The organism is Acetomicrobium mobile (assembly GCF_937920065.1).
On sequence record NZ_CALETC010000170.1, the window covers coordinates 1 to 48449 of the forward strand.

Consider the following 48449-nt stretch of genomic DNA (forward strand, 5'->3'; position numbering starts at 1 on the left):
CAAATAAATATTGCTGTTTCTGTACGTGCATCTAGGCTTAAGGGCAAATAGCATGAACCTTTCCCATGGAATCTGCGATGCTATTGCTAGAGTTCCATGGGAAGGGGTGTTTATATCGGTCAATTTCATTGCGGGGAAAGAAAACAGACAAAGAGTTAATGATTAGGATTTTGCGAACTATACTAACTTTTTGTACAAAAATTGACCAAGGGGCTCTAATCCTAGATCCCGGTAATTGTATATATGTTCAGTAGCACCTACCATCAAAACACCACCGGGTCTTAGAGCCTGAATAAACTTCGGATAAAGTTCTTTTTTCGTTTCTGAGGAAAAGTATATCATGACGTTGCGACATAGTATTAGATCATATAAATTTTGTGGAAATGGCGTACTTAATAAATTAACTATCTTAAATTGCACGCGCCTTTTAATTTCATCTTTTACTCTAATGTGTTCATCCTGAACTTTAGTGAAGTATTTTTCTAACCATTCCTTGGGGACATTTGTAATTTGTCGCTGGTGATAGACTCCTTTCAAAGCTATATTTGTTGCTTCTTCATCTATATCCCAAGCTTCGATAAAAGGAGGGCATAGCAAGTTTAGTTCGCAAGCTAGTATTGCCAAGGAATATGCTTCTTCGCCGGTGGCTGAACCAGCACTCCACATCTTTATTCTTTTACCCCTGTCTTTTATAATGTCTGGCAAAACTTTGTCTCGTAGGGACCGCCATATGGAAGGGTTTCTAAAGAACTCTGAAACGTTAATTGCAAGATAATCAAGGAATTCCTTGCGTTTTTCAGGATCTTTTCTTAGCATCTCATAGTATTCATCATAGTTTGCGCATTTCCAACGCTGCATTAGCATGTGAGCCCGCCTATGTATTTGATATTTATAGGCATCTAAATCAATATCGATCAATGCTCGTATTTTCTTCTTGAATTTCTCGTATCCCTGCATAGGGGAAAATTGTGTTTCCATTCTATACCTCTCTAAACCTCCCTAAATATCTTTCGGACGGCTGGGTTGCATAAAGTCCATGATGATGATATCTTTAAAACAGAATTAGTACAAGATATCCGAGTATTCCAGATGGCCGCGTTCCGCATAGGAATGAGGAAAGTCCGGGCTCCATAGGGCGAAGCGCTGGATAACATCCAGCAGGCGCGAGCCTCGGGAGAGTGCCACAGAAACATACCGCTCCCTTTAGGAGTAAGGGTGAAAAGGTGGGGTAAGAGCCCACCGGTCATCGGGTGACCGATGAGCCAGGCAAACCCCGCTTGGAGCAAGATCAAATAGGGAGGGATGAGGTGGCCCGCCGACCTCCGGGTTGATCGCTTAAGAAAGGGCGCGAGTCCTTTCTTAGAGAAATGGCCATCGTTGTCACAGAACCCGGCTTACGGGATGCTCGAAAGAGTAACATATTAAGCCCCGAGACCTTAAAGTTTTTGAAATTTTTAGGTCTCGGGGCTTGCATTATGGATTGACTTGATGGTAAAGTGGTAGAAAGTGGCATAAAGTGGGATGAAGTGAAAGATGATGATAGGCACCTATGAGCATCGCTTGGACAAGAAAGGGCGTTTAGTATTACCGTCTAAATTCCGGCAAGAGCTCGGAGATGAGCTTGTTGCCTCCGTTGGAGTTGAACAATGCGTCTCTTTGTACTCGAAAGACGGATGGGAGAAGCTGCTCGAGCGATTGCAACGAATGCCTTTCTCACGAAGCAAGGCAAGAGATTTCTTGCGCGTCTTTTTGGCAACTGCACACGAGCTTTCAGTTGATTCCGCTGGCAGGATATTACTTCCGCAGATGCTCAAATCCCATGCTTCTTTAAACTCTGAAGTAAGCGTTATCGGTGTAGGTGATCATTTAGAGATATGGGATCGCGACAAATGGAACGAATACAGGCAAGACATTTTGGCGAACTTTCCTTCCATAGTTGAGGGCGTAGAATGGGAGAAGTAAAACATATTCCCGTGATGTCGGAGGAAATTATAGCTATATTATCGAAAATTGATAATTTGAGCTATGTGATAGATGCAACGGTTGGGTTAGGGGGACATGCTTTCGAGATTCTTTCTTCGTTTCCCAGAGTTAGGCTTTTAGGTATTGATCAAGATGATCAAGCACTAGTTATGGCTGCTCAAAGACTGGAATGTTTTGGAGAAAGAGTTTTGTTACTCAAGTCTAATTTTAAGCATATCGATGAGATCGTAAAAACTTACCTACTAAAAGAAGAGAATGCAGATGCAATTTTGTTTGACTTAGGGGTTTCCTCTTTGCAACTTGACGATGAAGAGAGGGGTTTTTCCTTTAACAAAGAAGGCCCTATCGATATGCGAATGGATAAAGATGCGACAGTAACTGCTTGCGATCTTATTAATAAGTTAACCTATGATGAGTTAGCGAAGATTTTTTATGAGTATGGAGAGGAGCGTTTTTCGCGCCTATTGGCAAGGGCAATTGTGCGTCATCGTGATCGCTACGGCCAAATTTCATCAACGTCAGAGCTGGTTGATATTATTCGTGGTGCCCTGCCGGCGAAAGTTCAAAGGCGCATGGGAAAGCATCCGGCCAGAAGGGTTTTTCAAGCGCTTCGAATTGCCGTGAACGACGAGTTAAATGCGTTAAAAATGGGATTGGAGAAAAGCGCAGGATGCGTGCGAAGCGGAGGCATTATCGTGGTCCTTAGTTATCATTCTTTGGAGGATCGTCTAGTTAAACATACATTTAAACGGTGGGAAACTGATGGCTTAGGAAGTTTATATACAAAAAAACCGATATCGCCGAAGGCGGAAGAAATTAAAAGTAATCCTAGATCCAGGAGTGCTAAGCTGAGAGCATTTGCAAAGTTTTAATCTTGGCAGTGAGGGGGCGAAGAAATTGGCAGCAAGGATGGGGAAAAAGGGGGTGTACTGCTATATCATATTAATTTCCTTGGCTCTCCTCGGGCTTGCTGGACTTCGTTTTTATAGTTTGTATCTTGAGCACGAGTTAATCGTACTAAATCAACAAATCGATGAATTGCAGCAAAAGAATTTGCTCCTATCTCAACGCCTCCTCTCTTTAATGGCGCCCGATCGTGTGGTATATTACGCAAGTGGTAGCTTAGGCATGACAAAAGATTTAGGGATTGACACAACTATCCGAGTCGCTGCTGTATCTCGAGATGAAAAATCGCCGTTCACAGCCTCAATACCTCTGATTACAGAGAAGAGGGGGATCTTAAAATTGCTTAATCCCTTTGCTAGCGCCAGGGAGGAGCGAAAGGATCAATTTTGAGGGAGTCTAAGGGCATTTGGCATATAATTTTTTTAGTTTTCGCTGTCATAACCGCTAGGGTTTTTCAGCTATGCCTTGTTCCCGATTCTAAGGTCGTTTTTTGGTCACAAAGCCAGTACTGGCAACAAATTTTGGCGACATCGTCAAGAGGCGTCGTAGCCGACAGAAATGGCGTTACGCTTACCTTGTCGGTGCCAAGATGGAGTTTGTTCGTTGATCCTGTCTTTTGGGATACGGATCAATTGTCGATTTTGTCAAGATACTTGCCGAAAAACGTAATTGAAAGATTACATAAACCCCTTGCGGGAAGGTTTATTTGGCTGACTCGCAAATTGCCTTTACCCAAGGGAGAAGAAATTTTGTCGTTAAACTTAAAAGGGATTTATGGCGTCAAAGAAATGGAACGTTCCTATCCCTTTGGAAAGTACATGGCTCATTTGCTTGGTTTCGTTGATATAGACGAAAAAGGGCTCGCCGGCGTCGAGAGGCAATGGGATGTTTTTCTGTATACTCCTCCGGAAGTCAGGACCTTAGTAAGAGACGCGGCAGGGAACTATTTTGAAATGGCCTCTACTTTGTCCGACAAAGGGTCAGTTTTTCCTAAGAGCAAAGTAATTCTTACTATCGATTGGAGGCTACAATATATCGTTGACAGCGCCTTGCAAAAAGGTGCTGAGATAAATCAAGCGGAGTGGGGTGCTGCCATGTGTATGGACCCCATGACGGGCGAAATACTGGCGATGTCAAGCTACCCTTCTTTTGATCCGGAGGATAGGGGTACATTTACAGATGAAAGACTTCGCAACAATGTTATAGGAAGAGTATATGAACCTGGTTCTGTTCTCAAGCCCATAATGATGGGCATCGCCATGGATGGTGGATATGTTAATGCAAAAAGCGCCTTCCGCTGTGGTGGGTCTATAAGAATAGCAGATCATGTCATTCGCGAAGTAGGGGGCCGCGCTCACGGATCGCAGGACATTTACAAGATACTTATAAATTCTTGCAATGTAGGAATGGCTCAAGTAGGAATGAAGATGCCCCCGAACTTTACTTATAACGCGTTAAAAGGCTGGGGCTTTGGCATTCCCACAGGCGTAGAATTGCCGGGAGAAGAAGAAGGATTGCTTCCACTCCCATCGCAATGGTGGGGAGTTGTGCCGGCTAATATTTCCTTAGGTCAGGGCATTGCGATTACGCCCATACAGTTAGCTCAAGCTTTTTCGGCAATTGCCAATGGAGGCGTTTTAATCCGTCCTTATGTAACAAGAGAAGTTTTCGATGGAAAAGGTAACAGAGTTTATTGCGGTCAAAGGCGCGAGATTGCACGAGTGCTTTCGTCAAGCACGTCAAAATCACTTCGAACGGCTTTAAGGCGTGCAGTAGTGGAGGGCACTGGCAAGCAAGCAGATGTAGGAGCAGCAAAGGTGGCAGGCAAGACCGGGACGGCGCAGGTGGCGTACAAGGGTCAATATTTAAAAGATGCCCATGTGGCGACCTTTGCGGGTTTTTGGCCTCATGAGAGCCCGCATTATGTTTTGGTCATAGTGATAGGTAATCCACGTTCGAAAGGTTACCTTGCGAGTCTTGTCGCAGCTCCCATTTTCAAATCTATAGTGGAAGAGATTATGACAAGCGGATTTGAGATTAATAACTAGAATGGACAGGTGACGGCTAATGGAAGTATCGCTCAAAAGTCTAGCAGAATTTCTCTTTCAACGACGATGTCTAAAGGAAATAAAAGCTCCGAATTTAGATAGTTTATCACAAAATGTTTCCAACATTTGTATAGATAGCAGGCACGTACAAAGAGGTGCCCTTTTTTGTTGCCTTGATGGCACTAAAAGAAGAGGAATAGAATTTGCTCACGACGCTGAGCAGAATGGTGCTATAGCTGTGCTTGCGACTGAAAGGATTGAAAATCTTAACATACCTCAGTTGATAGTTACAAATGCAAGAGATGCTTGCGGATATGCTTCAGCATACTTTAATGGATTACCGGCGAGCAGGTTGCTCTTGATTGGCGTGACCGGTACCAACGGTAAAAGCACGACAACCTATTTAATTAAAAGTATTTTAGATGCTGGCGAAATGAGGTGCGGTTTAATAGGTACTATTATTTATTATGATGGCGAAAAGGAAGAAGAAGCTGAAAGAACAACTCCACAGGCGCCCTTGATTCAAAACTTGTTAAGCCGGATGGTGAAAAATTGCTGTCATGCTTGCGTTATGGAGGCTTCTTCTCATGGTATCGAGCAGGGGCGCATCGTTGGATGTTTTTACGATAGAGCAATTTTTACAAACTTAACACCAGAGCATCTCGATTATCATGGCGATATGGATAAGTATTTTGCAGCAAAGAAAAAATTGCTTGAAAAATACATGCGCGGGGGCTGGAAAGTATCGACGAATGTTGACGATGTTTATGGCAAGATGATACAAGAAACATTTGAGCCTTATGCCCTAAGTTTTTCGATTCGGCAAAGGAAAAAAGGGAGGTTTTATGGTTCAATAGTTAGTAGCTCTCTTGAGGGCATTGTCATGGACATCGTCTTACCTGATGGGATAACGCTGGCAAACGTTGTCTTACCTTTAATTGGCGAGCATAATGCATATAATGCTTTGGCCGCTTGTAGCACAGCTTGGTCGCTTAATTTTTCGCCAGATGTAATTAGAAGGGGTCTTGAGACGTGTCCTCCTGTGCCGGGAAGGCTCGAAAGATACTTTATAGAGGATGGTTCGATTTGTGTAATAGATTACGCTCATACTCCAGATGCTTTAGAGAAAGCCCTTTCGACAATCAGGCCTTTATGTGGTGGAAAGTTGTGGCTAGTTTTTGGACATGGCGGCGATCGCTTTAGGGAAAATAGACCATTGCTTGGTAGCGTGGCGGCCAGTTTGGCAGATCATATTGTCGTTACCATGGATAATCCCAGAAGCGAAGATCCAGGGGAAATCGCGCTTCAGATAGTGGAGGGCATAAAATCAAGTTCTCGGGATCCGGACTACAAAATAATCATCGATAGAAAAGAAGCTGTACATTTTGCCTTAGATCATGCTCGTGCAAACGACGTGGTCTTGATTACAGGCAAAGGGCCAGAACGTCAGATAATCTTTAAGGATCACGTGGTGGCTTACAGTGATTTTGACGCGTTGAAGGAATGGTGTGATTCAAGGGGGAAGAAGTTTTTATGAGTTTTTTGAAAGATCCTTCTTCAATTACCATAGGAAAGACGTTCAATTGTTCTAGCCTTTGTGGAGCGGATATTTCGCTGCCTATCTCAATAAAAACCGATAGCAGAAATGTAAAGGAAGGCGACATTTTTATTGCTCTGAAGGGAAGCAGGGTGGATGGGCATAATTTCATAGGAGATGCTGTACATCGAGGTGCAAGAGGAATAATCTTAAGGGACGAGGAAGTGCCAAAGTACCTTGCTATTTCGCGTGATCAGGATGTTTCTTTGTTTGGAGTGCCTTCCCCGGAGCACGCGATAGTTGAAGCTGCTGTTAAGTACCTTGTTTGCCTTCCATCGCTGAAGAAAATCATAGCAGTCACCGGAAGCGTCGGAAAGACAACCACTAAAGATGTCATCGGTGCTGTCTTGCGGGGAAAATATAAAGCTCATATATCAAGGGGAAATCATAACACTCTTTTGGGTTGTTCGTTAACGATATTGTCTGCCCCCAGGGATTCGGAGTTTCTCGTGTTAGAGATGGGAGCTAATGCCAAGAGGGAAATTGCAGAGATGGTCAGTTATTTTACGCCCAACATTGCAGTTATAACGTCCATCGATCCAGTTCATCTGGAGGGATTTGGTGATATCAACGGTATACTTCAGGCCAAGTTGGAAATTGTCACTGACTGTTGCGATGTTTTATTAATAAATGGCGATTCTTCGATCTTGAGGGAAGGGCTTGTAGAGCTTCCATATAAGCCTTCAAAAGTAATCAGCGTTGGAAGAAATCCGTCGTGCCCTTTCAGGATTTTAGATACTTCTTTGCGGTGGGACGGTCTAAATTATTCTAGAAGGGTGTCTATAGCTACTCCCCTTGGAGTAAAAGAAGTTGAAAGCAAATTATGGGGAGAGCAAAACGTCAATGCGATGGCCGTAGCTTTGGCCGTTGGCCTAGAGATGGGCGTTGGTTTTGATGAAATAGCCTCAAGCTTGCGTCACATGAAATCTCCGCGGGGTAGGGGCGCTTTGTTGCAAAGCAAAGAAGGTATTTTATTCATCGATGAGTCATATAACGCTAGCCCTGTTTCGGTCAAGGCAGCCATAAATAATTTAAAGGCCATGCCTTGGCGAGGGCGTAAAGTGGCGGTCTTGGGCGGCATGAGGGAATTGGGTGGTTGCGAAAAGCAATTTCATGAAGAAGTCTTAGGAGTCGTTACATCTGTTGCGGATATCACTGTTTTATATGGACAGGAATGGGACGACTTGCACGCTAATTCAACAAAAACTGTTCTTCTGTTTGAAGAAATAGAAGAGGTTAGCAGTTATTTAAAAGACATCCTGCTATCTGGCGACGTCGTTTTAGTTAAAGGTTCAAGATTTTATGAGATGGAGCGCATTTACGATCGGTGGTCCTTAGATGAGTTATAAATATTTGATGCTTTATTTTTGTTTGTTGATGATATTAGGAATCGTTTTGCAAAGGTTATGGATAGAGCTTTTTAGCAGATTTAAATGGGGGGAAACGCCTAAAAGCTACGGACCGAAGCGTCACGTGGTTTTAAAAGCAGGCATACCCACCATGGGTGGGGTCATTTTTATAGCGTTGTCTTTGATTGCTTTAGCATTTGTAAGCAATGATAAGTCAAGTATAATCGACAAGTTCATTTTATGGTGGTTGCCCTTTGGGGGGGCTGCCGTAGGGTTAACGGATGATGTCATAAAGATTGTTAGAAGGTCAAGTGAGGGTTTAACATCAAGACAAAAGTTGCTGGGACAATTTATGGTTGTTTTGCCTTGGGCATGGATTACTGCTAAGGAGGTTCCTTTTTATTTAATTTCAGATTCGTCCTCTGTTTACTTTATTTTGACTTTCGTCCTTCTTTGTTTTTTCGCAGTAGGCTTGTATAATGCATTGAACATAACTGATGGCCTTGACGGGCTTGCAGCAGGAGCCTCAGTAATATCTTTGGTAGCACTTCTTTTCGTTCTAGAAATCGAACCCTGCCGACTGTCCCTAGTTGTCGGCTTAGCGTGTGTTTTATCGTTTTTGTGGTACAATTCCTATCCGGCAAGGGTGTTTATGGGAGATGTGGGAGCGCATTTTATCGCTGGTCTTTTAATGGGTAACGTAGCAATGTCGGGAGATCTTTTGCTGATATTTCCCATATCCTTTATTTTCGGTATTGAAATAGTCTCCGTGATACTTCAGGTGATATCTTTTAAGTGCTTTAGAAAAAGGATCTTCAAGATGAGTCCATTGCATCATCATTTTGAATTATGCGGATGGCCTGAGGAACACATAGTTGTCAGATTCTGGTTGATACACCTTATGGGGATTTCTCTTTTAGGGGCCTTATGGACCTGGCAGGTGATCTAGGGGATGAAGGTTACTGTTGTAGGAAGCGGCATTAGTGGGAAATCCTTGGCATTGATGGCAAAGAGTGCGAATTTTGATGTATTTGTGACGGAGCAAGGAAAGTTAGATGAAAACACTAAAGCCCTGTTTCGCGAAAAGGATATACAATGGGAAGAGGGTGAACACACAAAGGCATTACTCGACTGCGACTTGGTAGTATTAAGCTCAGGGATATCAGATAAAACTCTTCCGGTACAAATGGCCCGCAAAACAGGTACGCCATTGCAAGGCGAGCTGGATTTCATTTACCCCTACTTGTCAGGTAAAATCGTAGGCGTTACTGGCACCAACGGCAAGAGCACTACAGCGGCTTTGATAAACCATTTGTTGTCAAAAATGGGATATAACGTCGCTCTAGCTGGCAATTTTGGCATCCCCTTGGCCGATTTTGCGATGATGCCCCTTGATTTTATTGTAGTAGAGTTAAGTAGCTTCCAACTTCACTGGACAAAGCGCTTTAGTTGTGATGTTGCGATTATTACCAACATCTATCCCGATCACCTCGACTGGCATGGCAGTTTTGAAGCATACGTTAATGCTAAAAGACGCATAATAGAGCTTCTTTCTCCCAAAGGGTGTTTGGTTTACCGCGCACAAGATGAAGAAATCCTACAAGTTCGTGAGGGCAGGGGAGCCCGTTTGTATTGGTCTTTCGAAAAATTCATGCATGATGCAGAAAGAGTGCAAGATGAGCTCATTCTAAACGATTCAGAAGCCCTTTTAAGGACAGAAGGTGGACATATAAGGCTTTTCCCACTCAAGTCGCTATCCTTATTCGGGTACCATAACGTTGAAAATGCTGCTATGGCCATGGCTGCAATATATTATCTCGGGTGTGAAGTGGAAAGAGCACGCGAATTTCTCCCTGATTTTAAGAACCTTCCTCATCGTTGTGAAAAGGTGGGCGAAAAAGATGGGGTAGTATTTATAGATGATTCAAAGGGAACAAACGTGGCTTCAAGCGTTACTGCCATTGCCTCGATTCCGGGTGTCAAAGTGGTGATACTGGGAGGTAGGGGAAAGGGAGAGAAATATGATAAACTTGCTGGGGCGATAAAAAAACATGTACGGGCAGCGGTATTGTTGGGTGAAGAAAAAGAGGTCATAGCAAAAAGCTTGAGAAGCGCAGGCTTTAGTAATTTTTATTTGGCGGCTTCAATGAAAGAGGCAGTCTATAAAGCCTTTGAAATGGCTTGTCCAGGGGATATAGTCCTGCTTTCCCCGGCTTGCACTAGTTGGGATATGTATAGAAACTATCACGAGAGGGGAAAAGATTTTCAAGAAATCGTAAAAAATTTAATTGAGGCTTGTGTAGTAAAAAATGGACGAGAGAGTAACTGAAACCCCAAGATGTGAAAATATGTACTCTTTTGATATGTTGTTGTTAGTGGTCCCTCTGGTTTTATCGATATTTGGGATCATAATGATCATTTCTGCCTCTGGTTACTTTTCTTTAAAATTCTTTGGTTCGCCATGGACATACGGAATAAAGCAAATAAAGTGGTTATTGATTTCTTTGGTTGGCATGGCAATAACATACTCTATCCCGACTAAGCTGTGGAGGAGCTGCTCTGGCCTTTTATGGATTATCGCTATAGCTCTCACATTTGCCACGATAATTCCTTTTTTGGGCATGTCGGTAAGTGGATCGTCCAGGTGGATAAGGCTGGGTCCTTTTTCGTTTCAACCCTCGGAGATGCTGATATTTTCAGTAGTTATTCATCTATCTGATATTATTTCTAGAGAAGGGGGGAGTTCTGAAAAAGCCTTTGTCCGCACAATCGGAATTTTAATGATAAGCACTATTCCGCTTCTTCTTCAGCCAGATATAGGTTCTGCTTTAATCCTTCTGATTTTGGGATTCGGGATTTTTATAGCGAAGTATGGATGGAAATACCCTTTGTTTTTGGCTTTTATAGCCGCAGTGCCGATAATTGTTTTAACATTTAGTGCCGCCTATAGATTAAGACGTTTAAAGGCATGGCTTGATCCTTGGCAAGACCCCTTAAACGAAGGATTTCAGATCATTCAGGGATTAATTGCCTTTGCGAACGGTGGCTTCTGGGGGGTTGGACTTGGGAGGAGCTTGCAAAAACTTCAATATTTACCGGCTGCTCACACCGATTTCATTTTTGCTATATGTGCTGAGGAGCTTGGTGTCATAGGCTCGCTATTGGTGATTGGTGGTTTTGCCTTAATGACAAGGAGGATTTATCTTCTTTGGCGCGATGCGGATGAAGAATATTTAAGATTTTTAGTCCTAGGTCTTTGGCTTTCTATTTTGATACCCTTCTTTATCAACGCTGGTGGAGTGACCACCTTGATTCCTCTTACGGGGAAGGCGATGCCTTTTATGAGTTATGGTGGTAGTGCTCTTTCTGCGACATGGGTGAAGATTGGTTTGCTATTGCGTTGTTCAGCCGATGTTAAGTAGTAATAATAATTAAGGAGCGCTTTTGGATAAATGAGCAATACATTGAAAATCATGTTTGTTGCTGGTGGTACAGGAGGACACATATTGCCAGCTGTCTCATTAGGTGATTGGATAAGGGAAAATAATTTACCTGCTGAAGTCGGTTATCTTTGTGGAAGCAGAGAACTAGAGCGCAAAATTTACAAAGCTTTGCACGTGGATCACGCAATATTGCCCTTATCAGGTTCTCCCTTTGGAGTGAAGGGGGTGCGCTCTATTTTGCGTTGGAAAGAATTTATCTTTTCTTTGGTAAAAGCACATAAGTTAATCAAGGAATTCAAACCTAATGTAATCGTTCTTTTTGGTGGTTACTTATCGGTTCCCTTTGCTTTGCTATCTTTTCTAAATGTCCCCATGATCGCACATGAGCAAAATGCCATTGCTGGAAAAGCTACACGATTGTGCTCGAAACGAAGGATTCCAATCATTACGGGTTGGAATGAATGTCTTTATTTAGATAAAAAAAGTTTTATGCCCGTTGGTGTTCCCGTGCGAAGAATAAACCTTATGGACAGACAAAAAGCCTGGGAATTGCTTGGAGGCAAGGGTATAGTTCCGTCTAAGATATTTGCATTGGTGATGGGAGGCTCAATTGGGGGCAAGCCGCTAATGCAAACTATTACTGAAGTTGCAAAGCACGATTCTTTAAAAGATCACATTTTCATGTTGGTTGGAACTAACGAAAAGAGCGGTTTGCAGTGGCTTTCGAGCAACGTCGTAGCTATCCCTCCCTCCTGGGATTTATCGGCTCATTTTTCATTGGCTCACTATGCTGTTACGAGGTGCGGGGCATCGACACTATCGGAACTTATCTGCTATGATGTACCGGGTGTATTGATACCTTGGGAAGGAGCTTCAGACGATCATCAGTTAGCAAATGCCAAACTCTTCTTGCGCTCAGGAAAGGGTAGAATATGGCGCGAGAACGAAAATATCGAGCTTTTGGAAGCTGCTCTTTTAGAGGTATCCGATATGCGCAAGCTTTGTAATAATGGTGGGTGTGATATTAAAAGAAACGATATATGTGCCCGTTTCTGGAATGCGATATTGTCTTTTTCTACGAAAGGGGAGGGCTCTATTGAATGTGCTTAGGAAATCGATGATTTTCGGGGACAATACAAGATCTCTTCATTTAATGGGGGTTGGAGGCGCCGGCATGAGCGGATTGGCTCACTTGCTTAAAGGGCTGGGCTATGAAGTATCCGGTTGTGATGTTGCAAGGACGAATTATGTATCCAATTTAGAGAAACTTGGCATAAAAGTTTTAAGCGGCCACTGTGCATCCCACATTGATATTTTTAAACCAGATTTGTTAATTTACAGCAGTGCGATTGCGTGGAACAACATCGAGCTTGATTACGCAAGAAAAGCTGGCGTATGCGTAGCCAGAAGGGGCGATATTTTAAGCGCTTTGTTTAATCAGTTAAAAGGCATCGGTGTAGCAGGGGCTCATGGCAAAACCACTACCTCGTCCATGATTGCGACCGTGTTGGATGCTGCAGGTCTCGATCCGACCGTGGCGATAGGAGGAGAGGTGTCTGATATAGGAGGCAATGCGAGGTTGGGCCAGGGAGCATATATGGTATCGGAATTGGACGAAAGCGATGGTTCCTTTGAATTGTTTGCCTGCCATATACCGGTAATTACAAATATAGACTGGGATCATGTCAATTTCTATCCCACTTTTCAATCCGTTCAAGACGCCTTTATTCGCTTTTTATCGAATCGAAAAAGTGATGGGAAAATTGTGATATGCGGGGAAGATATTGGATGTCAGGCTGTGTCAAAGCTTTTTTCTCCCTTTTGTGTTACCTATGGTTGGGGGAAACGATGGGATTGGGGCGCTATCGATGTAAAACATAGACCGGGTGGGGGCGTTTTGTTTACCGCTGTAAAAGAAGGTAATGAAATGGGTAGCGTCAAGCTTAGAGTCTCAGGTGAACATAACGTCCTGAACGCCTTGGCTGCCTGTGCTGTTGGAGATTTGCTAAACATAGACTTTGGTACGATCCAAAAAGCACTTTATAATTTTAAGGGAACTAAAAGAAGATTGCAGTGTCTAGGGGCAAGTAACGATATATATATCTACGATGACTATGGACATCATCCAAGAGAAATTCGCGCTACTTTAGATGCTATGCGCAATATATTTCCGTCACGCAGGTTAATCGTGATATTTCAACCCCACAGATACACGCGCACAAAAGCCATGTACAGAAAGTTTGCTGAGGCTTTGATGAATGCTGATATAGTGTATATTCTACCTGTATATCCGGCTGACGAGAAACTAGAGGAATGTATTAGTTCAGATCTAATAACAAACTGCCTGATTAATGATTACGCTCATGAGTATTGCCTTACCGTTGCCGAGGAAGAGGTCGTCTCCAAGGTCGTTGAAGATTTGCTACCTGGGGACGTTCTTTTGACGTTGGGAGCAGGTGACGTTGATGTGTTTGGGAGTCAAATATTAAACGTGATTATCTCGAATTTCAATAAGCAAGAAACAGCATCCATGTGATGGTGGACGCTGTATGATGGACGTGATATATTGAGTAAAGTTTGGACAGCCAAGATGAGGATAATATCCCTCTTAATGGTGATGTCCGTTGCTTGTGGTTTTTTTTATGGCGTTGAAGAGAAACTTTATCTTTTTAGACTGAGAAATATAGATGTTGTTCCGGAAAACGTCTTGATAGAGAAAGAAACAGCCAGCTTGATAAGTAGATCATCTGCTAGATTTTGGCCTTTACTTTTTATAGGCTACCCGTCATGGAAGATGGAGATGGAGAAGAAATACCCGGTTCGCTTCTTAATTAGAGTTGATGGATGGGGAGAAGTGGTGATTGAATGGCTTTGTCTGCAACCAATCTTTATCGTTAATTGGCATAACGAAAGATGGTTTATTACTTCCAACGGCATGACGTGGCATGAGAGCAACCCTTTGTGGAGTGAAGCCAATCCGGATGTCCACAATTTACTGACTTTAAAATGGCATAATTCCATGCCTCCCTTAGTGCCGGATGAAGCAAATCCCAATGGAGTACGCCAAAGCATTTTCCCGGTAGTACGTACGATTGAACTCGTTGAAGCAATACGAAAAACGCCATGGATTCAAAAAATAAAGGCCTTAGAGTTGATAAAAATAGCAGGAGAATTAGCCGTTATGGTTGAGGTTGCATCCTTGGATAAAGATGTTAGTATATTATTTGAATTTTCTGAAAGCAAGTGGAACGATTTGGCGCCGGCAATGGAAACAATCGTTAAATCTTCGGATGCAAAGGCTTTATACCTTGATGCAACATATAAAGACAAAATCGTCATTAGAAACAAGTAAGCCTCTTATTGAACATCTTCGTTGGGTTAATATCGAGGGATGGAGGCATTTAAATGTATGAGAAGATAGATTTAATTGCGGGACTTGATATAGGCACGACAAAAACCTCGGTAATTGTGGCAGAGAGGGATCGATATACTGGAGAAGCGCAAATTATTGGGGTTGGATCCGTTCCCTCCGCCGGATTGCGTAAAGGCTTAATCGTTAACTTTGAACAAGTTGTCCGATCCGTTTCTTATGCCTTAGAAGATGCCGAAAGTATGACAGGCATACGTGCCGATAGAGCATTTGTTTGTTTTAGTGGAGCTCTCACAACTAGTATTACCTCAAAAGGCATGGTTTCCTTGGGCAGCACTCCAAGACAGGTTACCGAAATAGATATTCAAAGGGTTATAGAGGCTTCTTTGTCTGAGATAAGTATGCCCAATAATTATTGCACTGTACACACTATACCAGTGACCTATTCTATCGATGGGCAAAGAGGAATAGACGATCCTTTGGGTATGACGGGCGTGCGCTTGGAGGTTGAGGTCCAATCCATCATGTCACCTACCGCGACTGTTCAAAATGTGGTTAATTGTGCTGAACGAGCCGGGGTGAGCGTAGCGGGGCTTGTTATAAAACCGCTAGCAAGCGCCTTAGGCGTCTTATCCCCGGGGGAGATATCATCGGGTGTAGCTGTCATAGACATTGGCGGTGGCACAACAGGAATCTCCATCTACGTCGATGGAGCGCTCAAAAGGCTTACCGTCATACAAATTGGGGGAGATCACATTACTAACGATATCGCGAGGGTTTTGAAGGTGCCAATAGAGGTGGCTGAGGAATTAAAAAGATACGTTTCCCTAGGTGAAGATTTTGATGCCTACGACGAAGAGCTGGAGTTCATGGTGCAGGGCAAGCGAGGATTTTGCAGTGCAGGGCAAGTGCACGAGGTGGCATACAATCGCTTAGAGGAATTATTTGATGATTTCATTAAAAAAGAACTTCGCGATGTAGGCTCAATACTTCTCCCAAGCGGCATTGTTTTAACTGGTGGCGTAGCGAAAATGAAAGGCATTGCTGAAATGGTTTCCGAAGTTTTAAATATGCCCGTTAGAGTGGCCAATCCATTGGACAGTGCTAAAATGCCCCCCGGGAGGAACGGGTCCGAATATGCATCCCTAGCTGGAATTATTAAATATATGAATATAATAGAGAAATGCCCCTTCAAGTTTATCGGGCCATCTATAACCCTCACATCGACAATCTCATCTAAAAGGGGCAGATCTTACGGAGAGGATGTCCATGGTTTACGTGCGATAGACTTTTTCAAGTCGGTTTTAAATGCTATAAAGAGAACCTTTAAGGAACTTTTTTAAGTGAATTTTTGGGGGAGTTGCGAGATGGCTGACAGGGACAAGGAAAGGATATTTGAAATTGATAACTCGGATGATCGCAAATACAAAGAGATCATCAAAGTCGTTGGCGTTGGAGGTGGTGGAAATAATGCGCTAAATCACATCATATCCAATGGTCTTAAGGGTGTCGAATTTATCGCTGCAAATACAGATATTGCTCACTTAAATCAGAATCTGGCTGACGTCAAGATAATCCTTGGAGAGCAGTTAACCAGGGGGTTAGGTGCAGGTTCGGATCCTGAAATTGGTTTTAAAGCTGCGAAAGAGTCGATCGATATCATTAAAGAGGTTTTGCAGGGAGCCGATATGGTTTTCCTTACGGCTGGCATGGGAGGAGGTACTGGTACGGGAGCATCTCCTGTCATAGCTGAGGTTGCCAAAGAAGTTGGCGCTCTCGTTGTCGCCGTCGTGACAAAGCCTTTTATATTTGAGGGTAGAAGGAGGATCGATCAAGCGTTAGAAGGAATTAAAAATTTACAAGGAAAGGTTGATGCCCTCATCGTGATCCCAAACGATAAGCTGCTTGAAATATCTGACAAAAAAGTGCCCTTGCTGGATTCTTTCAAGCTGGCTGATGAGGTTTTGCGGCAGGCAGTTCAGGGCGTGACCGATCTTATTTTACGACCGGGTTTAATCAATGTAGATTTTGCCGATGTTCGGGCTGTAATGAGTAATGCCGGATCTGCGATAATGGGCATAGGCGAAGCTACAGGCGAAGATCGGGCTATTGTCGCCGCAAAGGCCGCCATTAACAGCCCGTTGATGGAAACTCCTATGCAAGGCGCGAAGGGGATTTTGTTTAACGTCACTGGCGGCAATAATGTTGGCATTCACGAAATCAAAGAGGTGGCTCAGGTTATTACAGAAGCAGCTGCTGAGGATGCAATCATCATATGGGGGCATGTTTTGGATCCCGAGATGGACGACAAACTTCAGGTTACCGTAATAGCCTCCGGTTTTTCTTCGATTCCTGGAAAGTTAGGTCGCGATAAAGCTCTTTCGGGAAAGCGAAGATCGCGCATAGACTTGGAAGAAGCCGAGATCAAGGTGCCTGAAGAAGACCTGTTTAGGATTAGCGGTGTTCAAGTTGACACCTTCGATCTTCCAACTGTAGTGAGGAGGAAAAAGAAGGAGTAACAAGTGTCGCAAATCATGCCAGATGAAACGATCCTCTTGAACTTGCCCAAAGGGGGAGATCCTCCGTGGGCGTTATTATATCCAAACACTTACGGAGTGGGCATGGCGAATTTGGGCTATCATTACATTTATGCAGCGTTGAAAAGCAGAGGCGTAGGCGTAGAGAGGATATTTGTTGATACTGAATGTAAATCGCTCGAAGAGGGACGTTTCTTATCGGAATTTCCTATAGTTACGGCATCGGTGTCTTACGAGCCTGATTATGTCGCTTTGCTAAAGATGTTGCATAATAGCAAAGTGTTGCTTCATTGGCACAGGAGGGCTCTAATTAATGGCCCAGTGGTCGGCGTGGGGGGAGCTGTTAGCTACATAAATCCCCTCCTTTTTTCATCTATGGTCGATTTTGTCTGTTTAGGAGACGGAGAGGTAGTTGTAGATCACCTGATAGCCTGCCTTCGTTCCTATATGAAGCATGGGAATAGAAGAAAGTTGTGGGAGGATTTATCGGCTTCGAAGCATGTATACGTGCCTCCACTTCATAATGAACTTGTCATTTCAAAAAAAGCGAACCTTGGTAGAAAAAGGGGGAATCTGGAAAATCTCTCTGCATCATTGGGTCATAGCGTGTGGATGACTCCCAAGGCTGCCTTTGGGAGAACGTTGCTTTTGGAGTTACAGCGAGGTTGTTTTAGGCGATGTCCCTATTGTGTCGTGCCAAGTAATTTCGGGAAAGCTAGATTTCGGCCCGTTGATGAGTTAATTTCTCTGTTATATAAATTTAAGACATACAATAACTTCAATGTTGGCTTAGTCACGCCGGAAGCAGGGGATCATCCAGATTTAGATCGTCTTTTGGATGCCATTAATGACTGTGGAAGGAGGGTAAGTTTTGCCTCGCTTCGTATTGATGCTTTAAGCGAAAAAATGCTGAAAACCATGGCAGTTGGAGGTAAAAAAAGCATAACGATTGCTCCCGAAACAGGCAGTGATTCTTTGAGAGGATCATTAAAAAAACACTTCACTAATGAAACTATCATAAAAAAACTCGCCATAGCGAAAGATTTTGGAATACGATCAGTGAAGATGTATTTCATGATAGGTCTTCCTGGTGAAAACGATGACGACGTGAGATCCATAGCTGAATTGTCGAAACAGGTGTGGGAGCTGTTAAAATTAAAGCCGGTTATTTCTATAAGTATTTTTGTGCCAAAGCCAGGCACTCCATTTTCAAATGAGCCCTTCGTAGGGATATCTGAGGGCCGACGCAAATTAAACATATTACGTGGATCTTTAAAGGGATACGGTAAAGTCATTAAAATGCGATCTGTGGATTTGAGGGGATCTTTAAAAGAATACACGTTATCGTGGTATGGTTTACAAGAGGCCGAGGTTTTATTAGACATGATTGATGACGGCGACAAAGATGATCTTTCTTGTTTGGCATTCTCTAAAGAGGTTGTTCGGGAACAAATTTTCATGCTTGGTTTTTGATAAAACATTTTCTTTATTTCGATTTCGGCGAGCATATTATGTTGTGTCAAGACTATAAGAGGTGATAATTAATGATGAAAAGAGAAAGGCAAAACGATAAAAAGCCAATCTTTTCCTTTGGCCAAATAATGATTCCCCTAGTAGGTTTGGTCGCTATAGGCTTGTTGTATCTGGGGGTTAAGATGTTTTTCTTTGCACCCGTTAAAACGATCTCCAATCAGGCAGGGGCACCCGATATCGTGGCACAACCTGCTCCTAGCGTGAGTGGCGAAAGCGCTAAGACACCCACGGTTGCTGCGCCTTCCGTTCCCATAGAAGAGCCTTCCCTAGATTCTAGAAATGTGATAGCTGTACCTTCTACTGAAAGTCCTGCGAGGTCGGCTGAAAAAGTCACCAAAGGTGAAGTTGCGGGGGCCCAGGCGCCACAGCCTTCTGTGAAGGTATCTCAACCCTCAGAAGGCGGTTGGGGAGTCCAGGTTGGCTCTTTTACTGAAAAATGGAGAGCAGATGAGGTTAAAAAGAAGCTTGAAAGCGCAGGGTATGCAAACAGGGTGCGTATAATTGAGGCGACTGTAAACGGTAAGCTTTATTATAGGGTGCAAGTTTACGCCGGTAATGAAACGTCAGATGCGAAGGAGTTAGAAAAAAAGCTAAAGGATATGGATCTTCCTACGTTGGTAGTGAAGTATTGATTTGAAGAGGTGTTTTTATGGCTGGCGTAACGGAAGAGCTTTTAGGAAGGTTTAAGGCGCTTCAACTCGTGTGCGATAGCATGTCTTTTCCTGCAGTTTTGAGGTGCACTTCAGTTGCTGTTGAAAGTTCTTATGGAATGCGATTAGCAGAAGATGTTGAAGCACCGGAGTCATATCCGCCCTTTTCCCGGAGTTTACGTGACGGATACGCAGTAAGAAGCGTTGATGTGAAGGGAGCCTCGATCTCCTCCCCTGTCTTTTTGAGAAAATGTGGCATTATTCCCATGGGCAAAGTGATCCGAGAATCTTTGCCAAAGGAAGCTGCTATGCAGATCCTCACGGGTGGGATTTTGCCTCTTGGCAGCGATGCCGTTGTGATGGTTGAAGACACTGAGGAAATCGGTCCATGGATCGAGGTAAGAAAGGGTGTAATGCCGGGCGAGAACGTAATTATCCAAGGCGAAGAGATAAAAAGTGGAGATATCATTGCAAGAGCAGGTGATTTGCTCGATTTTAAAAACATCCCAGCCGCTGTTGGCTTGGGAGTAAGAGAGGTTAAGGTGGTAGATTTAAAGATCGGCATTTTAAGTACGGGAGATGAGATAGTAGAAGCAGGAACAGATTGCGTTCCTCCCGGATGTGTTAGGGATGTCAATAGCACTACGTTGCGGTTACTGCTCAAGTTTTATGGTTACGACGCTCAGTTTTTGGGAATAGTGCGCGATGACCTGCAAGTTCTAACATCAGCCGTTCAAGATGCTTTGCGAAAAAACGACGTCGTCATATTAAGCGGAGGATCCTCCGTATCGACCAGGGATTACTGCTCCGAAGTGATAAAGAATTTAGGCGACCCGGGACTGATCATTAAGGGTATAAACATGAGACCCGGCAAGCCAACTTTAATCGGAGGCATTAAAGGAGAGCCTGCTAAACTGGTCGTTTCTTTGCCGGGGCATCCCTTGTCTTGCACCGTTGTGGCAAGGGTAGTTTTGTTGCCTTTATTGAACATGATGATCGGCGGAATAAATTTATATGAAAGAAACTTCGTGCCCGCGAAGATGAAGTGCCTAGATGATGTTATAGGTAGAAGTGGCGTAGAAGAATATGTGCCTGTCGCTTCTAAGCCGGGTGGGGTTATTCCCGTGAACTCTAAATCAGGGTATATTTCTGCGCTAAATGGGACCATCGGATTGGGTATGTTGCCTGTGAATAAAGAGACATTGAGAGCAGGAGAGGAGATAGAGGTAATTTTATGGTAAAAGAACATTTATCGTTATACGAGGTTTGGAAGTTGTTACAGAGCAAATGGGGCGGAAAGTTTTCTGTGGTCCATGTTCCTCTACAGCAGGCACTTGGTGCGTCGTTGGCTGAAGATATCCTTTCTCCGATTAATGTGCCTCACTATCCGGCATCTGCGGTTGATGGTTATGCGGTTTTGTCAATATCTACTTCCATGGCGACTGCAGCCACTCCGGCAATCTTAGATGAAGGACAATTTCAGTGGGTCAATACAGGATCCTTTGTTCCTCCTCAGTTTGATGCCGTCGTCATGGTGGAGGATACCTCAATTAAAGAAGGAAAATTATACGTTTATGAATCTGAATTACCCGGGGCAAACCTCAGACCCATCGGGGAGGACGTTATCAAGGGACAAATCGTGGCCCATTTCGGGGATGAGGTTGACCCCAACCTAACGGCTTTGTTTTATGCGATTGGAATGCACGAGTTGCCTGTGTTAGCCAAACCAAAAGTTGTCTTCATACCTACAGGTGACGAGATCATTCCTAGGGAGAGCGCTAATGACCTCGGCTTATTGCCTCCTGGCAAGGTAATGGAGAGCAATTCAATCATGCTTGAGTGTATTTTTAAAAAATGGGGCGTACCCTTCTTTGTAGATCAACATGTGGAAGATAACCCACAGCTTTTGAGTAAAGCCCTGCTTCGGGCCGTTGATGAATACGATTTGGTGTTAATTGGGGCCGGGTCCGCCAAGGGAAAGCGGGATTTTACAGCTGATGTAATAGAACAAGAGGGAAGATTGCTCTTTCATTGGATTTTAATGAGGCCCGGGAGACCTGCGATGCTTGGTGTGGTTCGGGATAAACCTGTCATTGGCATGCCAGGTTTTCCAATGTCTACAATGGTCGTTGCATGGAGCGTGGTATACCCTCTAATAGAACTGCTGACGAAGGGCAGCTTTAACGAAGATAAATTTTTGGATGAAGCCATGGATGTAAAAGAAAGACTCAAGGCCTCTTTGTTAATATCTCATACATCACCACAGGGAATAAGTGAATGGCTTAGAATAAAGGCAGTCCTGTTGGGATCAAAAAAGTACGTCTGGCCGATTTCAGGAGGCTCAAGTTCCATGAGAGCCACAGCTGAAGCAGATGGATTTGCTCTCATGCCTCCAGAGGCTTATGAATGCCCGAAGGGCAAAGAAGTAGAAGTCAGGCTAATAAAAGATGTCTTGTGGGAGAATAGGGCATTGTTTCAGGGTTCTGATGATCCTGCGGTAGCAAGACTTGTTTCTTTGGTAAGGAGGCGGGGTTCTGATCTGGTCATACGTCCCGTTGGTAGCTTAGGCGGGTTAGCGGCCCTTGCTAGGGGCGAAGCCCACCTCTCGGCCGCACACCTTTTGGATCCTGAAAGTGGCCTATATAATGATAGCTACATAGCAAGTTTTAAGCCGATTAGCGATAAATGGAAACGTTATTTGCTATTTTATAGACAACAGGGATTTATCGTAAAGAAAGGAAATCCGAAGGACATAAACTCCATTGAGGACTTAGCACGTAGTGATATTCGCATAGTCAATCGGCAACCTGGTGCTGGAACTCGAGTATTGCTGGATTCCATGCTTAAAGAACATGGCATTGAAGCCTCATTGATAAAGGGATACGAGGATCAGATGGTGACGCACCTCGATGCCTCTTGTAGGGTAGCGTGGGGTTTAGCTGACGTTGCCTTGGGGATAAAATTTGCAGCAGATGCCTTAGATTTAGATTTCATTCCCGTTACAGAAGAACCTTACGAGCTCATTATTCCCGAAGATGAATTAGATCATCCGGGGGTAGTTGCTTTGCTAGATGCCCTTTCTGATCCCGAGTTTAAAGAAAGAATTAACACAATGGGGGGATATCGTTGGCCTTGAAACTAGTCGACAAATTGGGGCGAAAATTAACATATGTGCGTATTTCTGTTACTGACAGGTGCAACTTTCGTTGTCAATATTGCATGCCCCCCGAAGGCGTGGAATGGATACCTCATGAAATGATCATGAGGTATGAGGATATACATTCGCTTATAAGAATATTAACCGAGTTGGGCATCAAAAAAGTGAGGTTAACGGGGGGAGAGCCTTTTGTTAGGAAGGACATTTCGAAATTTTTGCGTACGCTTCGCCTGTCCTTTCCTGAGCTCGTGCTTGCCATTACGACAAATGCGTCATTGCTTTCTAAGTTTATAGATGAAATAAAAGATCTTAAAATTAACCTAAACGTCAGTCTCGATACGCTCAATGCCGAAAAATTTAAATATATGACGAGGATGGGGAACTTAAACGACGTCATCAACGGGATTACTGAATGGAGTAAGTTAAATTTGCCATTAAAAATTAACACGGTTTTGATAAAGGGATTTAACGAAGATGAGATTAAGGCCTTGGCGAATTTTGCGAGGAAAACGGGTGCTGTATTGAGATTTATAGAGTTCATGCCCGTAGATCAAAGTTTGTGGACGCAAGATTCCTTCATTCCCGCTTCGTCTATCAAAGAACTTCTTTTTTCTTCCGGAGAATGGGAAGAGGTTGGCAAAAGGCCGTCAGACACCGATGGGCCTGCAAAGTATTATGTTAACCTAGAGACAGGCCAAAGGATTGGAGTAATATCAGCCGTTTCGCATCACTTTTGCGAGACATGTAATAGACTTCGAATTACCGCAACAGGAGAGCTCAGGAATTGCTTATTTGCTACTAAAGGGATCGATTTGCTTTCACCCTTGAGGGCGGGTGATTTGGAGGAAGTTAAACGGAGGATACTGCTTGCTTCTTGGGAAAAGCCAGCAAATTGGAAAAAGTTGGTTCGTGGCAATAGGCACATGTCTCAAATAGGGGGATAATTTTATGGGATCTTTAACGCATCTCGATGAACATGGCCATCCAAAAATGGTGAATGTGGGATTTAAAAGCCCAACGGACAGAAAAGCTATAGCCTGTGGTTGGATTATTTTGCCCGACAAAGTTTATGATACGATTTGCGAAGGAAGTGTTCCTAAAGGAGACGTTCTTAAAGTTGCCGAGTTAGCTGGTATAATGGCTGCAAAAAGGACATGGGAAATGATCCCTTTGTGTCATAATATAAAGCTAGACCTCGTTGAGGTAAAATGTGAATTGGACGAAAAGCGCCGAGGCATAAAAGTAACTTCCAAGGTGTTGGCAAAAGAAGTTACGGGTGTCGAGATGGAAGCCTTAACGGCTGTGACTGTTGCTCTTCTGACGATATATGACATGTGCAAGGGCATTGACAAAGGGATGTATTTTAATGATGTCCATTTGATTGAAAAAAGTGGAGGCAAAAGCGGACACTATCTTTCGGAGGATGCAAAACGTGCTGAAAGCGACTAAGAAAAGGCTTATAAGAATTTATGACGGTGAAAGAGATCTCACGGCGGTTTCTCTTCGTAAAGGCAGTTTGGGTGAAAACATGGTCGATGGGATGGCTAGGAGGTTGTTTGCAACTTCACCCATGCCTTTGTTTTCTTTGTGCGAGCCTTCTTTAATCTTGGTCTTATCACATGGGGTTAGCGACAAGGGAAATTTGATCTCCTTTTCAAATGGAGAAGTGATAGTTAAATTTCTTGATGAGGATGAGGTAGAAGTTTTTAAGGGCGGTTTTTTGAATCTTTCTGCGGAATACGAAGAATGGTTTCCCATTTCTTTGGGGATCCTTACTGTAAGTGACAGAGCTAGCAGGGGGGAATTGGTAGATACCTCGGGCCCATCCCTGGAGGAATTAGCTCTTTCTATCGGTGCGGTCTGTAAGGAATACGAGATTGTTCCTGACTCCGTAGATGAGATACAAAATATAATACGCAAATGGAGTGACGAAAAGTCGCTCGATTTGGTTTTGGTGACAGGAGGAACGGGAATCTCACGGAGAGATGTTACCCCCGAGGCAATAATGCCTTTGTCAGATAAAATTGTATACGGAATAGGCGAATGTATGCGCTGGTCGACGGCCGTTAAAAACCCCATGTCGATTTTGAGCAGAGGTTTAGCTGTAACGAGGGAAAAGACGCTTATACTTGCCCTTCCTGGAAGTGAGAGGGGAGCGAGAGAGTGTTTTAGTGCCGTATCTCCCGCTTTAAGACATGCTGTGGAGGTGCTCACAGGCAGACATGTTCGTCATTGAAGGGGATAATTACGAGAGACAAGCAGAAATTAGTTGCGGAGTAGATTATCTTGACCATAAAAATAGGCATATATCCAAATGCATCATAATTACTGGAATGTCGGGTGGCGGGAAGTCGACTGCGCTAAAAGTATTGGAGGACATCGGTTTTTACACCATCGATAATATCCCACCTGCTATATTGCCCCAAATTATAGACATGTTAGGTTCGCACGAGGCAGCCGTCAACATGGGTATTGCCGTTGTCATGGATGTCAGAGGGGGAACCTTGCTGGGTGATTTTGAAGGCGTAATAAAGGCATTAAAAAATAAATTATCCCTGGTCAAGGTAATTTTTTTAGACGCTAGCGATGAAATCTTAATCAGACGTTATGAAACTACGAGAAGAAGGCACCCTTTAGGTGTCGACCTTCCGTTAAGCGAAATGATCTTAAAAGAACGAACGATGGTAGCCCCTGTCAGAGAGCTGGCGGATGTGGTCGTAAACACCAGTCATTTGAGCATTCAAGAACTTAAAGAAGCAATTTTAAGATCAATTGGAGTGATAGACGTTGAACCATCCGTGATCATTACTTCCTTTGGTTATAAATATGGTATTCCTTCCGATAGTGATTACGTCTTGGATGTGAGGTTTTTGGAAAATCCTTTTTATTGCCCACAGCTTCGAGATCTTACTGGTGTGGAACCTGAAGTTCAAGAATACTTGTTGAGTTTTAGAGAAACGGTCGTATTCTACGACGAATCGTTAAGGCTAATAAAGCTGATACTTCCACTTTACAGGAAGACTGGAAAGCCACAGGTTCACATTACAATAGGATGTACCGGTGGGAGACATCGTTCAGTGGCTTATGCTGAATGGCTTGCAAGACAGTTAAGTGCAGATGGAGAAAAATGTATAGTGAGACACCGTGATATTGGGAAAGACAAGGAGAAGATTGGCGATGTCGTCGCTGGTTAGTTTTTTTGCAGGTATATTTTTGGGAGGGGCTGTGGCTTACTTATTTTCTCGAAGAACATCTAACATACAGCGTGACAGCAAAACAGGGGATAAAATCAAGGAAAGGTATAAGGACGTATATTTTAGCGCATCTCGCCAGAGGCTTTCTTTAGGGCCCTATATTGTAGCCCTAGGTGGTGGTACAGGTTTATCCACTTTATTAAAGGGATTGAAGTGCTTTACTAGAAATATTACGGCTGTGGTGACTGTGACGGATGAGGGTGGTAGTTCCGGTCGTTTGCGTCAGGAGTGGGGAATGCTTCCCCCGGGGGATATTAGAAACTGCCTTTTAGCGCTGGCCGAAGATGATAGTTCTTTAAATCGCTTGCTGAACTTTCGTTTCGATCGTGGCGAATTGGCCGGTCACAGCCTCGGGAATTTGTTATTGCTTGCCGCGACGGAAATAGCAGGAGATTTTAGAAAGGGCATCGAGGAATTAAACTATATGCTCGCCATAAGAGGTCAAGTTCTCCCAGTTACTACCGAAAGCATATGTTTGGTTGGGAGGACCAAAAACGGCGTTAGAGTAGAAGGAGAATTAAACATCACTAATTACGGTTCAAGCTTGGAAGAAATATGGCTAGAGCCAAAGGGAGTAAAACCTCTACCAGAGGTGTTAAATGCCATCAGTAATGCCGATTTAATAGTACTGGGACCTGGCAGTCTTTTCACAAGCGTCATACCCAACCTTCTAGTGGAAAAGGTCGCCAATGCTATAGTGACTTCGCCTGCCCCTGTGGTTTACGTTTGTAACCTCATGACGCAACCACTGGAGACGGAAGGGTTTACCGTATTGGATCATGTAAGGTGGATTGCCAAGGTCCTTAGAGGGTTTCCTGATTTTGTAGTTGTCAATGCCATGTCTTTGCCCGAAGAAATATCTTCAAAATATACTGCCGCAGGTTCTATGCCTCTTTTAGTGACGCCGGAGGAAAAGGAGAGGTTTAAAAAGATCGGGATAGATTTGATAGAAGATAAATTATATGAAATTAGCGAAGAAGGTGCTGTTAGGCATAATTCAGTTAAATTGGCAGAATGCCTGATTAGAATAGCAAGAAGTGCGAGGGAAAGGGAGATATGGAAAGAATCGATTCAGTTCTCTGGGATGAGTGGGTAAATAGTATATCGCCTGATAAAAAAGAGAACGATGCGGAATGTTCAGGTATTATCGAGGGGATTTTCGTAGCAAGAAAGATGGATCATGTAGTGCTTTCTTCCCTAAGGTTGTGGGTTTTCAGGAGACTTTATGCCATATGGAAGTATACGCGATGGTCCGATGTGAATTTTTCATCTTACATGAGAGTGCCAAAGAGCAAAAAAGGACGCGTCAAGTTAATTTTGCCCTTCGAGCTTTACGAGGATATTTCCCGTTCTTCAAGGACTTCCTGGGCTTGGTTGCGCGGTGTATTTGGTAGTTGTGGATCAATATTTTGGCCGAAGAATGGATATCACTTGACCTTTAGGGTTAAAAATAAGCAATTATGCGATAATATAACAGGCTTCTTGAATTCCAGGGGAATAAAAAACAACTATAGGCATCGATCTGGAAACTACGAGATTCAAGTCAGAAACCATGAAGCTATAGTTACAATTTTAGCTGGAATGGACCTTATGAAGACTTCGCTCATGATAGAGGAGAAAGGCATAATAAGGTCTGTAAAAAGCAGGGTGAACATGCAAGTTAACTGTGATACGTCAAACATTAAAAAAAGCCTTCAAGCTGCGGAGAAACAGCTGCATATTAGCAAATTGCTAGTGAAGACGGGCCTAATTGATGACCTGCCGGTTCACTTTAAGGATCTCGTATTTACACGGCTTAACTATCCCAGCGCTACGCTTCGCGAGATAGGTCAGCTGCTGCCTAAGCCTGTGAGCAAAAGCACTGTTGAGTATCGATGGAATAAATTGGAAAACATGATCAATAGCCTCTTTGATGGCGGAACAAATATTTTACAAGCCAAATCGTAAGATAAAAAATGGGATTTGTGACGAGCAAAAATCATTGCTAAAATAGTAAGTGAGTCAGAGTCAATTGAGCCTTAGTAACTTTCTTAATCATTGCGGGAGGTGTAGTGTGGTATGACTAAAAAAGTTGCCATAAACGGTTTTGGAAGGATTGGTCGTTTGTTCTTGCGAGCGATGTTTCAATATGACACTCAGAAGTTGTGTGACGTGGTTGCCATCAACAGCAGATCGCCAATTGATATATTAGCCTATCTGTTTGAATATGATTCCGTACATCGTCGTTATCCCGGCAAGGTTGAAGTTGAAGGGGACAACATGATGATAGTCGATGGCCACAAAATAAAAGTATCCACGGAGACGGACCCCTCCAAGCTTCCTTGGAAGGATTGGGGGGTTGATATAGTCATCGAGTCTACAGGTCGTTTTACCGATGGCAAGGAGGCAAAGGCCCACATAAACGCTGGAGCCGAAAAGGTGATAATAACGGCTCCTGCTTCTAACGAAGATGTCAACATAGTGATGGGCGTGAACGAGGAGACGTACAACCCATCAGAGCACGTTATAATTTCTGCTGCTTCATGCACTACCAACTGCCTAGCCCCTGTAGTTAAAGTGCTGCACAAAGAGTTTGGGATTGTACGTGGCCTTATGACCACGGCGCACGCTTATACCAACGATCAGGTCACTTTGGATCGCTCCCACAGGAAGGATCCTGCACGCGGGAGGGCGGCAGCCCTTTCGATAATTCCAACGTCTACCGGTGCGGCTAAAGCAATTGGTAAAGTAATCCCAGAGTTAAAGGGCTTGCTTAATGGCATAGCTTTGCGGGTGCCGACTCCTGACGTATCTATAGTGGATTTGGTCGTTGAGCTAAAGAGACCCGCCACAGCAGAGGAAATTAACGCAACTATGAAAAAATATGCTGAAGGTGAGCTAAAAGGCATACTTGGTTATGAGCCTGGGCCTCTTGTCTCTTCAGATTTTATCGGAGATCCGCGTTCTGCCATATTTATGCCCAATGAAACCATGGCCATAGATACCATGGCTAAGGTCTTTGCGTGGTATGACAACGAATGGGGATACTCCTGCAGGTTGGTGGACCTCGCGAATCATATCGCAAAAACGATGTAATCCAGTTAATCTAGCGAGGTGATTTTTCATGGCCTTAAGGATCCCCGAAGCAAAAGATGTAACACGAAAAAAGGTGCTGGTCAGGGTTGATTTTAACGTGCCCATCAAAGATGGCATGGTTATGGACGATACACGGATCAAGGCACACCTTGAAACCCTGAGGTTCTTAAAGGAAAACGGGTCTTTTATTACGCTCATTTCCCATCTGGGACGTCCAAAGGAGGGAAGGGATCCTGAGTTTTCACTCAAGCCCGTGGCAGAGTACTTAAGTAGCCTAACCGGCTGGAAGGTGAATTTTGTTCCTGATTGCATTGGCGAAGCAGTCGAAGAAGCCGTCGCGTTACAACTTCAAGATGAGATCTTGGTGCTGGAAAATGTTCGATTCTATAAGGAAGAGACTAAAAACGACCCTTCCTTTGCAGAAAAACTTGCAAAGCCCTTCGAAGTCTTCGTCATGGATGCCTTCAGTGCCGCTCATAGAGCTCACGCTTCAACGCGCGGTGTTGCAGATTATCTAAAATCCTTCGCTGGCTTTCTAATCAAGAAAGAAATAGAATCTTTAAGCGTTGTGAGAGATAATCCAACGCATCCTTACGTGCTAATTTTGGGTGGTGCTAAGGTGTCTGATAAAATTGGTGTGATTGAGAATCTTTTGCCCAAAGTAGACCACATCCTAATCGGTGGCGGTATGGCCTATACGTTCCTTAAAGCAAAAGGTCATGGCATAGGCAAATCCTTATGCGAAGAAGACAAGATCGAATACGCTAACGAACTGATCTCGCTCTCTCAGGATAAAGGGGTTAAAATTCATTTGCCTCTTGACTGCGTGGTAGCTCCGGAGGCGAAAGCCGATGTATCAACCATTTTGATTGACACCGAAACATCGATTCCCGATGACATGATGGGGTTGGACATCGGGCCTAAGACGATAAAAGCCTTTTGCGAGGTCATAAAAGAAGCAAAGACAATATTCTGGAATGGCCCAATGGGCGTCTTTGAGCTTGAACCTTTTAGGTCTGGAACGGAGAAGATGGCAATTGCCGTGGCCGATGTTGCAAAAAAGGGCGGATATGCCGTCGTCGGCGGAGGTGATACAGCTGCGGCGGTGAATATGTTTGGTCTTTCTGATCAAATGACTCACGTGTCAACTGGCGGTGGCGCAAGTTTGGAGTTCATGGAAGGGAAAATGCTCCCGGGCATAGAGCCATTGTTAGATTAGCATATTAAAGCTGTGTTATCACTCTGAGGAGAGTAGAGCGGAGCGCAGGACAAAAGTGCTCCGCTCTAATTTAAACTCTAATTTAAAACTAATTTAAAAAGGTTTAATGTTTAATAGTTTAATAAGGGAGGGTTACATGGTGAATCGCGTTCCTTTGTTGGCTGGCAACTGGAAAATGAATAAGGGCCCATTGGAGGCCGAAAATTTTGTTAAAGATTTGGCCTCAACGATACATGATAACGAATCCCTGTCAAAAGCCGTGAAGGCTAGGATAGTTGAAATTGGTGTTTTTCCACCCTTTGTAAGTCTTGAGCGTGCTAAAAAGGGCATTTTTATCTCCGGCATTCCCATGTCATTAGGTGCCCAAAACATGCACTGGGAGGATAACGGTGCCTTTACAGGAGAAGTATCGGGAGAGATGCTCAAAGAAGTAGGCTGCAAATATGTTATCCTTGGACATAGTGAAAGACGTCACATATTTCGCGAAACAAATGAAATGATAGGCAAGAAGATGAAAAAAGCTCTCAGCATAGGGCTTAAGCCCATTTTATGTGTGGGGGAGACGCTTGAAGAAAGAGACGGGGGTATAACTGAATCTGTTGTCGAAGAACAGCTAGAAGAGGCATTTAGAGGCCTTACAGGGCCTTTAAATCAAGAGGGTAATGTGATTATAGCTTACGAGCCAGTATGGGCCATTGGAACGGGCCGTAAAGCCAGCGATGAAGATGCTCAAAGGATGTGCCTCTTTATAAGGAAGTTTATTGGCGATAAATTCGGTTTTACGGCAGCCCAAAATGTTCGCATACTTTATGGCGGTAGCGTGAAACCTGACAACACTAAGGGCTTGATGTCTCAAGCGGACGTTGACGGAGCTCTAATCGGTGGTGCCTCATTGGACGTGGAAAGTTTTCTTGGAATTGTGAAAAATACAATCGACGTATTATTATAGTATTTGTGGCATCATGATGTACTGCCGTATATTAATATATTAATATACATGATAAAGATGTGGGAGTTTGGGCCTTAGTGTAACATAAGATACATTATAGGACATATGAAAACAAGATGAAAAATGAAAACAAAATAAAGGATAAAGGCGAAAGGCCAACATGTGAAGCCGCGATCTTTCGCCTTTATTATTGCTTAACACTTAACATATGTTATGTTTAAACATTAACTGCTAGAACAAGCTCTCCTTCTTCGTCGAACTGTACTTGAGGTGCATCTCCCCAGATGCGCTCCAAATCATAAAACTGTCTGCCCTCAGAGCTAAATATATGTATTATTACGTCGCCACAGTCTATCAGACACCACAAACTACTATTCTTGCCCTCGACGACGTATTGTACGTGATGAGCCTCTAAGGCTTCGGTGACGATATCCAAAAGCGCCTTCATGTGGGTATCGGAATTGCTGCTGGTTATGAAAAATACATCGGTGAATCCAGAAACATCGCTTACGTCTATTGATATGATGTTTTCTGCCTTTTTTGAAGCTAGAGCCTTGGGTATCCACTCATACTGTTTTATTAAATCTTCTTTGTACTTGCGGATGCCAAATCACCTCTCCTTTTTTTAAATTTAAATTATGATCGTGTGTTCACACATATATTGTATATATTATAGCTTATTGGATTGGTTATTTCGATTGTCATTGTCTTGGTGGTCATTGAACGCCTTGCATCTGGCTTTCTAATCGAGCAAAAATGGATTTGTAATCATGTCCTATAATGATCGTAAGGTAGGATGATCCATCGCTCGGCTTTATTAGATTATTTGGAATCCCCAGGAGTTTGCCAAGCATTTTAGCTTCATTGTCCAAGTTTCGAGGATGCAAGATAGAGGTGTAATGATAGTCGAAATGTCTTGCATTGCTTTTGTAGGCTATGTCTATACCATAACGTTGTAATAAGTCAGCTAGTTGCGTCGCCAATTTGGGAGTTCCATCACCGTTAAGAATGGCAACTCTGCTTGTTATGCTTTGGGCTATTGTCATTCTGTCGATTGTTGGAGCTTCGGCAGTTTCTCTGGATTGCCCTGATGACACTACTCCATTCGTTTGAGCATTCACTGTTTCTGTGGGTTCAGATTCGCTGGGAGGTGTGGAAAGTATTGCCAAAGCCCTGTTCACGTCTCCCAGCCAATAGCTAACTCCCGATAAAACCGCGGGCTTACCCGGCAGGGTAAAAAACCTTATGTTATCAGACGATACGTCTTTGAAATACATCGCTAATTTTAGCGCCTCCTCCACTGGCAAGTCCGTTTGAACGGTTTGCAGAAGTTCCTTGAGCAAGAGGGGCATTTTAGCGCTTATAGCTTGATCGAATATTTTTTGAAGCAAGGCATTCATAAACTGTTGTTGCCTTTTGATCCTTCCTATATCTCCTAAAGCGTCATGTCGAAATCTGACGAACTTCAATGCCGTTTCTCCATCCATGTGTTGTAACCCTTTGGGAATATCGATATAAAGTCCGGCGGCCCTGTCTGCATACTGGAGCCTTTTTTCGACATAAATGTCTACTCCGCCTAGCATGTCCACTATCTTAGGAAACGTACTGTAATCAAGCTCGATATGGTAATGAATGGGCATTCCAAGGTAATTTATGAGGGTCCTGCTGAGCAAATTTATACCTCCATAGGGATAGGCGTGGTTTATTTTGTTCCAGCCGTGACCCGGAATTTGAACTCTTGTATCTCTTGGAATAGATAACACTTGAACGCTTTTATTGTCGATATCCAATACTGTAAAAAGAATTGTATCAGGGCGTTGTGAATTTTCGGTATCATCCTTTCCGATAATACATATATTTATCTTGCCAGTTCGTTCATCGTGGCGCACTGTTCCTTTGATTGATTCTAGGTTGGGCGCGAAGTAGCTGTGAAGACGTACGTAAGCTCCTCCGATAGTTGCAATGACTAAGGCTAATACCAAGAGAGCAATTCGTGATTTAGTCAAAGGGGGTCACCTTCCCTCTAGAGAATAAAGGTTTTTCTTGTAAATATAGTGTTCGACGGTCCAAGGCAAAAAGTATCTGATGCTCTGGCCAGCAGCGATGCGTCGTCTTATTTCTGTGCTCGAGATGGCTAACAAAGGAATTTCAAGCGGTATGACAGCTTCTCTGATATCCTCGGGTAAAGACTCTAGTTGCGAGATGTTATAACCCGGCCTAGAGGCGGCCACAATGTGAGCTATTTTTGCTATTTCAGAGGGTTCTTTCCATGAGGTCATTTGCAACACTGCATCTATACCAGTTATGAAAAAGAACTCGACTTCTTTGGGCAAATACCAATGTCTCATTTCTCGCAACGTATCGATGGTGTGTGATGTGCCTTCACGTTCTATTTCGATTTTAGAAATTTTAAAATGAGGATTATCAACTATGGCCATACAGGTCATAATATAGCGATCCTCTGCCGGAGTTACCATCTTAAATTTTTTATGGGGAGGATTTCCAGTAGGTACGAAGATCACCTCTGAGAGGTTTAAGGAGGTGTATGCCTCCTCTGCAACCACCAAATGGCCGAAGTGAATGGGATCAAAGGTCCCCCCCATGATTCCTACTTTTGTCCTACTCATAAAATTTGAGCGTATTTGAGGCAAGGCGGCACCCCCTCTTTTTTATTCGATGTCTGGTTTATACTCGAACTCCAATTCCCCTATATAAACCGTGTCGCCGTCTTTAGCACCCATCTTGGCCAGTGATTCTTCAACTCCTAATCGAGCTATGATTTTGCTAAAACGTATAATCGCTTCATCTTGGCTAAAGTCGTATCTACTAGCCATCTCCTCAAGGTATTGATTAACTACCCTAAATTTACCCTCGCCGAGAGGTTCGATTTCAATTTCTGAAGGTCGTAAAATACGTCCTCTCACTGCGTGTTTAAGAGGATAAAGCCTTTGCCTGCCTACCGAGTCTAAATTCGAAAGGTTTTGCAAAAGTAAAGAAGAAAGTTTGTCAATTCCTTGTCTTGTGATGGCGCTAGTAAAACAGACTTCTTGCTCGATTTTCTTCGCCCATTGAGCTACTTGCTCAAGAAAAGAAGAATCATTAACTAAGTCGGTTTTATTAGCAATCAACATGGATGGTTTTTTTAATATCTCCGGGTTGTAGTTAATTATTTCTTTCTGCAAAACGTTCCACTGTTTGTTTAAATCCTCAATTGAATTACTAGATAAATCTATGACGTACAGAATTAATTTTGTTCGTTCTATGTGTCTCAAAAACAATAAACCTAGGCCTTTATTTTCAGAGGCACCGTCTATTAGGCCAGGAATATCGGCCAAGGTTATGCGTTTTTCTCCCAATTGCAAGACGCCCAGGTTAGGGTTTAGGGTTGTAAATGGGTAACTACCTATCTTTGGCCTAGCGCTGGATAGACAAGCCAATAGACTTGACTTTCCCACATTAGGAAGACCTACAATCCCGACGTCGGCTAGTATTTTAAGCTCTAAGATTAAGTGCCTGGATTGCCCAGTTTCTCCTTTTTCCGAAAACCGAGGGGCTTGGTTCGTTGATGTGGCAAAGGTCGCATTGCCCCTGCCCCCTCTGCCTCCAAGGGCAACGAGCAATGTGTCTCCTGGTTCTACCAAGTCGCCCAAGGGCTCACCGGTTTCGGCATCCCAAACTATCGTTCCGCAAGGAACCTCAATTATTAAATCTTCGCCATCCTTGCCGGATTGGTTTGCTCTTCGCCCCTCTTCCCCTGATTGCGCCTTAAACTGCGTCTTATAAGTAAAATCCTCTAGGGTTTGTAACCTGTCCGTTGCTTTAATGTAAACGTTTCCCCCTCTTCCTCCGTTTCCGCCATCTGGGCCACCTTTTGGGATATATTTTTCTCTCCTAAAGCTCATGCATCCGTTGCCACCACGACCTGCATGAACATTTATTTCAGCTCTATCAATGAACTTCAATTCGCATCACCTGTATACCTGCAATAGAATAGGGACCCCCACATATAATAGGCCCCTATTCCAGCATTCGCCACTCCACTACTCTATTATTAGTCAACAGGAATAACACTGACGTACTTTCTATTTTTCTTATTCTCAAACTTCACTAGCCCCGTTGTGAGTGCGAAAAGTGTATGGTCCTTTCCCATCCCAACATTTTGGCCTGGATGTACTTTAGTACCACGTTGGCGAATAATTATGCTCCCCGGGCTGACGATTTGCCCGCCAAACCTTTTTACTCCGAGCCTCTTGCCGACGCTATCGCGGCCGTTTTGGCTGCTACCTTGCCCTTTTTTGTGAGCAAATAGCTGTATATTGAATTTCAACTTTTATTCACCTCCACAATGTGTACATACTTTGGGTATGCCCCGGCGATGTACTTTAAGCTTTTAAGTATGGTATTTATGACTGCCCTTGCCCTATCGTCGCTCATGTTTTTTTCATTCCAAAGGATCGAAAACTTGGGAATCTCATCGTTTATCTCAGAAGTTATATCGCATATACCTATTACTTCCTTTAATCCTAAGAGTAAAGCATACATCAACGTCGATACCGCTGCGCAAACGATGTCCTCGCCTTCAGGTGCATATCCGCTGTGACCCTTGACTTCAATGGATAGGGGTCCCTTTTTGCCCATCAATACGCTAATTTCAATCATTAATATTTCACGGATAAGATTTCGATCTCTGAGTAGGGTTGACGGTGGCTCTTGAATCTTTGATAGTTCCTTTTGTTCTTGAACTTAAATACTGTAACCTTCTTACCTTTGCCGTGTGCCTTGATGGACGCTTCGACGCGAGCTCCTGGGATTGTGGGATTACCAACCTTTACCCCTTGATCGTCGGATATCATTAGCACACCGTCAAGTTCAACTACATCGCCTGGTTTTCCCTCAATCTTTTCGATCTTCAATATGTCCCCTGGTGAGACGCGGTATTGCTTTCCTCCTGTTTCTATAATAGCGTAAGTCAATGTTTTTTGCCTCCTCTCGCTGAGCATTTCGGGCGGCAATTGCCTTAAAAAGCCCGTCTCAAGCGGTTATTGCCACTTTATATTCGATATATTCGATTGGGACTCATGCATTTTAAACAAGAAGGCCCTTGAAGTCAATAACAAAAGTCTTATTCATCATCTTTTTTGCGCAAATTTAACAACTGCATGGCATGGGCAATGGCCTCTCTTATCTCGCTCGTTCCAGATAACATGCGTGCAATTTCCTGTACTCTTTCTTCGTCGTTTAGCTCCTTGACGTACGATTCCTCGCCCTCCTTCGTGACGCGAAAATGTTGATCCGCAAGGGAGGCTATAGTGGCTTCATGTGTAATGAGGATGATTTGGCATTTGGTTGAAAGCTCTTTGAGTTTAAGTCCGGTGAGCAAGGCGGCTTTACCGCCCAGTCCTGCTTCTACTTCGTCTACTACCAGAAGTTTTGGCAGGACTTCTTCGGGAAGCGCCATCTGCAGCGCTAATAATATGCGACTTAGCTCGCCGCCCGAAGCCACTTTAGATATAGGTGCAGGAAGATTATTATCTGTCTCTATCATGAAACTAACGGTTTCTGCTCCATTTGCGCGAACCTTTTTCATTTCCTCGATATATACAGTGAGCCTTGTACTTTCCATGCCCAGGTCCCTTAAGTGTGAATTGACTGTTTCCTCCAATTGTTTGGCTATTTCAGTTCTTAAAGATCGTAAGTCAAGAGCATGTTGACTCACGTCCTTTTTTAATTTGTTTAATTTTTCTTTCAGGGTCTCGATCTCTGCAAGGCTTTCTGACAACCAAGATATTTCCCTTTCTGCGGCGGTATAGTATTCGACGAGTTCTTCCATAGTGGAAACACGGGCTATGCGTTTGCACTTCCTTAAGCCGCCAAGCTTGGATTCGAGTTCTTCATGTCTTCTTTTTAACTCTTCAAGCGATGTCTTACTTGAAATAAGTTCTCTAATCTGACGTATTAACTGCTGCAAAGCCATTAAAACGCTTTGACTCGTTCGTTCAATGTCTTCATTTGATGAATCTAATACCGACTTAAGTTGCAAAGATATGTTCTCCAGTTCTCCTTCAAGTCCGCTTGATGCCATTCCTCCCTCAAGGACAATCAATATACTTTCAAGTTCTTCTCTTCTGCTTATTGCTTCTTTTACAATCCTTAATTCATTTTCCCACTCGTATTCGCTGGAAAGAGAAGGATTCAATTCTTTTAGCAACTGGATTAGCTCCACTGCTCCATTGTAACGCTCTTCAACCCTCTTTCTTTTTCGATAAAGGTCCTGGATCTTTCTTTCCATTTCTACGGCTTTGTGAAAAATATCTGCCAAGGCCATCTTTTTTTGCAATAACTTTACGCCACCATAACTATCAAGTAAGTCCAGTTGATTGTTTTCATCAAGTAAGTCTAGTTGGGAGAACTGACTTTGTACGTGCATGAAATGTGTCATTGCTCTCGATAATACATTTAAGGGGACGACATGTCCTTGGATGTAGGATTTGCTCCTACCTTCTGATGTAACGACGCGTTTTACGACCCATACTCCCTCTTGTGGCTGAAGTTCTTCGGGAAGAGAAGGAATGTGATCCGCTAAAAAAGCTCCTTCCACCTCGCCTAACGCTTCGCCTACACGCAAGTAGCTAACTTGGGCTCTTTTGCCTGCTAGTAACTCCAATGCCCGAACCAGGCTACTCTTGCCTGCACCGCTTTCACCTGTGACGGCAGTGAAGTTGCCTTGAAGTTTTAGGGAGGCAGTGGTTATACCCCCTATATTTTTCACGTGAAGTTCCTCTAGCACTTACTATTCCTCCTCGGTTTGGCGAATGCGCATGTTACCCCACTGCAGCTTTTCTCTCAGAAGGTCGAAGTAGTTATCTTCGGGCAGTTCTATGGTTAAAACGTTTTTGTCCTCAGCAAGCGATATATCGATCCTGTCTTTGACCATAAGTTCGTAGCCCAATTGGCCATCTTGAGTGAGATATATCTCTTTTTGATCGCTTTTGGGTATCAGGGAAATCATATCATCGGGTCCTAGGACCAAAGTCCTCGCGTATAAAGTGTGTGGACATATAGGAACCATAACCATTGCATCTACGTGAGGCGGTAAAATTGGTCCTCCTGCCGACAGCGCGTATGCTGTCGAGCCAGTAGGTGTTGATATTATAATGCCATCTGCTGGCAGCAGACTCAAAAAGTAGTCATTTACCCGTGATTCCACCTCTATCAGTCGAGCCAACGGGCCTTTAGTAACAACCAGATCATTTAATGCGTACAACACATGAACAAGATTGCCTTTACGCGTAACGCTTCCCTTCAGCACCCTGCGTTTCTGGATTCTATATTCGCCAGATAAAATTCTTTCAACTTCTTCCTCAGCCTTTTCGGGATCACCGGTCACCAAAAAACCAAGGCGACCTGCGTTGATGCCATACAAAGGAATATTGTAGTCCATCACCATGCGGGCAGCCCTTAAGAACGTCCCATCTCCTCCAAGAACTACCCCGAATTTGACCGAGTCAGACGGCGAGCTCCAATCATATTCAGGTAGTCCAAGCAGGGCTGACTCGTGAGAAGGTGCCACGAAGTTGACACCTTTTTTCTGGCTCCATCCTATTAGCTTGTAAGCTAATTTTAAAGCTGCCGGTTTTCTAGTGTTTACTATCAAAAGGATTTGATTCACTGGCTTCCCTCCTAAGTGAGCTCGAAGTGGGCAGCATTGACAACTTCCATGAAATTTAAGGGAAGAGGATCCTTGGGCTTAGCTGTTGCATGCAAGAGAAATTCGATATTGCCCTTGGGACCTTTAATGGGCGAGTGAGTTAATCCAACCACATTTAACGGTGGAATATTCGTAACGTAGCATACAACATCCTTTAATACCTTCTCGTGCAACAAGGGGTCAGCTACGACGCCTCCTCTTCCAACATATTTCCTTCCTATTTCGAATTGAGGCTTTATAAGGGCCAGGATATCTCCTCTGGCGGACAGTAATTTTGCCAATACCGGTATTATTAGTTTTAATGAGATGAAGGAAACATCAACAACGATTAAATCGGCTTCCTCATCGAAATCCTCTTTGCTCAGATATCTTGCGTTTGTTTTTTCGCGTACTATAACACGTTTGTCTTGTCTCAATGTCCACGCTAACTGCCCATAACCCACGTCAATGGCATAAACTTTTTTGGCGCCTCTCTCAAGTAATACTTGCGTAAAACCACCAGTGGATGCCCCAACGTCGAAGCATATCGCATCTTTTGGATCTACATCGAAACAATCTAATGCCTTGAGGAGTTTGTAAGCACCTCTGCTTACCCATTTATCCTGTTGGATTATCTCCAATTGTGAAGCTACATTGACCTGCGTGCCTGCTTTAGCGACAACTTTCCCATCAACCTTTACTTTTCCGGCTAATATCAGGGCTATTGCTTTGTTCCTGCTATTCACAAAACCTCGTTCGATCAACAGTTTATCGAGACGCTGTTTTGAGATGCTCACTTACTCTTTTCACCACCTCATTGCTGCTAAGCCCGACATGTTGCAGCTGCTCGTCTCTCGTTCCATGTGGAACGTAGGTGTCAGGCACGGCCAAATGAATCCACTGCAAGTCTTTATTTTCTTTGAAAGCAAGGCAGGACAATTGCTCGCCTGCTCCGCCGATTGCGTACTCTTCTTCTGCCATTACAGCTAAAGAATGTGCAGCAAATAATTCCTTTAATGTCTTCAAATCCAGCGGTTTTATGAACCTTAGATCAACCACAGTTGATTCAAATCCTAAGGTTTTTCTAATCTCTTCGCTAGATTCTAATAACATCGGAATGGTACTTCCATATCCTATTAAAAGAACTTCTTCTCCTTCGCGCAAAACCTCGGCCTTGAGCCATTGCGATGGAAGGCCTTCTTTTTTTCTTGCCAGGGATCTCGGCGCTTCACCCTTGGGGTATCTTATTATACCTGGGCTATCGCAGTTCTCAATAAGGCATGTGAACATGTACTCTAAGTCCACCACATCTCTGGGTGAGGCGATAATGAGTCCTGGAATGGATTTACACCACGGGACGTCAAGTAACCCTTGATGGGTTTCGCCATCTTCACCGACTAATCCAGACCTGTCGAGGGCTATGATGACCGGAAACCCCTGCATGGCTATATCGTGACAAAGTTGATCCATAGCTCGTTGTAAGAAAGTAGAATAAATGAACACTATGGGTTGCATCCCCCCCGCCGCTAATCCGGCGGCATAGGTTAGCAAGTGTTCTTCTGCGATGCCGACATCGAAAAATCTGTTTGGAAACCTTTTCTTGAAATCGGATAAACTGCATCCCTCTTCCATTGCTGCGGTGAGGCAAAGGATCTTATTGTTTTTCTCGGCCAATTTTTCCGCACACTTGGCAGTAGCTTTGCTCCATGAAATAGAATCCTCGGGAGAATCTAAAGAAGTTGTTGTCTTCGGTGATACTCCATGGTATTTAGTCGGGTCTTTTTCGGCGGGTTCATAACCTTTACCTTTTTCGGTTATCACGTGTATTAAAACGGATTCATCAAATACCTTTGCCAATTTAAAGACTTCTTCAAGTTCTTCAAGGTTGTGGCCATTAAAAGGGCCCCAATAATTAATTCCCAGGGCTTCGAACATGTTAATCGGCTGAAACATGGTCTTTACCTGATATTTCAATCTCTTTAGGGCATCTTCAATTAAAGCGCCACCCAGAGGCAAGCTTTTGCAAGCTAGTTTTATCGCTTCCTTTGCTCGTTTGTAGGAAGGATTAGTGCTTATGTGACTTAAGTGTTTAGCAACTCCTCCAATCGGAACGTTGATGGACATTTTATTGTCATTTAAAATGATTATTAATTTTGTCTTAAGCTCGCCAATTTGATTTAAGGCCTCAAGGGATGTACCGTTTGAGATTGAAGCATCTCCTACGACAGCTATTACGTCGTGTTTTTGGCTTAGCAGATCACGAGCCTTTGCGTAACCTATTGCAGCAGAAATGGAGGTACCAGCATGCCCTGTATTGAAATGATCGCATGGACTCTCTTCCCTCTTTGGGAAACCGCTTATACCGCCCCATTGCCTGAGCGTGTGAAAGTTGCTTTTGCGCCCCGTAAGTATCTTGTAAGCGTAACTTTGGTGGCCAACATCAAATACTATCTTGTCCTTCATTGGGTCAAAGACAGACAGCAGCGCAATGATCAACTCTACTGCTCCTAAAGATGACGCTAAGTGTCCTCCATTTTTTGTGACCACATCTATTATCATATGCCTGATCTCATTGCAGAGTCGAAGCTTCTCTGTGTATCTTAATCTTTGAAGGTCTTTATAATCCGTAATTTTATTTAAATACATATAGGTCAATCCTCACCTAGACCTCCTTGTAAAATGCTCTACGATCTCTACAAACACCTTAAACTTCTCGCCCAAAGGGGTTATTGCCTCCACAGCTTTTTTTGTTTCATTTAAGGCCAGTTCTTTTGCTTTTTGCAACCCGTAAAAGGAGACAAAAGTTACCTTTCCGGATGCTTCATCCTTTCCGGGCGTCTTGCCAAGTTCTGAGATTGTTCCCGTCACGTCAAGTATATCATCTACGATTTGAAAGGATATTCCCATATGTGTCCCATAATTATGTAAACATGACATTGTTTGTCCGTCTACACCGACCAGCGCTGCAGGAGCTGTCAAGGAAGCCCGTAGCAATGTTGCCGTTTTTAGTTCGCTCATTTTCCACAGGAATTCTTCATTATCTTCTCCATGTTCTTGCGTAATATCCAAAGCTTGACCACCGCAGATGCCAGATGGTCCAATTGCATTTGATAATATGCCCAGCGCCCGAAGGATATGGCTTTGCGAAAAACCTTGTTTGGGCAGTTCATATAACGAAATCTCGAAGGCAAAGGCCAGCAAAGAGTCGCCAGCAAGTACCGCCATAGATTCGCCGTACACTTTATGATTTGTTAACTTTCCCCGCCTGTAGTCGTCATTATCCATGCAAGGTAAATCATCGTGTATTAAGGATGCAGTATGCACCATTTCAAAGGCTGCAGCCAAAGGCAGCACCCTGCTGGGCTCGACCCCTAGACTTTCGGCTGTAATCACACATAATGCAGGCCTGACCCTTTTTCCTCCATCCAGCAAGGAGTAGGCAATGCTTTGAGCCAATATATCCGGTATTTTCTTTTTGCACAGCGTTTCTCTTAAGTATTCATCTATTAGCTCTTTTTTCCGTTCAAATAGGGTTTTCAGATCGCTTCCGCTGCTCAATTTTCATTCTCCTTCTGCTGCTCCCAAGTTGACTCGTTGCCTTCCTCGCTGACGAGCAACACCTTTTGCTGTGCTTCTGTCAAATAGGCTTGACAACTCCGTACCAAAGTAATTCCACGTTCAAATATTTCCATTGCTTCTTCCAAGGGCAAAGCTTCTTTTTCTAAGCGTTGGATAATTTTTTCCAATTCCTCAATATCCTTTGAAAATGACATCATCATTCCTCCAGACTAGTATACTATTTGATTTTTTTTGGTCAGGCATGTTAAAATACCATAGCTGTTATTTTATAGCAAACAAGGGAGGTTTTGATTTATGGCTCGAAAATGCGATTTCTGTGGGCGTGGTCCAATAACTGGAAATAGGGTCAGTCACTCCAACCGTCGCACTCGCCATCGCTGGTTGGTTAACTTGCAAGTAGTTAACGTGGATTTGGGAGGCGGTGTTAAGAAGCGCATGAAGGCATGCACGCGTTGTTTGCGTTCTGGCTTGGTAAAGCGGGCGATCTAAAAGCCCGCTTTTTTATTTCAACCCACCACGAGGATGGCATATGTAAATTCCCACACATCCCGACTCTACCCTTAAGTGAACGACTTTTTCTTCATATTTTAATTCGTTGCTTATGGCGAAGGGTTCTTCCAACTTCAAGGTAGCGTCCTCTAGCTCCCATTTTACCCCCCTTAAATATACGCCTTGGGATTGCGGCGATAAAGATAACAAAGAAATCGCCAAAGGTCTTTCCTTAAAAAAAATCTTTAACTCCTCACCGCACCTAAGAAGCAACAGCGATTCCTCGTCATCGATAAAACCAACGGCATTTACTCCCCACTTTTCGGCCCAGAGCAGACTAAAGACATTGCTCATTGTATGGTCTAATCGTCCCCCCAGCCCTGCAGTTACAAACACAGAGGCCGATTTATAGCTTTCGCCGATTTGCATTAGTGTAAGCTGTAAATCGGTATAATCTTTATCTTTTGGGTACTTGTAGGCTTTTGTGCCCCCTTTTTTGGCCCAAATCCAGTCTCCGGAAGAAGAACTGTCTCCATCGCCTATAAGTACCTTAGGTGTGATGTCAAGCTTTCTGCAATATCGGACTCCCCCATCAACTGCCCAAATGTCAAAATCTTTTGATATCTTTTTAAACCATAAGTCGTTTGGAGGTTTGCCTCCTGCGACAATCAGCACTTTGTCGTCGAGGAAAGGAGGCGTACGTTGAATTGCAAAAGTTTCAACCTCGATTAATTCCATTGCGATCACCACTTAATGCCTGAGACAAAACTTCTCTTGCCCTATCTTCGTCGAGCAATATGTCTCTGGGTTTGGATCCTTCCTGAGGGCCAACGATGCCAAGCTGTTCCATAGTATCTATTAGCCGAGCAGCGCGGGTAAATCCTACCCTGAGTTGGCGTTGTAGCCTACTTGCTGAAGCGATTCCTGTGGCTAATACTACCTCCACGGCCTCCTCGAGCAATGGATCGTCCAGATATATCGCTTCATAACTTGCTTGCTCTCCCTCTGAAATGTTTATATATTCCGGTTCGCCAAAAATATTTATAGTGTATTTTATAAACCTGATTATAGCATCCTCTTCCACCCACGGTGCTTGTATTCTAACCGGCTTTGCGAATTTAGGCGATAAGAAGAGCATGTCTCCCCTTCCTAGTAATTTCTCTGCTCCACCAACATCAAGTATGGTCCTTGAGTCCGCTTGTGACGGCAAAGTAAAGGCCACTCGTGCAGGGAAATTTGCCTTTATTAATCCTGTAACAACGTTTACAGAAGGCCTCTGCGTTGCCAAAATAAGATGAATGCCAGTGGCTCTTGCCATCTGAGCCAACCTGCATATATAGTCCTCAACCTCCCTTGGGGAAGTCATCATTAAATCAGCTAATTCATCAACAATTATTACAAGATTATATAGTCTGTCTTTCGGCAATACCTTTTCATTGTAAGATTTTATATTTCTAACTCTCGTTTTTGCAAATACTTCATATCTTCGTTCCATTTCGCTTGTGGCCCAAGCTAGCGCTGCGACGGCTTCTTTGGTCTCTACTATAGGAGGAGTCAGGATGTGAGGAAGTTTCTCGAAAAGAGTCATCTCTACTCTTTTGGGATCAACGAGAAGAAATTTGACTTCATCAGGGCGTCTCACAAAGCAGAGCCCAATTAAACAGGACGATACAAATACGCTCTTGCCTGATCCGGTGGTCCCGGCAACGAGCAGATGGGGAAGATTTTCAAGCCCTACCACCATAGGGGTCCCATCGACTTTCAGTCCCAGAGGTAGGGGCAGTTCGTATTTAGATTGCATGAAATCGGATGACGCAATAACATCTCTTAAGAGCACTGGCCTTCGTTTGGGGTTGGGGATTTCGATGCCAACGTAAGGTTGTCCAAGTATCGGTGCCTCTACTCTAAGGCTTGGAACAGCCAAGGCTAAAGCCAAATCGTTTGACAGGGCTGCAATCCTACTAACTTTGATGCCAGGTGCAATTTGTATCCGGAACTGGATTACCGTAGGACCCAGCACAATGTCCGCTAGTTCCGATTCTATATCAAATTCGGCTAAGGTTTCTATGATCTTTGCCCCGTATTTTTCCAATGTGGGCTTGATATCTGCCGTCGTGTCGTGATCGGTTCGTACGCCTAGTATCTCTAAGGGCGGAGGAAACTTACCAGGCTCGAAGTCGAGGGGAAGTACGAAGCCATCTTCAGAATCATCTGCTTCAAATAGCGCGTACGCCTCTTTTTCTCCGCGATAAGGTCTTTTGTCAAATGCGCTTTCAAGTGCAAGTCCCTTCTTTGCATCTGTATTATAAAATTCACTTTCAGGCAATTTGGAAAGATCGGATAATTTAATTTCCCTCTCTCTGTATTCAGGTTCACTTGGTGCTTTTTTTTGCATGGACAATGGTCGGAAAAGATCCTTTATTTTGCCATGTACATTTGAAAGCAATTTACGAAAAGCAGCGACAAATTCCCTGAAATTGCCGGTACCATAAAGAAAGTAGACGAAAAAGCCAAGCGTTAATCCAAATAAGGAGACACCTAAAGGACCGACGCTTTTTAGAGATATGGTCGCAATAAAAAGCCCCCACGTTCCGCATAAATGTATGTTTGCGGACCTCGGGTTGTTAATAAATATTAGTCCTAGCAGCAATTCAGCAGCCAAAAAAAACAAGATCATTCCAGCTAGTTGTTCTAAGAAAGCAGGAATTTCGCGTTTAACTAAGAGAGCGACGCTAAGATATCCCAAAAAAGATAGCGGTATCAAAGAAGCCAGGCCCCACTTGCCTGTCATAAATTCATTAATTGCTTCGCCAACAGCGCCAGTCCAGGGAGTAAAGATACTTGCCATGCAGTAGATAATGGCAAAAAGCGCCAATAGAAGAAGGAAGTCGAGCATCTTCGATGCTTTTTTTATTCTTTTGCGGTGTCTTTCTTCTTCAAAAAAATCGTCGACAGCTTTCTGGGCGTTGTCAAAAATTGTACCGAGTTTTTTTGTTATTCCCTTTTTGTCTTTTGACCTGCCTTTTGTTTTTCGTGAATAATGTTTTGACATCTATATGTCGCTTCCTCCCACAACTAACTCTTTGATGAGGATAGTTGGTTGACCATCTGTAACGGGAACATACTGTCCATTTTTACCGCAAAGGCCCACGTCAAATCCAAGATCGTTACCTACAGCTAAAGTATTTTTTAGGACTTGCGCGCTATTTCCCACCAGAATCGCGCCCTTAACCGGAACTGTTACCTCTCCGTCCTCGATCAAATAGCCCTCATCTACGTGGAATACAAAGTCGCCAGAAGTTGGATTAGTCTCTCCGCCACCCATCTTTTTGGCGAAAAGACCGTATTGGACGCGCGAGATGATTTTTTCCGGCTCTTCGCTGCCTGGGAGCAGGAAGGTATTTGACATTCGTGCTGTTGGAGGGCGCATGTACGACTCTCTCCTTCCGTTCCCCGTGAGGGGAAGCCCCCACATTTTATTACAGAAAACATCTGATAGATAGGCCTTCAATATCCCATTTTCTATCAGCGTGGTCCTTTGCGAAGGAGTACCTTCGTCATCGTATTTATATGATCCGAAGGCATCTTTAATAGTTGCGTCATCTATCAAATTTATTGCCGAGCTTGCAACCTCCTCGCCAATTTTATCCTTAAATAGGGAGTAATCTTTGTATACTATATCACCTTCCAAGGCATGTCCACAAGCCTCATGTATCATGGTTCCTCCTGCCTCCCCAGATAATACGACTGGCATCTTGCCTGCCGGGCAAGGCACGCACTCCAGTCCGAGGAGGGCCTTTTTAGCGGCACTTAATGCTGTTGATCCGATGTTCGCTAATTTTAGAAAACGGTCTAATGGCACGCTGTATCCGCTGGCGTTATAGCCAGAGAAAAGCTTGCCATCACTTTCTACAATGACCTGAGCGGCAAAGCGAGTCAAATATCTTACCTCTTGTACAAGGTTGCCATTGCTTGCCACTATGGCTATTTCCTTTTGCGAGGTGCTCAGTTTTAATGTTACTTTTTTGATGTATTTACTTTCATTCAATATAACTTTTTCTAAATTTCTTAAAGGTTCGCTATCAATCTGAGAGATTTCCCCACCGCCTGTTGTTATTAAAGGTTCTTCTGAGATGGCAGAAGGAAGTTTTACTTTTATGCCTAATGGTTCGATTGTATTGCAAATCAATCTTATTGCCCTGTTGGCTGTCGTCCTATGGGTATGCATAAAGTGCGTTTCGTTCCCACGAAGTATGCGGAACCCGCAACCTTCTATTGTGCCATGAGCCAATTCCTCTACTCTACCACCCTCAATTGTTATGAAGTGACCCGTTGAGCGCTGCATGTAGAGATCGCAGGAAAGATCGTGCTTTTTCCCAATGTTTGTCAATATTTCAGAAAGGATGTTTAATGACAAAAAATTACACCTCCACCGCGATAGGTTCCCCTTTTATTTTGAGACCTTCAATTTCGTCTTGAAGCAGCAAAAGCAACTCATAAACTTCATCTTTCATGTCGTTAGAAAAGAAAAGCCACGTATGTCCGCTTGGAGCCTCCTCTTTTCTGACATAACCTAAGTTATCGTAGCTATCGACGATGGCGCTTAGGTAGAAGATTTCTGACTCCGGAACTTGCAACAAAATTTTGCAAAAGATAATTTTAGACATAGCTATCGCGATTTTTGAGACTTTCCTTTATTGCAGCATCTCAGCCATTCGTACATTCCTATGCTCGCTGCGACAGAAGCATTTAAAGACCCCGTCTTCCCAAGCATGGGAATTGATCTTATATCGTCGCAGGTTTTAGCTACGATGGGAGAGATACCTGCTTCTTCAGATCCAACCACAAGAGCTAATTTCCCGCCAAGGGAAGGCTCATCCCATATAAATCTATGGGCCCTGTGATCTAACCCAACGACCCAAACCCCCTTTTCCTGCAGCTCCTTTATCGACTTCGCTAAGTTACTTACCGCAATTGTCATAATTCTTAAGCTGGCACCAGCACTTGTCTTGTGTACCGTGCTATTTGGGTAGGCGCTATTGCGCTTAGGAAAAATGACTCCAAGTGCTCCGAAAACTTCGGCACTTCTTATTATAGCGCCAAGGTTATGAGGGTCCTTGATTTTATCTGCGATGATCACCAGTGCGTTGTCTTTGGCTTGAAAGATCTTATCCAATAATTGACTCAAATCCCCCAATTTTCCCTTTACGGTGTAAGCCAACACGCCTTGGTGCGATGCTCCATCCGTTATTCTGTCCAGGGCTTGTTGTTTTACCCTTGAAACGGGCACGGATAACCTTCGCGCCTTATCGTAGATTTCATCCGCCAGACTTTTGTTTATTGATTCTGATATTAATATTTTATGACAACGATCGGGAGCCACATCTAAAAGAGTCAAGACCGGGTTGCGACCGTAACAAATATCGTTTGTCTTTTCGTCTTTCATGATACTAAATACTTTCCTCCTCTAATGTCCTGCAAAAATGCGGAGATGTACTTGCCAGTGAAACTGTTCCCGTTTTCTGCCAACTTCTCCGGAGTTCCTGTCGCTACGACATAGCCTCCTTCGTCTCCGCCTTCTGGGCCAAGATCAATGATGTAATCGCAAGAGACTAAAAAATCTA

48 protein-coding genes and 1 other RNA gene are annotated in these 48449 nt (G+C 43.6%); 29 read left to right on the plus strand and 20 right to left on the minus strand.

What is annotated here, in order from left to right:
* Positions 1–177: 177 nt before the first annotated feature.
* On the minus strand, positions 178–978 hold the full coding sequence (locus tag Q7P41_RS06265) for a protein-glutamate O-methyltransferase CheR (RefSeq protein WP_303882939.1): 801 nt from the start codon (positions 976–978) through the stop codon (positions 178–180).
* Positions 979–1077: 99 nt separating this feature from the next.
* On the opposite strand from Q7P41_RS06265, the gene rnpB reads away from it, so the two are divergent.
* From rnpB to tpiA, 28 genes are all read left to right on the plus strand, one after another.
* Positions 1078–1412, plus strand: an RNA gene (gene rnpB, locus Q7P41_RS06270) — RNase P RNA component class A.
* Positions 1413–1533: 121 nt separating this feature from the next.
* Positions 1534–1962: a division/cell wall cluster transcriptional repressor MraZ gene (gene mraZ, locus Q7P41_RS06275; protein ID WP_303882941.1), complete on the plus strand. Its 429-nt coding sequence runs from the start codon at positions 1534–1536 to the stop codon at positions 1960–1962.
* Positions 1950–2855: a 16S rRNA (cytosine(1402)-N(4))-methyltransferase RsmH gene (gene rsmH / locus Q7P41_RS06280; RefSeq protein ID WP_303882942.1), complete on the plus strand. Its 906-nt coding sequence runs from the start codon at positions 1950–1952 to the stop codon at positions 2853–2855. Before mraZ ends, rsmH begins: the two co-directional genes overlap by 13 nt.
* A 25-nt stretch (positions 2856–2880) precedes the next feature.
* Positions 2881–3279 carry a cell division protein gene (locus tag Q7P41_RS06285; protein ID WP_303882943.1) on the plus strand — a complete coding sequence of 133 codons (399 nt, stop codon included), beginning with the start codon at positions 2881–2883 and terminating at the stop codon, positions 3277–3279.
* The gene (locus Q7P41_RS06290) at positions 3276–4937 is read left to right on the plus strand and encodes a penicillin-binding protein 2 (RefSeq protein WP_303882944.1); all 1662 of its coding nucleotides are present in this window, start codon (positions 3276–3278) and stop codon (positions 4935–4937) included. Before Q7P41_RS06285 ends, Q7P41_RS06290 begins: the two co-directional genes overlap by 4 nt.
* Before the next feature lie 19 nt (positions 4938–4956).
* Positions 4957–6474 (plus strand): UDP-N-acetylmuramoyl-L-alanyl-D-glutamate--2,6-diaminopimelate ligase, encoded by a 1518-nt coding sequence (locus Q7P41_RS06295; protein ID WP_303882945.1) that lies wholly within the window; start codon positions 4957–4959, stop codon positions 6472–6474.
* Positions 6471–7883 carry a UDP-N-acetylmuramoyl-tripeptide--D-alanyl-D-alanine ligase gene (gene murF / locus Q7P41_RS06300; protein ID WP_303882946.1) on the plus strand — a complete coding sequence of 471 codons (1413 nt, stop codon included), beginning with the start codon at positions 6471–6473 and terminating at the stop codon, positions 7881–7883. Before Q7P41_RS06295 ends, murF begins: the two co-directional genes overlap by 4 nt.
* On the plus strand, positions 7873–8832 hold the full coding sequence (gene mraY, locus Q7P41_RS06305) for a phospho-N-acetylmuramoyl-pentapeptide-transferase (protein WP_303882947.1): 960 nt from the start codon (positions 7873–7875) through the stop codon (positions 8830–8832). Before murF ends, mraY begins: the two co-directional genes overlap by 11 nt.
* Positions 8833–8835: 3 nt before the next feature.
* A complete protein-coding gene (gene murD, locus Q7P41_RS06310; RefSeq protein ID WP_303882948.1) occupies positions 8836–10212 on the plus strand; it encodes a UDP-N-acetylmuramoyl-L-alanine--D-glutamate ligase in 1377 nt (458 codons plus the stop codon).
* A 19-nt stretch (positions 10213–10231) separates the two neighbouring features.
* Positions 10232–11305 (plus strand): FtsW/RodA/SpoVE family cell cycle protein, encoded by a 1074-nt coding sequence (locus Q7P41_RS06315; RefSeq protein WP_303882949.1) that lies wholly within the window; start codon positions 10232–10234, stop codon positions 11303–11305.
* Between the two features lie 30 nt (positions 11306–11335).
* Positions 11336–12436 carry a UDP-N-acetylglucosamine--N-acetylmuramyl-(pentapeptide) pyrophosphoryl-undecaprenol N-acetylglucosamine transferase gene (locus Q7P41_RS06320; protein WP_303882950.1) on the plus strand — a complete coding sequence of 367 codons (1101 nt, stop codon included), beginning with the start codon at positions 11336–11338 and terminating at the stop codon, positions 12434–12436.
* On the plus strand, positions 12429–13862 hold the full coding sequence (murC, locus tag Q7P41_RS06325) for a UDP-N-acetylmuramate--L-alanine ligase (protein ID WP_369693144.1): 1434 nt from the start codon (positions 12429–12431) through the stop codon (positions 13860–13862). The genes Q7P41_RS06320 and murC overlap by 8 nt, the downstream gene beginning before the upstream one ends.
* 30 nt (positions 13863–13892) lie before the next feature.
* Positions 13893–14678 (plus strand): hypothetical protein, encoded by a 786-nt coding sequence (locus Q7P41_RS06330; RefSeq protein WP_303882952.1) that lies wholly within the window; start codon positions 13893–13895, stop codon positions 14676–14678.
* A gap of 53 nt (positions 14679–14731) precedes the next feature.
* On the plus strand, positions 14732–16039 hold the full coding sequence (ftsA, locus tag Q7P41_RS06335; RefSeq protein ID WP_303882953.1) for a cell division protein FtsA: 1308 nt from the start codon (positions 14732–14734) through the stop codon (positions 16037–16039).
* Positions 16040–16063: 24 nt separating this feature from the next.
* The gene (gene ftsZ / locus Q7P41_RS06340; protein WP_303882954.1) at positions 16064–17215 is read left to right on the plus strand and encodes a cell division protein FtsZ; all 1152 of its coding nucleotides are present in this window, start codon (positions 16064–16066) and stop codon (positions 17213–17215) included.
* Positions 17216–17218: 3 nt separating this feature from the next.
* Positions 17219–18706 (plus strand): radical SAM protein, encoded by a 1488-nt coding sequence (locus Q7P41_RS06345; protein ID WP_303882955.1) that lies wholly within the window; start codon positions 17219–17221, stop codon positions 18704–18706.
* 71 nt (positions 18707–18777) lie between these two features.
* Positions 18778–19398, plus strand: a complete 621-nt coding sequence (locus Q7P41_RS06350) for an SPOR domain-containing protein (RefSeq protein ID WP_303882957.1) — start codon at positions 18778–18780, stop codon at positions 19396–19398.
* Between the two features lie 17 nt (positions 19399–19415).
* A complete protein-coding gene (locus Q7P41_RS06355; RefSeq protein ID WP_303882958.1) occupies positions 19416–20657 on the plus strand; it encodes a molybdopterin molybdotransferase MoeA in 1242 nt (413 codons plus the stop codon).
* A complete protein-coding gene (locus tag Q7P41_RS06360; RefSeq protein WP_303882960.1) occupies positions 20651–22552 on the plus strand; it encodes a substrate-binding domain-containing protein in 1902 nt (633 codons plus the stop codon). Before Q7P41_RS06355 ends, Q7P41_RS06360 begins: the two co-directional genes overlap by 7 nt.
* Positions 22543–23517, plus strand: a complete 975-nt coding sequence (moaA, locus tag Q7P41_RS06365; protein ID WP_303882961.1) for a GTP 3',8-cyclase MoaA — start codon at positions 22543–22545, stop codon at positions 23515–23517. Before Q7P41_RS06360 ends, moaA begins: the two co-directional genes overlap by 10 nt.
* Positions 23518–23521: 4 nt before the next feature.
* Positions 23522–24022 (plus strand): cyclic pyranopterin monophosphate synthase MoaC, encoded by a 501-nt coding sequence (moaC, locus tag Q7P41_RS06370; RefSeq protein WP_303882962.1) that lies wholly within the window; start codon positions 23522–23524, stop codon positions 24020–24022.
* Positions 24006–24809 carry a molybdenum cofactor biosynthesis protein B gene (locus Q7P41_RS06375; RefSeq protein WP_303882964.1) on the plus strand — a complete coding sequence of 268 codons (804 nt, stop codon included), beginning with the start codon at positions 24006–24008 and terminating at the stop codon, positions 24807–24809. Before moaC ends, Q7P41_RS06375 begins: the two co-directional genes overlap by 17 nt.
* A complete protein-coding gene (gene rapZ, locus Q7P41_RS06380) occupies positions 24796–25767 on the plus strand; it encodes an RNase adapter RapZ (RefSeq protein ID WP_303882965.1) in 972 nt (323 codons plus the stop codon). The genes Q7P41_RS06375 and rapZ overlap by 14 nt, the downstream gene beginning before the upstream one ends.
* On the plus strand, positions 25751–26923 hold the full coding sequence (gene yvcK, locus Q7P41_RS06385; RefSeq protein WP_303882966.1) for a gluconeogenesis factor YvcK family protein: 1173 nt from the start codon (positions 25751–25753) through the stop codon (positions 26921–26923). The genes rapZ and yvcK overlap by 17 nt, the downstream gene beginning before the upstream one ends.
* Positions 26884–27774, plus strand: coding sequence for a DNA-binding protein WhiA (gene whiA / locus Q7P41_RS06390; RefSeq protein WP_303882967.1), 891 nt, complete (start codon positions 26884–26886; stop codon positions 27772–27774). Before yvcK ends, whiA begins: the two co-directional genes overlap by 40 nt.
* A gap of 111 nt (positions 27775–27885) precedes the next feature.
* Entirely contained in the window at positions 27886–28902 is a 1017-nt protein-coding gene (gene gap, locus Q7P41_RS06395; RefSeq protein ID WP_303882968.1) for a type I glyceraldehyde-3-phosphate dehydrogenase, read from the plus strand.
* A gap of 28 nt (positions 28903–28930) precedes the next feature.
* Positions 28931–30121, plus strand: coding sequence for a phosphoglycerate kinase (gene pgk / locus Q7P41_RS06400; protein WP_303882970.1), 1191 nt, complete (start codon positions 28931–28933; stop codon positions 30119–30121).
* Between the two features lie 136 nt (positions 30122–30257).
* Entirely contained in the window at positions 30258–31070 is an 813-nt protein-coding gene (tpiA, locus tag Q7P41_RS06405) for a triose-phosphate isomerase (protein ID WP_303882972.1), read from the plus strand.
* Positions 31071–31287: 217 nt separating this feature from the next.
* On the opposite strand, the gene rsfS is transcribed toward tpiA, so the two are convergent.
* From rsfS to xseB, 13 genes are all read right to left on the minus strand, one after another.
* Entirely contained in the window at positions 31288–31674 is a 387-nt protein-coding gene (gene rsfS, locus Q7P41_RS06410; RefSeq protein ID WP_369693145.1) for a ribosome silencing factor, read from the minus strand.
* 112 nt (positions 31675–31786) lie between these two features.
* Complete coding sequence (locus Q7P41_RS06415) at positions 31787–33076, minus strand: LCP family protein (protein ID WP_303882973.1); 1290 nt, start codon at positions 33074–33076, stop codon at positions 31787–31789.
* A 6-nt stretch (positions 33077–33082) separates the two neighbouring features.
* Entirely contained in the window at positions 33083–33721 is a 639-nt protein-coding gene (gene nadD / locus Q7P41_RS06420; protein WP_303882974.1) for a nicotinate-nucleotide adenylyltransferase, read from the minus strand.
* A gap of 18 nt (positions 33722–33739) precedes the next feature.
* Positions 33740–35032 carry a GTPase ObgE gene (gene obgE, locus Q7P41_RS06425; protein ID WP_303882975.1) on the minus strand — a complete coding sequence of 431 codons (1293 nt, stop codon included), beginning with the start codon at positions 35030–35032 and terminating at the stop codon, positions 33740–33742.
* Positions 35033–35121: 89 nt separating this feature from the next.
* Complete coding sequence (gene rpmA, locus Q7P41_RS06430) at positions 35122–35397, minus strand: 50S ribosomal protein L27 (RefSeq protein ID WP_303882976.1); 276 nt, start codon at positions 35395–35397, stop codon at positions 35122–35124.
* Positions 35394–35729, minus strand: coding sequence for a ribosomal-processing cysteine protease Prp (locus Q7P41_RS06435; protein WP_303882977.1), 336 nt, complete (start codon positions 35727–35729; stop codon positions 35394–35396). Before Q7P41_RS06435 ends, rpmA begins: the two co-directional genes overlap by 4 nt.
* Positions 35729–36043 (minus strand): 50S ribosomal protein L21, encoded by a 315-nt coding sequence (rplU, locus tag Q7P41_RS06440; protein ID WP_310849897.1) that lies wholly within the window; start codon positions 36041–36043, stop codon positions 35729–35731. The genes Q7P41_RS06435 and rplU overlap by 1 nt, the downstream gene beginning before the upstream one ends.
* Positions 36044–36192: 149 nt before the next feature.
* On the minus strand, positions 36193–37857 hold the full coding sequence (locus Q7P41_RS06445) for an AAA family ATPase (protein WP_303882978.1): 1665 nt from the start codon (positions 37855–37857) through the stop codon (positions 36193–36195).
* Between the two features lie 3 nt (positions 37858–37860).
* Positions 37861–38739 (minus strand): NAD(+)/NADH kinase, encoded by an 879-nt coding sequence (locus Q7P41_RS06450; RefSeq protein ID WP_303882979.1) that lies wholly within the window; start codon positions 38737–38739, stop codon positions 37861–37863.
* An 11-nt stretch (positions 38740–38750) separates the two neighbouring features.
* Entirely contained in the window at positions 38751–39554 is an 804-nt protein-coding gene (locus tag Q7P41_RS06455; protein ID WP_303882980.1) for a TlyA family RNA methyltransferase, read from the minus strand.
* Positions 39526–41403: a 1-deoxy-D-xylulose-5-phosphate synthase gene (gene dxs / locus Q7P41_RS06460; RefSeq protein ID WP_303882994.1), complete on the minus strand. Its 1878-nt coding sequence runs from the start codon at positions 41401–41403 to the stop codon at positions 39526–39528. Before dxs ends, Q7P41_RS06455 begins: the two co-directional genes overlap by 29 nt.
* A gap of 12 nt (positions 41404–41415) precedes the next feature.
* Complete coding sequence (locus tag Q7P41_RS06465) at positions 41416–42315, minus strand: polyprenyl synthetase family protein (RefSeq protein WP_303882981.1); 900 nt, start codon at positions 42313–42315, stop codon at positions 41416–41418.
* Positions 42312–42530, minus strand: a complete 219-nt coding sequence (xseB, locus tag Q7P41_RS06470; protein WP_303882982.1) for an exodeoxyribonuclease VII small subunit — start codon at positions 42528–42530, stop codon at positions 42312–42314. Before xseB ends, Q7P41_RS06465 begins: the two co-directional genes overlap by 4 nt.
* Before the next feature lie 100 nt (positions 42531–42630).
* Here xseB and rpmB point away from each other — a divergent pair, with 100 nt between their 5' ends.
* On the plus strand, positions 42631–42825 hold the full coding sequence (gene rpmB / locus Q7P41_RS06475) for a 50S ribosomal protein L28 (RefSeq protein ID WP_303882984.1): 195 nt from the start codon (positions 42631–42633) through the stop codon (positions 42823–42825).
* A 12-nt stretch (positions 42826–42837) separates the two neighbouring features.
* Here the strand turns inward: rpmB and Q7P41_RS06480 are convergent, their stop codons facing one another.
* The 6 genes from Q7P41_RS06480 to Q7P41_RS06505 form a co-directional block, all read right to left on the minus strand.
* Positions 42838–43563, minus strand: coding sequence for a thiamine diphosphokinase (locus tag Q7P41_RS06480; RefSeq protein ID WP_303882985.1), 726 nt, complete (start codon positions 43561–43563; stop codon positions 42838–42840).
* On the minus strand, positions 43544–45877 hold the full coding sequence (locus tag Q7P41_RS06485) for a DNA translocase FtsK (protein WP_303882987.1): 2334 nt from the start codon (positions 45875–45877) through the stop codon (positions 43544–43546). The genes Q7P41_RS06480 and Q7P41_RS06485 overlap by 20 nt, the downstream gene beginning before the upstream one ends.
* Positions 45878–47242, minus strand: a complete 1365-nt coding sequence (locus tag Q7P41_RS06490) for a TldD/PmbA family protein (RefSeq protein ID WP_303882988.1) — start codon at positions 47240–47242, stop codon at positions 45878–45880. It abuts the gene before it with no gap.
* A gap of 4 nt (positions 47243–47246) precedes the next feature.
* On the minus strand, positions 47247–47492 hold the full coding sequence (locus Q7P41_RS06495) for a DUF4911 domain-containing protein (protein ID WP_303882989.1): 246 nt from the start codon (positions 47490–47492) through the stop codon (positions 47247–47249).
* A gap of 2 nt (positions 47493–47494) precedes the next feature.
* Positions 47495–48271: a 23S rRNA (guanosine(2251)-2'-O)-methyltransferase RlmB gene (gene rlmB / locus Q7P41_RS06500; RefSeq protein WP_303882990.1), complete on the minus strand. Its 777-nt coding sequence runs from the start codon at positions 48269–48271 to the stop codon at positions 47495–47497.
* The coding region (locus tag Q7P41_RS06505; protein WP_303882991.1) for a hypothetical protein at positions 48268–48449 on the minus strand (182 nt) is incomplete at its 5' end. The genes rlmB and Q7P41_RS06505, both read right to left, overlap by 4 nt.

What these genes read in the sequence shown, in the direction of transcription:
- yvcK (WP_303882966.1), top strand. Translation starts at nt 25,751, where the DNA reads ATGTCGTCGCTGGTTAGTTTTTTTGCAGGTATATTTTTGGGAGGGGCT.
- dxs (WP_303882994.1), bottom strand. Translation starts at nt 41,403, where the DNA reads ATGTATTTAAATAAAATTACGGATTATAAAGACCTTCAAAGATTAAGA.
- whiA (WP_303882967.1), top strand. Translation starts at nt 26,884, where the DNA reads ATGGAAAGAATCGATTCAGTTCTCTGGGATGAGTGGGTAAATAGTATA.
- mraZ (WP_303882941.1), top strand. Translation starts at nt 1,534, where the DNA reads ATGATGATAGGCACCTATGAGCATCGCTTGGACAAGAAAGGGCGTTTA.
- rapZ (WP_303882965.1), top strand. Translation starts at nt 24,796, where the DNA reads ATGTTCGTCATTGAAGGGGATAATTACGAGAGACAAGCAGAAATTAGT.
- gap (WP_303882968.1), top strand. Translation starts at nt 27,886, where the DNA reads ATGACTAAAAAAGTTGCCATAAACGGTTTTGGAAGGATTGGTCGTTTG.
- mraY (WP_303882947.1), top strand. Translation starts at nt 7,873, where the DNA reads ATGAGTTATAAATATTTGATGCTTTATTTTTGTTTGTTGATGATATTA.
- Q7P41_RS06480 (WP_303882985.1), bottom strand. Translation starts at nt 43,563, where the DNA reads ATGGAATTAATCGAGGTTGAAACTTTTGCAATTCAACGTACGCCTCCT.
- murF (WP_303882946.1), top strand. Translation starts at nt 6,471, where the DNA reads ATGAGTTTTTTGAAAGATCCTTCTTCAATTACCATAGGAAAGACGTTC.
- Q7P41_RS06435 (WP_303882977.1), bottom strand. Translation starts at nt 35,729, where the DNA reads ATGATTGAAATTAGCGTATTGATGGGCAAAAAGGGACCCCTATCCATT.
- Q7P41_RS06320 (WP_303882950.1), top strand. Translation starts at nt 11,336, where the DNA reads ATGAGCAATACATTGAAAATCATGTTTGTTGCTGGTGGTACAGGAGGA.
- tpiA (WP_303882972.1), top strand. Translation starts at nt 30,258, where the DNA reads ATGGTGAATCGCGTTCCTTTGTTGGCTGGCAACTGGAAAATGAATAAG.
- pgk (WP_303882970.1), top strand. Translation starts at nt 28,931, where the DNA reads ATGGCCTTAAGGATCCCCGAAGCAAAAGATGTAACACGAAAAAAGGTG.
- Q7P41_RS06495 (WP_303882989.1), bottom strand. Translation starts at nt 47,492, where the DNA reads ATGTCTAAAATTATCTTTTGCAAAATTTTGTTGCAAGTTCCGGAGTCA.
- Q7P41_RS06355 (WP_303882958.1), top strand. Translation starts at nt 19,416, where the DNA reads ATGGCTGGCGTAACGGAAGAGCTTTTAGGAAGGTTTAAGGCGCTTCAA.
- Q7P41_RS06295 (WP_303882945.1), top strand. Translation starts at nt 4,957, where the DNA reads ATGGAAGTATCGCTCAAAAGTCTAGCAGAATTTCTCTTTCAACGACGA.
- Q7P41_RS06485 (WP_303882987.1), bottom strand. Translation starts at nt 45,877, where the DNA reads ATGTCAAAACATTATTCACGAAAAACAAAAGGCAGGTCAAAAGACAAA.
- Q7P41_RS06265 (WP_303882939.1), bottom strand. Translation starts at nt 978, where the DNA reads ATGGAAACACAATTTTCCCCTATGCAGGGATACGAGAAATTCAAGAAG.
- ftsZ (WP_303882954.1), top strand. Translation starts at nt 16,064, where the DNA reads ATGGCTGACAGGGACAAGGAAAGGATATTTGAAATTGATAACTCGGAT.
- rpmB (WP_303882984.1), top strand. Translation starts at nt 42,631, where the DNA reads ATGGCTCGAAAATGCGATTTCTGTGGGCGTGGTCCAATAACTGGAAAT.
- Q7P41_RS06315 (WP_303882949.1), top strand. Translation starts at nt 10,232, where the DNA reads ATGTACTCTTTTGATATGTTGTTGTTAGTGGTCCCTCTGGTTTTATCG.
- murD (WP_303882948.1), top strand. Translation starts at nt 8,836, where the DNA reads ATGAAGGTTACTGTTGTAGGAAGCGGCATTAGTGGGAAATCCTTGGCA.
- Q7P41_RS06360 (WP_303882960.1), top strand. Translation starts at nt 20,651, where the DNA reads ATGGTAAAAGAACATTTATCGTTATACGAGGTTTGGAAGTTGTTACAG.
- rlmB (WP_303882990.1), bottom strand. Translation starts at nt 48,271, where the DNA reads ATGAAAGACGAAAAGACAAACGATATTTGTTACGGTCGCAACCCGGTC.
- ftsA (WP_303882953.1), top strand. Translation starts at nt 14,732, where the DNA reads ATGTATGAGAAGATAGATTTAATTGCGGGACTTGATATAGGCACGACA.
- moaC (WP_303882962.1), top strand. Translation starts at nt 23,522, where the DNA reads ATGGGATCTTTAACGCATCTCGATGAACATGGCCATCCAAAAATGGTG.
- Q7P41_RS06350 (WP_303882957.1), top strand. Translation starts at nt 18,778, where the DNA reads ATGATGAAAAGAGAAAGGCAAAACGATAAAAAGCCAATCTTTTCCTTT.
- xseB (WP_303882982.1), bottom strand. Translation starts at nt 42,530, where the DNA reads ATGTCATTTTCAAAGGATATTGAGGAATTGGAAAAAATTATCCAACGC.
- rsmH (WP_303882942.1), top strand. Translation starts at nt 1,950, where the DNA reads ATGGGAGAAGTAAAACATATTCCCGTGATGTCGGAGGAAATTATAGCT.